This is a genomic window from Lentilactobacillus kisonensis DSM 19906 = JCM 15041 (assembly GCF_001434135.1).
GTDB lineage: Bacteria > Bacillota > Bacilli > Lactobacillales > Lactobacillaceae > Lentilactobacillus > Lentilactobacillus kisonensis.
Window position 1 is genome coordinate 1 of the sequence record NZ_AZEB01000018.1, and the last position, 57,671, is coordinate 57,671.

A 57,671-nucleotide genomic window follows, 5' to 3' on the forward strand; every position below is an offset into this window, starting at 1 on the left:
TTAACTAGGACTTTTGTCCCAGCCTCATTTTAAACGTTGAATAAATGCTGTTAATTGTTAATCATTTTCCCTCAGCCACCGATCCAACACGCTAATAAATTCATCATGCTGATCCAGCAAAGCTAAATGGCGGCTGTTTGCAAATAAATGCCATTTAGCACCTGGAATGTGGTCGTAAACTGATTTGGCAATCAATGGTGTGCATAAATCATCGGTCCCATTGGTAACGAGAACGGGGACGTGAATATTCTTGAGGTCATCAGTGACATCAAAATCACTAATCGTGCCGTTCTCAGTAAACTCATTGGGACCCTCGGCGATCAAGCTGGCCTTTTTACCGTTTGTTGGCCGACGCAATGGTTCTGGTGAATTTTCATCTGGATCGTCCCAGCAGTAGCGTTCCATGTAACGGTCGTTGGCTGCTAAATACTTAGGACCAGTGAAGTCGCCGGTTCGTTCAGCTTCCGCAATTGCTTCTCGGTCTTCGTAGCTTAAATATTTAATCAGTCGATGTTGCTCTTGAATCCACAATTTAATGGAAGCTGGTGAACCGTCGATCATGACGCTCTTAACACCATCCTGGCTGTAGTGGGTTAGATAGAGCATTTCTAACATGCCGCCCCAAGATTGGCCTAGCATATGGATTTGATCTAAGTGCAAGTATTTTCTGAGAGCAATTAATTCTTCCGCCCAAGTTTCTTTGACGTAGAGCGATTCGTCATCTGGAATTGATGATTTACCACAGCCAATTTGATCATACATAATCAATTGCCGACCAGTATTAGCGTAGTCGTCCAATAATTCAAAGTAGTTATGGGACGAACCTGGGCCACCATGAATTAATAAAAGCGGTGCTTTCCCCGGTGTCGGGTCACCAACAATCCGGTAATAGGTTTTATAGCCCTTGAACGGCATGTATCCTTCTGTAATTTTCATTAACTGATCAAATCCCTTCGCAATAAAATTGGTCCACTGAGACTGATTATACTACGAGTGTGAATCATAATGAGTAATAAATTAGAATTAATTTAACTTTCTAATAATTTATCTCGGAGTTGCTCAACAGAGGTGAACACGTTACCGGGATTCAGTTTTTCCATTTCGTCAGGCTTAGCATTGATTGACCAAGCAGCGGTATAGCAGGTGATCCCAGCATTCTGACAGGCTTCAATATCGGCAGTGGCGTCACCAATATAGGCCATTTGTTCCTTTGGCTGATCATACTGTTTCAGCACTTGGGCAAATTGTTGCGACTTGATGGAACCATCGGGAGAGCCAGACATGACGGGGTCAAATTGATCGTTTAAGCCTAATGCATCCAGACTGGTTTGTAAGCTCTGTTCGCCCTTACCAGTAATCATGGGCGTTATGACGTCGTGTTCGTGGAGCATATGTAAAAGGTCATTGATGCCATCAAATGGCTTTCGCAGCAACATATGAGCGCTGCGATAGTTCTTATGAAACGTTTCGAGGACCTCGTCCGAATAGTTTGGAATCAATTCTTTGAGCATCCCAATTTCATTGGCGCCAAATTGAGCAAGAATCACTTGATTACTAATCCATTTGTCAGTGTAATCGTGAACCGTTTTCCTAAATGAGTCAAAAATAACCGGGAAAGTTTCGGCCGTTGTGCCATCCATATCAAACGCAATAATTTTTTTCATTATTTATCTACGACTCCCTTTTTATAAGGACATGAAAATAGTAACTACTAAACACCTTAACTACTATTATCAGCCACCAACGCCGAATATTCAAATCCGATAGCAAAACAATCTAATGATGACGACTTAATTGACCCAACAATTAGCAAACTGACACAAAGTGATACACTAAATAAAGTAGGATGATCATTTTTTCAATATTGGAACTCGGGGGTAAATGATGTTAAACAAGCTTGGCAAACCAAGAAAGATTACGCAGATTATTCATAATCGTAAAATTAGTTGGCTGGAATTATTCTACGATTTAACCTTTACAATTATTATTGGCCGGCTAACTGAGGGGTTGGTTGAAGACTTTTCCAAAATGACGATTATTAATTCAATTGTTATCTTTGGCTGGTTCTTTTGGAGTTGGCACGAAACTTCTGGTTACTTTGATAATCATGGGAATGATTCAGCTCTCAATATTGGCATTATTAATGTTCAAATAATCTTCACCGCGGTGGCCGCTCTGTTTATTCCTGAGGGACTGGCTGGCCATTACCATAATCTGATTTGGGCCATGCTACCAATTGAGATGATGTTAATCTTCGTGTGGTACACTATCAGTCATTTTGATACCGCACATGGTCCAGCCTCCAAAATTTGGGCAAGTGTTTATGGGGTTGCCCTACTCATTCTGGTAATTGGGACGTTGATCCCTAGTCGTTTTCAGTTTTGGGTGATGCTCGGTGTTTTAGTAATGAACTTTGGGGTTGTCTTTGTTGCCCAGAATGCGTTGAAGCGCGAATATCGGCGAACAGGGCTTCCTTATGTTGTTAAAGATTCCTTGATTGAACGATACGGATTGATGACGATGATTGCCTTAGGTGAAATTATTGCCAGCTTGTACGCCGTGACCAACCATGCTAGATTAGGTGAATTAGTAAAATTCATCTTGGGGATCATCTTAACTGCCTTAATTGCCGCCGTTTATTATCAGGTAATTGGTGAATTACACATTAAATTACGTTCGCCGGTTCAAACGATGGCGGTTCGCTGGTTATTTTTAATTGAAATTTATTTTGTGCTTTTGGATGGGGTATTATTACAGTTGGTGTTAACCAGTGAGGTCCTGTCGGTCAAGGTTACCTTTATCATGGTTCTGTTTGTTAGCTTATTATTAATGTGGGTTATTCAACAATTGACCATCGCTGAGGATAGCTTCAAATCACCTAGAGGAATTGGCTTTTTTACAATCGAACTGATTATCTTCCTGGTAACCGCACTGTTTCCAAGTATTTGGATGATGGCAGCCATTGACCTGCTCCTATTTATTGTGAATTTTCAATACCATCAACGAGTTGAGAAGGCAATTTAAACTTTGAAAAATGAATTTGGAAGTGATGGCGGCTGTTCCGCGGGCCAGTCGTTCATGATATTTGTATGATTTAATTAACTTAGAAAAAAGGGGATTAGCAACTTGATTATTATTTATTTTTCACAGAGTGGCACAACTAAAGCGGCCGCTGAGCAGTTACACTCGGTATTGAACGTGCCAATTTACCAAATAGAACCGGTGAAAGCTTATCCTGCAGACTTTTCTGAACTAGCCGAAGTGACTAAATTAGAGGTGGCAAAGCAAGTTCAGCCTGATTTAAAAAGGATGGCTATCGATCTGCCTGAGGACCATAAAATAATACTTGGATTTCCAACTTGGCGGCATCAACCACCAATGCTGATTGAGCGCTTTTTTGCCGTAAACGATTTAAAGGGCCAACAAATTTTTCCGTTTACAACCAGTTCGGATGATTTGATCGGCAAGAGTCTACCATTTCTTAACGACTGGGCGGGTCAGGCACAAGCAACCATCGGAAACGGTGGCACATTGAATTCGCAAACTGAGATTGAAAGGTTTGCTAAAGAGGTTATTTCTGTGGATCAGGATTAATATCCGTTAGGTTCCAATGATGACACAATTGATATTGGATTGGTGCTTATTCTATGGATTTAGAAATTTTAAAGGGCATAATTTTAAATAAAAAGGTGGGCGACAAATGATGGCGAATTCTAAAACCTTAATCACTTATTTTTCTCGAACGGGTAATACTAAAGTGGTTGCAGAGATGATCAATGAAAGAGTTGGTGGTGACCTAATCCCAATTCAGACGCAAGATCCTGAACCAACCGATTATAGAAAACAGGTTGATACAAATATGCAGGAGCAGCTTAATAATGTGTTACCTGAATTAAAAACGGTCATTCCTAACTTCCATGAATATGATCGGATCTTTATTGGGACACCAACTTGGAATATGTCGTTGCCCCAAGCGGTAGTTGCCTTTTTGAATCGTTATGATTTTTCTGGCAAAACCGTTATTCCGTTCAATACTCACGGTCCATATGGGGCCGGAAGCACCTTTTCTCAAATTAAGGCGGCCAGTGATGGCGCGGAGGTTCTTGAAGGGCTGGATTTAAGGGGTGGAGAAGAGAATGTTGGCATTCTATTAGCAATTAAGGGGAATAACAAGGTTCAGGCTTCTAAGCAGGTTGATGACTGGTTAAGAAAAATTGGTCAACTGCAAAAATAGCGGATCAAGATTATTACCAGTTTCATTTACAATGATAAAATTGATTTTGATTCATAAAAAGACACAACCATTACCGGCTGTGTCTTTGTTAAATTCTAAGATTAAAACGTTTAGTTGGGAGTTGATTGGTTTAAGCTCATTTTTTTCAATCCTGGTAAGGTGATCATCGTAATAAAGCTAATGATGTACAAGACTGATAGAAAAGCCATAACGATGGTTAATGAGTAATGATCCATGAGGATACCAATGACAACTGATGAGAAGCCACCAACTGCTCGGCCAATATTGACAATCACGTTGTTAGCCGTTGACCGAATTTCGGTAGGATATAAGCGACTGATCACTGCACCATAACCACCGAACATCCCGTTTGAGAAGAAACCGACGATGGCGCCGATGATTAACAGTGAGATGGTGTTGTGAGCAAGGGTAATCGTGAAGACCATAGCGGCTGAAGCAATTAGGAAAATCCCAAATGCCCGTCGGGGACCGAAGTAGTCCAAGATTGAGCCAAAGGTCATCATCCCAAGGCTCATGCCAATGATGGTGGCAATCATCCAGAGTGAGGAGCCGGAAACGTTTAGGCCAAGCTGTTTTTGGACAATGATTGGTAACCAATTCATAAGGCCGAAGTAACCGGCAATTTGAACGGTTGTCATGATCATTAAAGCAAAACTTTGATAGGCTAATTTGGGTGAACTAAACATGTATTTGAAAACGGCGCTAGTGGTTGATTCTTTTTCAGTCTTCTTAGCTTGGACGAATTCGGTCGTTTCCGTTAAGTGGCGACGAACAAAGTAAGTTAGCACAACTGGGACAATGCCAAGTAAGAAGAGGGCGTGCCAGCCAAGAGTTGGGATTACTAAAGCGGCTGTCACGGCGGCTAGGATTGCGCCAATCTGGCCACCAATGGCAGCAACTGACGTCATTTTACCAATTTGGTTTTTGTGGAATGATTCGGCAATTAATGAGATGCCGACACCATATTCACCGCCAGCTCCAATTCCTGCTAAGAACCGCAGAATGTAGATTAAGGTAATGTTATTAGCGAGGGCCATCATCGCAGTCGCAAACGCGAAGATGAAGATGGTGTAAGTAAAGGTCTTCACTCGGCCGAAGCGATCACCAACTAAGCCGAAGATCACACCGCCAAACAACATGCCCAAGTTAGTAATGGAACCAATCAGGCCAGCAGCGCCACCACTTAGGTGTAGCTGCCCAATCATTGAACTCATCGCAAACGATAAAAATAGCACATCCATATTTTCTAGCGCGAATCCAGAACTGGTTGAAGCAATGACCCATTTCTGATTTTTCGTAAAAGTATGGCTGTGCGTAAGTGAAGCGTTGGTATTTTCCATGTCGAATTCCTCCAAATGAATGCTCGCTGACATTCGTTATTTTTGTTGTTCACATTATTGCATGGTTATGAAGAGAATGCAAGATGATTAATTGAGAATATCGTTAATTATTGTTTTTACTTTGAGAAAGGCAGGTGTATCCAGTATTCCTATAAACTCGGCGTGCCGGCTGTGGTAGTCATAAGTGAAAAACTGGAATGGATTAATGAACCCGTTGATTTTGTCATTATTAACTTCGACTAAAAAATGATTTTCCTGCAATGTATTATGAGCTGCATGGGTAATTGGGCAAACAACCACCAAATGCGTTAACCGACTGTAACCCTGATTACTTAAAACAATTGCCGGTCGACGTTTTCGAATTTCATGTCCGACTGATGGATCAAAATCAATCAAAATAAGATCTTGTTGGTTGGGGGTGTAACTACTAGTCTTTGAGGATTTCGTTACCAATTAATTTTCCCCCAAATTCTTCTGATTGTGTAAAGTCGTGTGATTGAATGAACGATTCATCGTGAAATGGGTTTTTGTGTTTTGGAACGAAAACAATCATGCCGTCTCGACCTTGAAAAACATCAAATTCATGAGCGATTGGCTTGATATTGTTTGGAACTGTCAAGGTGTTGGAATTACCAACTTTGCGAAGCTTAACTGACATCTCAATCACTTCCCTCTATTTTGTATACATAGAGTATATACGAATAATTTAATTATTTCAATTAAGAACCCTTTAATACTTTCTTGAACAAATTATGCTAACGTGATAAAGTATTAAACAAATAAAAGAGCTTTAATTTGGTTCAGAGAGGCCAAAAGCGGACGATAATTTAATCGAAGAGTCCGTGATTTTGTGGGGATTTGTACAGAAATGTGCGCAATCCTGCAGTCTCGGGCTCTTTTTCTGCAATCAACCAGGAGGGTAATTATGCGAGGACCGTTAATTGTATCATTGGATATTGCCAATAAAGAAGGCTTATTCAAAATCGTTGATCAGTTTCCAAGCGATGAAGGGATGACCGTCAAAATCGGGATGGAACTCTTTTATGGAGAGGGTCCGGACGTTGTGCGACAATTGTTGGCAAGGGGATTCAAAGTGTTCTTGGATCTCAAGCTTCAAGATATTCCCAACACCGTTAAGATGGGAATGATGCAGATTGGCCGGCTTGGCGTAACCTACACGACGGTCCACGCGTTGGGCGGGTCAGAAATGATTGCGGCTGCCAAAGAAGGCCTGGAACTTGGGAGTGAGGAGGCTGGCGTTCCCAGTCCCAAACTCCTAGCGGTGACTGAGTTAACCTCAATTACGGATGATGCCTTAAAAACTGAACAAAACTGTCGGTTAGATATGGTTGATCAGGTTGTTTCACTTGCCAAGCTCGCCAAAAAAGCTGGGGCGGATGGCGTTATCACGTCGCCACTTGAAGTTAGTTCATTGAAGCAGCAGGTTGGTGATGATTTCCTGTATGTCACACCGGGAATTCGTCCCGCTAATTTCCCGAAGGATGATCAATCCAGAACCGCAACGCCAAAACAAGCCGCGGAGTATGGAAGTTCTGCGCTGGTCGTTGGCCGGCCAATCATTCGGTCAAACGATCCGGTTGCTGCCTATCACAAATTATTGAAGGAGTGGAACGATGCAAACTAATCAAATTATTCAGTCATTAATTGACAATCAAATTGTGAGTATCAACCTTGAAAAGCCATTCAGATATGCCAGTGGCATTCTATCCCCCATTTATACTGATTTTCGCTTGACCATTTCAATTCCTGAATTACGGGATATGATTGCTGATGGACTAGCCGAAAATATTAAGCAAAACTATCCTGACGCAACCGTCATTGGCGGGGTCGCCACGGCTGGGATTCCCCATGCTGCGTGGGTTGCTGAACGCTTGAATTTACCATTGATCTATGTCCGGGCGAAGCCTAAGGATCATGGTGCTGGTAAGCAAATTGAGGGCCGTATTACCAAGGATGATAAGGTCGTCTTGATTGATGATTTGATTTCGACTGGCGGCAGTGTCTTGGGTGCCGTTAAGGCTGTTCGTAATGAAGGCGTTAATGTGATTGGGGTTGCGTCAGTGTTCACTTATGGGCTACCAGATGCTGACAAGAATTTTGCAGCAGCACAGACAAAATTAGTGCCATTACTCAGTTACGCGGACTTAATCAAACAAGGTCACAAGGAAAATAAGTTCTCAGACGAGCAGTATTCACGGTTGTCGACTTGGCACAAAGCCCCTTGGGACTGGACCAAACGGGAGGAAGCAAATGCAAACTAATATTTCGCTGGCATCACAGATTGGTGACTACCAATTTGATAATTTATTGCTAAACGCTGCGGGGGTTCGGTGTGCGTCAACGGATGAATTGGACAAGATTTTGGATTCAGATGCTGGTGGCTGTGTCACCAAGAGTGCGACGCCAGAGCCACGCAAGGGTAACGAAAGTCCCCGCATGAAAGCAACGTCCATGGGCTGCATTAACTCCATGGGATTACCAAATCATGGCTTGGATTATTATCTAAAGTTTGCGGAAACAAACCAGGGGAAAAGTGGCAAGCAGGTCGTTCTCTCAGTTGCTGGCTTATCAATCAAGCAAAATATTGAAATGCTAAAAAAGATTCAGGAAAGCTCATTTGCTGGCTTGACGGAGCTTAATCTTTCCTGCCCTAATATTGCTGGTAAGTCCCAAGTTGGCTATGATTTTGAGGCTGTTCGGGATGTGTTAACATCAGCCTTCAGTTTCTTTAAGAAGCCATTAGGATTAAAGCTGCCACCATATTTTGATTTTAATCAATTTGATGGCATCGCTGAAGTGCTGAATGACTTTCCGGTGACTTATATTAATTCGATCAATTCGATTGGTAATGGCTTAGTGGTTGATCCAGACACCGAGTCAGTTGTCATCAAGCCAAAGGGGGGCTTTGGCGGCTTGGGTGGTGACTACGTGAAACCAACTGCCTTGGCGAACGTACGAGCACTCCGATTGCGATTGAAACCTGAGATTTCAATTATTGGTACGGGTGGTATTAAATCTGGCAAGGATGTTTTTGAACACGTGCTTTGTGGTGCTAGCCTCGTTCAAATTGGGACGGCTTTTGGATTCGATGGGACGCCGATTTTTGAACGGATTTCTAAAGAATTAAAGGAAATTATGGCTGAAAAGGGTTATCACACGCTGGCTGACTTTAGAGGCAAACTTAAAACAATTGATTAAAAACGATAAATAAGGCGTTACGGACAAAACGTTCATGGGTTTTGTTCGTAACGCCTTATTTTTTATTTGTAACCAAAAAGGCTGAGTGATTCCGAATTTGTGTCCTAGTCAGCTTCAGATACCTCTACTAGATTGTAGAAGGGGTTACCGCCAACCGTGTAATTCGTCCAAATACCTAATCGGGTATCCTCATCCCCATAGTGCCAAATTTTGTTTTGTGTCTGACCCTTTTTAATCGTTAAGCGATAATACTTTGCCGAAACTTTCTTGGCAGCAAGCCCCTTGATTGGTTTCTGATAATAAACATAGGAAGTGTTGCCCTTTGATTTAAATGTGCCAATCTTCTCAGAGACACTTGGTTTGATTGTCCAAATCGGGTTATCAACTGCCGGCACGCCTTTGGTTGACTGCCAGCTGTTTTGAGCACCGTAATGTTTTAGCCGCGGGGTGGTGTAATACTGCAAATACCCATCGAGGGTAATGTAGAAAATCGGCTTGTAATAACCAGCTTTATTGTTGGTGAAGCCCTTACCAGCTTGCAGAGCCAATGTTCTCACCGGTAAACGCAACTTGTAAGGTGAAAAGTATTTTGTATTGTAGTGTTTAATGTAAGAATTATCTGGTTGATAAATCCGTTGTTGCTTTTGGTAGCTAATTACACCACGACTCAGTAAGGCATGAGAGGGCCCCTTTCCTGAGTAGGTTGTTGATTCAACTTGAAGAATGGTTCCCTTAGGCGTGATAATCGGTTGGCCTTTCTTACCATGGATTTTGGTGTATTGGCCTGTGAACAGTGGCCGCTTGACCTTGACGTATTGGATGTGGCTATTGCTTCCTAAGTCGGTGTAAGCATGGGCCGAAACGGTGGCAGAAAGTAATAAGGCTGCTCCGACACCGATAATTGTGGTAAGTTGTTTGACTAAATGAGCGTTTTTGAATTGCATTTAAATATCTCCTATTAGTAAGTGAGCGGAGTCAGGCGGTTAGAAACCGGAGTGTAAGTCTCCTCCGAGGGAAATTCCTGGTTTTGGAATTTTTTTCGGAGGTGCTTACACGCAGGTTTCTGCCTGACGCAGCTGTCCTAAGTAAAGTGAGCGGAACAAAGCGGTTAGAAAGCGGAGCCTAAGTTACTCCGTTCAGAAATCCTGGGTTTGGATTTTTGAACGGAGTGGCTTAGGTGCAAGCTTCTGCTTTGTGCAGCTGTCCTAGTAAAGCAGTTAGAAACGGTAATATAAGTTCTTGACCAAAAATTATTTCATCGTATACCCACCATCAGCTGTAAACTCCTGACCGGTAACGTAACTGGCTTCATCTGATGCCAGATAATTAACCAGCGTTGCCAATTCTTCGGGTTTTCCAAACCGATGCATGGGGATCTCCTTTAAACTAGCTTCGTTTTGGTCATCTGGAATATCTTTGAGAATGGGCGTTTCAATAACCCCAGGATGGACCGAATTAACGCGGATGTGATCGTTAACTAAGTCGATAGCGGCATCTTTGGTCATCCCGCGAACGGCAAATTTACTAGCACCGTAAGCAATTGAAATAGGCATGGCAACTAAGCCACCGATTGAGGAAATGTTGACAATTGAACCAGTACCTGCTTTTTTCATGGATGGCAGGACATACTTCATTCCGTAAAAGACGGAATATTGATTGATATGAATCACCTTGTCATATTCCTCAGGGGTAATATCTTCAATTGATTTCATGATCCCAATGCCAGCGTTGTTAACGAGGACATTAATTGGGCCAAACGCTGCTTCGCCGTCCTTAATGACTCGCTTCCAGTCATCTATGGAAGAAACGTCATGCTTGAAGAAAATGGTGTGGTCACCAAGTTCTTTTTGGACCTGCTGGCCGTTTTCCTCATTAACGTCAGTCAAAATAACCTTAGCCCCGTGTTCAACAAAGTTTTTAGCAAATGCTTTGCCCATGCCACTGGCGGCCCCGGTGATTAAAGCAACCTTGTTTGATAGATCAGCCATGTTAAAACCTCCCGTATTTGTCATTATACTCACTTAAACAGTAACATGATGGTAGTTATGAAGATAATAATTTGACCGGTCATGATGTGGTAAGTGTGACGCTGCATTTTAAATTAAAGGGGTGTCGTCTCTTTAGTGAATTTATTCCAAAAAACGCCTAGCTGCATGCAGTCAGGCGTTTTTAAATGGTTATGGGGCTTATTTCAAGTACGATAATGGTTTCTGTACTTCTACCTTAGTCCCAGCATATTGATCCTTAATATACTTTTGGATAGCTGGTTCGTGGTAAAGCTTAACCAGTTTTTTGTAATCCTGGTTATCCTTGTTCTTCTTAGCGGTTGCAAGGACATTGATGTTACTTCTAGTGTCCGTGTCAATTTTTTCGTGGAAGATCGAGTCCTTCAAGACGTTTAAGTGGCCTTCCAGCGCAACGGTATTGGAAATTAATACGGCATCAACGTTGTGTAGAACCCGGGGACCAGTGGTGTCATCAATTTCCTTGAATTTGAGGTGTTTTGGATTGGCTGTAATGTCATTGGTGTTACCCAGCGTTCCAAAGTTCTTTTTTAGTTTGATGAGGCCAGCGCTTTGAAGTAGTAAAAGGCCACGAGCCGTGTTAGCGGGGTTATTGGCAATCGCCACGGTGGCACCGTTAGGAATCTGGCTGACTTTCTTGTATTTGTCCGAGTAAATGCCAAGCGGTTCTAAGTAGGTGGTGCCTAATGCTGCTAGCTGGGCGTTTTGATGCTCTTGATTGTAAGCTTCTAGGTATGAGTATGATTGGAATGCATTGACGTCAACGCTTCCTTGTGCGGTTGCATTATTGAGCTGCACACCATCGGTAATTTGTTTGACCTGAATTTTTAAATCGAGCTTTTTAGCTTGTGGACTCTTAGCAATGTGGTTCCAGATGTCGTAATCAGACCCTTGAGAGCCAACGGTGATTGTTGCACTCTTTGAATTAGCTGAGCTACCAGTAAGGGTGTGAAGACCAAATACAATTCCAATAAGAACAATGATCCCTACGAGGGTATAAATTAATCCTTGATGTTTTTTCATGGTTATTCTCCTTTGTATGATGATTCCTATTTTTAAAATGGCTTCAATATAGTGGATGTTTGGTTATTGGGATTTAAGGCTTTTGGTGTCATAACGGTAGGACAGCTCCGTCAGGCAGAAACTTCCACATAAGCACCTTGGTCAAAAATTCCAAAACCGGGAATTCCTGACCAAGGAGACTTATATTCCGACGGCCGTGAAACGCCTAGCCTACTCGGCAGTTTCTAACCGCCTGACTCCGCTCACTTTCATAAGTGAACTGTTTTTCTAGCCAGCCAATCGCCAACAATTTGGACAAGAAATACCATGATGAGGATGACCAACATGGCAGCAATCGTCACGTCATTTTCGAATCGTGCGTAGCCAATACTGATTGCGATATCACCAAGGCCGCCAGAACCAATTGCCCCAGCCATTGTTGTTAAGCCAATTAAGCTAATAACGGTGACGATGGATGCCCGGATGAGATCTGGCAGGCCTTCCCGAAGATAAATTCTAAAAATAATTTCTGGAATACTAGAGCCCATTGAACGGGCTGCTTCAATGACCTGGGGATCAATTTCAAGCAGGGCGTTTTGAACTTGTCTTGCATAAAATGGAAAGATGCCAACAACTAAGGGGACAAGTGCGGCGGTCGTGCCAACGGTTGTATGAACGATAAAGTTTGTGATTGGAAACATCACCGCTAATAAAATAATGAATGGAATTGATCGGAGAAGATTGACGATCTTATCCGTTAAACTATATACATATTGATCCTCAGCAATCCCGCCGCTTTGGGTAATGACTAAAATAATCCCAACCGCTAATCCAAGGATGCCGGCAACGATTGAAGACCAAAAAGTCATGTACAGGGTTTCCCAGATTGATTGGATAAACTGTGGCCAGATGTGGACGACATTAGGAAACAGTTGCTTCAACATTTTTATCCGCTCCTTTCTTGCCAGTGGGGATCAATTGGACTTGGACGCCGTTTCGATTCAAAAAGGTGATCCCGTCCGCTAATCGTTTTGACTCACCAGACAAAATGATGATGAGATAGCCAATCGAGGTTGACCCGATTCGCTCGATGTTACCAAATAAAATGTTGGCTTTTAATTTGTATGAGGCGGTTAAATCAGAAATTAGTGATTGTCGGGTTGCCCCACCCCTGAACTTCAAGAAGAGCAGCCGTTCATTGGCCGCCAGGTTTTGTAAACTCTCGTCCGCTTTGATCTGGGCGAGGGCTTCCGGGACATTGGCTGATGAGTCAACGAAGTTTTGGGTTAATGGTTGCCTTGGATTTGAAAAAACGTCGGCGACCGAACCACGTTCAATGATTTTGCCTTGATCCATCACAGCGACATGTTGACAGACTGACTTGATGACTTGCATTTCGTGGGTAATCAAAACAATGGTTAGACCAAGGTTGTCGTTTAGATGCTTCAGTAATTTCAAAATGTCATTCGTCGTCTTAGGATCGAGGGCACTGGTTGCTTCGTCGCTGACCAGAATGTCAGGGTCATTGGCGAGTGAGCGGGCGATAGCGACCCGTTGCTTTTGGCCGCCGGATAACTGTTCTGGATATGACTTTTCAAACTCACTTAGGCCGACAAGGTTGAGAAGGCGTTTGGCTTTTTTCTGGCGGGCGGGTTTACTGATCGATTGGCTTAAGAGCGGATACTCAACGTTATTTAAGACGGTTCTGGAGTTAAGTAAGTTAAAGTGCTGGAAAATCATGCCAATTTTCTTGCGAGCAGTCCTTAATTCAGCATTAGTAAGCTGTTGAAGCTGGCGGTCACTGACCGTAACGGTGCCTGAGGTTGGCTTTTGAAGGAGGTTGATTGTGCGAACCAAAGTGCTTTTGCCGGCCCCTGAGTAACCAATGATGCCATAGATGTCGCCCTTATTGATTTGTAAGTTAACTTTGTCGACGGCGGTCAGCGGGTGATCGTTTGACTGGAAAGTAACGCTGACGTTTTGAAGATTGATGATGGGATTGGTTGGTTTGGGCATTTGAATCACTTCCTTAGTTAGGATTTGTAAAGCATGGAGTTGTGTGTCAGCATTTTCTGGAAAAGTCTCAAAAGTTACTTAATGGTTGTTCTCTGTTTTATGGAATAGGATCGCTACGCAAAGCAGAAACTTCCACATAAGCACCTCTAACAAAAATCCCAAAACCAGGATTTTTGTTAGAGGAGACTTATGTTCCAGTTTCTAACCGCTTTGCTCCGCTCACTGATATCTCATCCCACCATCCACCAACAATGATTGGCCGGTGATGTAGCCTGCATGCTTGGACACGAACCAGGAAACGACTTCTGCTACGTCTGCCGGGGTGGCTTCTCTTCCCAGGGAAATTTCTGAGAGGGAGTTGGCTCGTTGTTCTTCGACGCTGACACCATTAATTTCGGCGCTTCGTTTGTCGATGCCGTCTCGCAAGGGGGTTCTAACGATTCCAGGGTCGTAGGCGTTTACCGTAATTTGGTATTTGGCTAGTTCTTTAGACGCCGATTGGGTGATGCCCCGAATGCCAAATTTAGATGCAGAATAGGCACTTTGAAGTGCTGAAGCCTCAACGCCGGCAAGGGAGGCGGCATTTACGATTCGGCCGCCATTTTCCTGCTTGATAAACTGTTCAGCAGCGGCTTGGACGCCCCAATAAGTTCCCTTTAGGTTAACGTCCAGCAAACGTTCAACGTCATTTGGGTGGGAGTCGACGAATGAATCAATAAAAGCAACCCCGGCATTATTGATAAAGGCAGCTAGATAGCCAAAGTCTTTGACAGCTGTTTTGACAAGGTCAAAAACTTCATCTCGGTGGGCAACATCAACGTAGTATGCTTTGGCTTGGTAGCCAGCATCTTTCAAATCCTTAGCAACTTTTTTAGCAGTTCGTTGGTTAATGTCTGCGACGGCGATTGCGTAACCATCTTTTGCTAGTCGATGGGCAATTCCTTCTCCAATTCCCTGACCTGCACCCGTTACAATTGCTAACTTTGTCATGATAAACACTCCTTTAAATTAATTTTTGATACAAAAATAGCGCTCCCGTATATAAATATACAGAAGCGCTTAATCGCGATGCCATTCTGAGTTCACTCAATTAGTTACCTAAAAAGTCTCGTCAACCATCTCTCGTAAGAAATGGTGTGTCTAATAACGAAGACCACTCCGTCTGTCATTTTCGATTGCTCGATCGTGCCAGCCAATCATCGGCCATTTTCATCCCCGCACAAAGATCGGCTTTCATCAGATACCGACTCTCTGAACAATGTTTAGGAACTACTTTCCGAATCAACTTGTTTAGATAACATTATTAAAATTATATGAGATAACAGTGATAAAGGTACCAGCTACTCTGAGATTTGTCAATAGAATATTTGAAAAAGTGAGCGGATCCAGGCGGTTAGAAACCGGAATATAAGTCTCCTTGGGCAGAAATTCCCGGTTCTGGAATTTTTGACCGAGGTGCTTATAATGGAAGTTTCTTCCTGGAGGAGCTGTCCTAAAAAAGTGAGCGGAGCAAAGCGGTTAGAAACTGGAACATAAGTCTCCTCTGACAGAAATTCCTGGTTTTGGAAGATTTTTGTCAGAGGTGCTTATGTGGAAGTTTCTGCTTTGTGCAGCTGTCCTAAATTATCAGGATTGTTTCGAGGTAATTTTCAGCAAATAGTCACGTCCAGTGATAACCTAGAACGTAAAGACTTTAATCATTGAAGGGAGTCCAATATGTCATACAGTTCTCAACCAACTCAAATTGAAGTAATCGGCGGTAACGTCAATAATCTTAAAAATATCTCAGTTAATATTCCACTACATAAGTTCGTCGCAATTTCAGGATTATCCGGTTCAGGAAAGTCCTCACTTGCAATGGGGATTCTTTATTCTGAAGGGGCTAGACGTTATTTGGATTCTTTGGCAACCTACACCCGCCGGCGGATCAGCCAAGTTGGCCGAGCAAACGTGAAGGAAGTACGCCATATTCCATCCGCGTTGGCCCTTCGACAACGGCCAACCGTCCCTGGGGCTCGGTCGACGGTTGGAACGATGACCGAAATCTTTAACGTTTTGCGATTGATTTATTCGCGGCTGGGATCGCCAAAATGTCCAAATGGGCACCAGGTTCCACCAACGATTAAGATTGCTGAAGCGATGGACAAAATGGATGAGACCATGGGCGTCATTACTTGTCCAACCTGTGGCGTTAAGTTCCATGCGTTTGGGGCAGAAGACTTTGCGTTTAATTCAGATGGCGCCTGCAAAAATTGCCAGGGGCTGGGGATCACTAAGCAAATTGATCCTGATACCTTAATTGGTGATGAAACTAAATCAATTCGAGATGGCGCGGTGGCTGCATGGCGGACACCGGGAAGAAACTTCATGCCAATCGTTGCCCAAGCAGCAGGGGTCAGAATCGACGTTCCCTATAATCAACTCACTGATAAAGAACGTGAAATGGTATTGCACGGTCAGCAGAAGCATTACGCGATTGACATTCCTAGTAAAAATGGCCGCGTATTTCATATGGACAATGCGCTTTACGAAAATGCCTATAACGCGATCGAAGATAGTATGCGGACCACAAAAAGTGACGTGGCTTTGAAACGTCTTAACCGCTTCTATCGTTTCTTCACCTGTCCAGTTTGTCATGGCACGCGGATGAATCCGGATCGGTTGAATCAGCTGGTAGTTGGTAAAAACATTGCTGAAGCCAGTCAGATGCCACTGAGCGAGTTGCCAGAGTTTGTTGATCAAATTAAGGGATGGTTGCCGGCTGATATGCAGGCGCTCGCTCAGAATTTGACGACGGAACTGCTTAACCAAGTCCAACCATTGTTAGACCTCGGCCTTGATTATCTAACGATGGATCGGGCAGGGGCCAGCCTATCAACGGGGGAACTGCAGCGAATTCAGCTGGGGCGAACGCTGCGGACTCAGACCACTGGTGTCCTATACGTATTGGATGAGCCATCGGTTGGTCTACATCCTGATAACGTTACCGGCTTAATCAAAATTTTTCATCAGTTAATCGATCAAGGTAATTCGTTGGTGGTGGTTGATCATGAGACAGCAATTATTGATGCCGCTGATTGGATCGTTGAAATTGGCCCGGGTTCTGGTGCCAATGGCGGAACCGTGATTGATCAGGGAACCCCCGCCCAAATTCACCGGAGTAAAAAGTCACTCATCAGACCATTTTTAACTGGTGAGGGGAAATTGGTTACCAGGAAAGTTATTACAGATGATGTATTTGCTAAAGGGCAAATCAAGCTGGCAATTGATCATAAATTTAATCTGAATCACGTATCCACGGAATTTCCCGTGAACCGGTTGATTGCCATTACCGGCTTTTCTGGCGCAGGAAAGACAACCCTAGTCTTGGATGGACTACTGGATGCGTTTAGGTCTAAACTCCACCGACGTTCATTGCCAAGTTATATCACTAAATTTGATCCGGCTCAATTAAAGCATGTCATCAGTGTCGATGCGACACCGGTTGGAAAGAACGCCCGCTCAACGGTTGCCACCTATACGAATATCATGGATAACTTGCGAAAACTATACGCAGTCTTACCTGAAGCTAAAAAGGCCGGCTATACGGCCAGTCATTTCTCATATAACAATAAACAGGGCGCTTGCCCAACTTGTGGCGGGACTGGTGAAATTTCCCTTGATATTCAGTATCTGCCCGACATGGTTGAAGTTTGCCCAACCTGTCATGGTAAACGGTTTAATAGCCAAGTGCTGGCCGTGAAGTGGCAGGGACTGTCGATCGCAGACGTTTTGGATTACGATGTGGATCAGGCAATTGATTTGTTTAAGTCGAACAGTGCTATCGGTGAAACACTAAATGTCTTGCAGCAGATGGGCCTTGGCTATCTTCATCTTGGTGAAGCAACGCCAACTTTGTCTGGTGGGGAAGCCCAGCGACTCAAGCTAACTTCGCACATGAAACGCAGTCAAAATGACACGTTGTTTATTTTCGATGAGCCAACGGTTGGGTTGCATCCCCTAGACGTTCGGGTATTACTCAAAGTGTTCTCCCAGTTGATCGATCAGGGAGCTACTGTGTTGATGATTACCCATGACCTGGATTTGATGGCCAACGCTGACTATATGATTGATATGGGACCTCGTGGTGGGGACCAAGGGGGCAAGATTGTTGCCAAGGGAAGACCAACAGATCTAATTGAGGATCCTTCAAGCTTGACGATTAGGTATTTGAGAGCGCATTTTGATAAATATCAAAAGTAAATTATGAGAGTCAAAAACGATTTGTTTACGGAAATTCCGTAAGCAAATCGTTTTTAGTTGGTAATTAACTATTCGCGTGAGCAGCATCCTTAGCATCCGCTGCAGCTTTTCGAGTTCGCAATGTTTCCTCAATATCTTCAAGGGAACGGTTTCTAGTTTCGAAGACTTTCTTTTGAACGAACCAGATGGAAGCGAAGCAGAGAACCGCATAGCCGATGAATAAGCTACCAGTACCAAAGAAATCAAGCAATGGTGGGAATGTTAGTGAAACGATCATGTTGGCACTCCAGTTGATCACGCTTGCGAAGGAGTTACCTAACCCACGAATATTTAGTGGGAAGACTTCACCAATCATGACCCACATTACAGGACCCCAAGTTGCGGAGAAGAAGGCGATATAGATGGTCAACGCAATGACACAGATGACGCCGGCAGTTAAACTGTGACCTGAGAATTTCATCGCAAAACTCATAACTAGTAGTGAAACTCCCATGCCAAGAGCGCCAATATTTAGCATCTTGCGGCGATCAATCTTATCCATGATAGCAACAGCAATTGTGGTTACGATCACGTTGAAAATTCCAATCCCAATGTGGGCGATCAAAGCGGCTGATACGCCAAAGCCAACGTCAGTATTTTTTTATTGACAATATAAACCAAAACAGTGTAAGTTGGTTGAGGTGGTTGGTTTGTTGAATGAACTTTCCGGAAAATCATACTTTGTTTTTTGGAGGGCAACCGCTTACACTTTGGGCTGATTTTCAGCTTCATAGGTTACTTATACTTTTGATAATGCCTATTGCTAAATTTGGTATACTAGTTGTAAAGTGTACAGTTAGTTAATGAATCATGTTTAGTTAAAGATAAGTGGAAGGAATGAATTTAATGGCAAACGCTACGGGGAGGGAACTGTTTCATAAGCAAAACTTGGATCTAGTTCTCCAACAAATTTTTAATAATAAAATTATTTCGCGAATTGATATTTCGCGGACACTAAATTTGAATAAATCAACGGTTTCGGCGTTGTACAACGAGCTAGACGAGAAGGGGATTTTAAAAGAGGTTGGCTCTGGAGAATCAACCAGTGCTGGGGGCCGCAAGCCCGTTCTAGTTAAAATTAACGAACGGTATGGCTATACGATGAACTTTGACCTGGGTTATCGTCACCTTCACGTAATGGGGAACTATATCAACGGCGAAGTCTTTTATTATCAACGAATTGAACTTGGCAGTCGGGACATTCATAAGATTCTTGAAATGATTGATAATCAAATCAAACTTGCTAGTCAAAGTAACCAAACCAAACACGGGTTGCTGGGAATTGGTTTTTCAATTCATGGGATTGTGCAGGATAATCAAGTGATCAATTCCCCTTTCATTGATATGGATGGTGTCGATTTGGCCGATCACTACTCAAATGAGTATCATGTACCAGTCATTCTTGAAAATGAGGCCAATCTCTCTGGTATTTACGAACGGGATTTTAATGATGGCAAGGATAAGGACAACATTGTTGCGATTAGCATCCATAAAGGTATCGGGGCTGGGATCATTCTTAATAAACAGCTATATCGGGGCTTCAATGGTGAAGCGGGTGAAATTGGTCGCTCCTTAATGTTTACTGAGAACTTTACGGATAACAAGAACGACAAAGTGGAAGATTTCTGTTCTGAAGATGCAATTATCGACCAGGTGGAGGCTCAGACCAAACAGGAACACTTAACCCGTGAAGATTTAGTTCAAATGAATCGGGATGGGGACAGGGTCGTTCAAAGGGAACTTGCTCATTTCACATATGCTATTTCGCGGGTGATTTATAATGTTGCCATTAGCTTTGCCCCTGAAGAACTTTACTTGAACTCGCCACTCATCGAAGCGATTCCGGCGTTATTTGATGATATTGTTGCCAACACTGGTAAATTAGGGATGAAGATCCCAATTCGTTTGATTGTCCACTCAGGGTATGCGACACTGTTGGGATGCTGTTCGGTAGTGACCCACCGAGCTTTAAATATGGACGATTATAATTTGGAATTTGCGATTCAGGAATAGGTGGCTGCAGATGACGGCGATAACAGTTACTGCTTAATCACAAGTTGAAAATATAATTGAGTGAATAATAAAGAGGACGGCCTTTACTGGAATTGATTTTCCAGTAAAGGCCGTCCCCTTTATTTACCCTGAGATATAATTCTCCTGAATGGCTTTATCATACTTCGTAATTTTAGAAGATTTACGATACTGTGCTGGGCTATTACCATTTAATTCTTTGAAGTTACGATTGAAGGTTCTTAGGTTAGTGTATCCAACGTTAAATGCAATATCAGTCACTGGCATGGCCGTGTTCTTTAAGAGTTGCCGTGCCTTGGAGATCCGAAAGCTGTTGAGGTATTTTGTGTAGGAGATATTCAACGTTTTTTGAAAAAGCTTTGATAAATAAACGTAATCATAGCCGATCGAATTGGAAATTTGTTTTAATGTGCAAGCTTCTGTGTAATGATCATTAATGTAATCAATAATGAGATGGATGGTTGTTAATTGGGATGAAGCTTTTCGTGGTGCTAGGCGGGTTTGCTCGACAACCTTATTACAAAGGCCATAAAGAAAGCTTTTGATGCCAAAAATATTATTCAGATGGTCGAATTCGGGTGGGACGCTGTCAAAGATAACTGGGTTATCAGCGACTTGATCTTGATATTGTTCATTAAAGGCACTGATGATTTCGGGTGAAAATAAAATAATCGTGGCCACCGTGTTGGGTGACATATCAAAGCCGTGAAGCTGGTTGGGAAAGACAATGATAAACTGACGGGGATTGATATGATAAACATTGTCGTCAACTTGCTCTTGAACTTGTCCCCGGCGAACGTACAAGATTTCAAACGCCCGGTGAAGATGGATAGGGTAATTTAAGTCACTGACGTCAAAATGTTTAAAAATTGGTTTGGACTCTAGCCCAAAGTGTTGAAATAAGACCATTAGAATGGCTCCCTTTATTATGACAATTATTGTCTTACTTATAACAAATAATCAGCTATTTTACAACCTGTAAGCGCTGTAAAGTGGATCTATAAAGAAATAATGTCCCAAAAATTGGATTATTGAAAGGAGAGGTCCGCGTTGACGATCTTTCATGTTGCTAAAAATGGTGCCGATCAAAATAATGGTCAAGAACAGTCGCCATTATTAACGATTAACCGGGCGGTTCAGTTAGCAACACCAGGTGACTCGGTGATCGTCCACGAAGGCACCTATCGTGAATGGGTAAATCCATTGCGAGGGGGTGAACCCGGCAAGATGATTACTTATCAATCAGCCAAAGACGCTCATGTGATCATCAAGGGGTCTGAAGTAGTTGACCAGATTGAGGAATTGGGTCATGGAATTTGGAAAATGATGATTGATAATCAACAATTTGGTCATTTTAACCCATTTGCCTTTCCTTTAAGTGGCGACTGGTTGGAACAGCCTAATGGGCGTCATGCCGGTACGGTTTACATAAATGGTCAGGCATTATTTGAAGCAGCTGATTATAATGAACTGGCCACAGGCATTCCGACTACTAAAGTACGGGAATATATTACCCAAAAAGTTGTGGAGCGGCCTAACGCCCAGTGGAACAAGTATAAGTGGTATGCGGAAGTTAATGATCATCAAACCGTCATTTATCTCAATTGTCATGAGCTCAATGTTAATAAGCAGATGGTTGAAATTAGCGTTCGAAAATTTTGCTTTTACCCGAAGAAGCCGGGGCTAAATTATATTAAGATTGCCGGTTTTGAGATGGCTCAAGCAGCTACTAACTGGGCGCCACCAACCGCTGAGCAAGAAGGCTTAATCGGGGTGAATTGGTCCAAGGGCTGGGTTATTGAAAATAATGATATTCATGACGCCAAATGTTGTGGAATTAGCTTGGGATCGGTTCCATTAGCCAAAGCCAAACAAAATCGGTTTGCGAGCCGCCACGACCGGCCAGGATATCAGTATCAAATTGAAACGATGTTTGAAGCTTACAACAAACATTGGGATAAAACTCACATTGGATCTCATATTATTAGAAATAATCGAATCCATGACTGCGGCCAAGCCGGAATTATTGGCTTCCTCGGCGGTATTTTTTCGACAATTTCAGATAACCATCTTTATAATATTGGGACTCGGTATGAATTTGGCGGTTGGGAAATTGCAGCCCTTAAATTGCATGCGCCAATTGATGTTAAGATCGAACACAACTTAATTGATCATTGTACGTTGGGAACTTGGCTAGACTGGCAGGCCCAGGGAACGCGATTGTGCCGGAATACCTACGTGGACAATTTGCGGGATCTTCTTTTAGAAGTTAATCACGGGCCGTTCTTAGTGGATGATAATGTGCTGCTCTCCGAAGAAGCCATTAACGAATTTTCTCAGGGTGGCGCCTATGTTAATAATTTGATTGGCGGCAAGGTCGTGATTCAGTCAGTCTTGAACCGCACCACGCCTTATCACCAACCTCATTCGACAAAACTAAAAGGATATGCTTGTATTTATGGTGGTGACGATCGGTATTTCAATAATTTGTTTGTTGGCCAAGTAGGAATGGCAAATGTTAATCAACAAATTGGCACCAGTATTTACGATGGTAGCCCGACATCAATGAAATCCTTCATTGCTGCTATTGAACAGCGATTGCCCGGGGATATCGAGTTATTTGAAACGATTCGCCAACCGGCCTATATTAACCATAATTGTTATCTCGGTGGTGCCCAGGCGTTTTCCGAAGAAGCTGAGAATATTCAGTTGGAAAAGTGGGATGCTCAGGTAAAGGTGACGGTTGATCAGTCAAAAGCGGTACTACAAATTAACATTCCCAAAGACGTCATCAATTTTTCTGTTCCAGTTCAAAATACCAAATCTTTGGGAAGAGTAAGACTTGCTGATGCAATTTTTGATGACCGGGATGGAACGGAATTATGCATGACTGAAGGCATAGATGAAGATGTTCATTCGGCTAAAAGAGTTGTGGGACCGTTTGCTCAGTTAAAGCAAGGAATTAACCGGATTGTTCTATTTTAAATTTTAATATAAAGTGTTTTTTAGAAAATTGACACAATCTTTCAAAAAGTCGGTAAGAATCAAATTCATTCATTTGATTCCTGCCGACTTTTTGAAATTTAAAGCGATCATATTTTATTCAAGGTCTAATTAGTTCTGAAGGACCATAAAAGATTCTTTTAAGTTAGTGTACTGATCGGCCCGGACAAATACTGGTATTTGTGCGATGGGTGTTTTAACGGTGATAGTGGTTCCACCAACTGAAGCTGTACCGTTGAAAACGTCAACCCAATCAATTCCTTTGGGAAGATAAACTTGTCGAGAAGATTCGCTTGCATGTAGCACTGGTGCTACCAAGATACTATCACCAAACATATATTCGTTTTCAATTGACCAAGCGTTACCGTCGCTTGAAAAATCGTAAAATAATGGTCTTATAACTGGTGTCCCTTTTTCGTGGGCAGCAAGCATTTGCTTTTTAATATATGGTTTGAGGGCAACTCTTAGGTTTAGGTAGTGGCGCATGATTTGATAGGCGCTTTCACCATAGGCCCACGGCTCGGTTGGACCGCCAGAAGGCATTTTGCCACCGCCATCTTGGCTTAATGGTTCAGTATGGGGTTCACGGTCACCATGCATCCGCATCACTGGGCAGAAAGTTGCGAATTCAAACCAGCGGGTTACTAACTCTCTAAACTGAGGATCATTGTCAACGCCACCGTGGAAGCCTCCGATATCAGTTGTCCACCAGGGAATACCAGCAATTGCCATATTGAGGCCGATTGCTAACTGATTTCGAAGTGATTGGAAACTTGAATCAATATCGCCGGACCAAACGAGGGCACCGTACTTTTGGCTGCCTGCCCAAGCACTTCTAACCAGATTGATCACTTGATTATCGCCGCTGTCCTTCATGCCGTCGTAAATGGCTTTTGAATAAGTGACGGGGTAGAGATTGCCGACTTGTAAATTACTGCCATTGTAATAACGATAATTGTCAAAATCGTAAACGGTGTATTCTGGCTCAGCTTCGTCAAGCCAAAATAAATCAACCCCTTTATCAAAGTAATTGTTCTTCAACAACTGCCATAGGTACTTTTGGGCGTTGGGGTTCGTAAAATCAACAAAGCCATTATTCCCCAAGAAATTCATCGTGATTGGGACTCCCCGTTCTGTTTGAATAAGGTAGCCTTTTTCCTTCATATCGCTATAATGTGAGCTGGTCTCATCAACAGTTGGCCATACTGATACCATCAGTTTGATGCCCATCTGGTGTAGCTCAGTGATCATTTCTTTGGGGTTCGGCCAATAAGTTGGGTCGAACGTGTATTCGCCGGACTTTGGCCAATGGAAGTAATCGATCACAATGACGCTAATTGGCAAGTGGCGTCGCTTGAATTCACGAGCGGCTTCCAATAGCTCATCTTGGGTTCGATAGCGTAACTTACATTGCCAATAGCCCATCGCATAATCTGGCATCATTGGCACGGTACCGGTAACGGCGGCATACTGTTCCTCAATTTGACTGGGTGTATCCCCACCCGTTATCCAGAAGTCCAGTTCCTTTGTCGAAAGGGCGTGCCATTCAGTCATGTTTTTAGCAAAACTCACGTCACCGATAGCTGGATTGTTCCAAAGCATCCCATATCCTTGATTAGAAAGGACAAAGGGAACGCTTGCCTGAGAATTTCGGTGAGCTAACTCTAATTTTGTATTTTTTAAATCAAGAAAGTCTTGTTGATATTGGCCCATGCCAAAGAGTTTTTCGTCTTGATTAGCTTCAAAACGGACCTTTAATTCAAAATCCCCACCAACCAATGGTTTAAACTCCCTAGAATCAATGTTTAAGGCACTGTTGAAATGGCTGACTTTAGTTGTATCAACGCTACTAGTCATGTCATCGATTCGGTTACGTTGATACCCCTTTAATAACAACTTATTGTCTTGATTATAGAAACTGAGATTTTTAAACGGATCAATTTTAGCCGTCAAATTGCCATTGGTAATTGAACCAGTATTTTGGTCCTTATTGATCGTAATAACGGGTTCGGCAGTTGGTACTTTCATGGTGAGGGCGTTGGCATGGCCTGTATAAGCGGGGTACCTTGTACTACGAATACGGAAACTGTTCCTCCCCCATGGACGGATTTCAAGTAATTCATTACCATTTCTTAGATATAGGCAATCATCTTTTTCGTAGATCATATGAACGCTCCTTTAAATTATTTTAGATATTAGAATTTGTCGTTTTACGTCAATCACTCACTAATCGGTATGTTAGAAACGACGCCGGTCGGTGAGTGATTAAGAAACTGATTTTAGTTAGAAACGGTTAAGTCTTTAAAGGCATCTTTTAGTTGTGGATAATCGGCCGCTTTAACAAAGATCGGAATATTGTTGATATCAACTTGATAATCCAGTGTTTGACCGCCATCAAGGGCTTTACCAGTAATCGCATCCACCCAGTCTTGGTTTGCAGGTAAATAGACTTGGCGAGAAGTTGAATCAGTTTTGGCGTATAGGACAGGGGCAACGAGAATGCTGTCACCAAACATGAATTCATCTTCAATCTTCCAGGCACGTGGATCCTCAGGGAAGTTATAAAATAGGGTTCTCATGACTGGGTCGCCATTTTCGTGAGCCTGCTTCATAGTTTGCCTGGTATAATCGCGTAATTGTTCTCGCAAATTCATATAACGGACCATGATTTGGTAAGCGTCTTCGCCATAATTCCATGGCTCAGTTCCAGCACCAGCAGGCATTTTGCCGCCACCTTCATTACTCAATGGCAAAGTATGGGGTTCACGGTCGCCATGCATTCTCATGACGGGACAGAACGTAGCGAATTGAAGCCAGCGGGTAACAAGTTCACGGAAATCAGGGCTGGTATCAACGCCACCATGAAAGCCACCAATATCGGTTGTCCACCAAGGAATTCCGGCCATTCCCATGTTGAGGCCAATCGCCAACTGATCACGCATGGATCTAAACGATGAATCAATATCGCCGGACCATACTAAGGCACCATAACGTTGGCTGCCTGCCCAAGCGGATCTGACTAAGTTGACAATTTCGGTTTTGCCTTCGGACTTCAAGCCATCGTAAAATGTTTTTGAATAGTCTAAGGGGTACCGGTTTCCAACTTGAAGGACGCTTCCTTTTTCGTAACGATAATTATCAAAGTCATAAACTGTGAATTCAGGCTCGGCTTCATCTAGCCAGAAGAAATCAACACCGTTATCGTAGTAGTTCTTTTTAATTAAATGCCATACGTACTTTTGAGCATCAGGATTGGTAAAGTCAACAAAACCGTTGTTGCCTTGGAATGTCATTGTGATCGGGACTCCGCGATCAGTTCCTACCAAGTAGCCCTTCTCATTCATTTCTTCAAAGTTATCTCCAGTTTGATCGACCGTTGGCCAAACTGAAACCATTAGTTTAATTCCCATTTTGTGTAATTCTGTGGTCATGGCCTTTGGATCTGGCCAGTATTTTTTGTCGAAACTGAAGTCTCCGGATTTTGCCCAGTGGAAGAAGTCAATAACGATCACGTTGATTGGCAAACCGCGCTTTTTAAATTCGTGGGCAGCTTCAAGTAATTCTGTTTGGGTTCGATAGCGTAATTTGCACTGCCAATAGCCTAATCCGTATTCGGGCATCATTGGTACCTTCCCGGTAACGTTAGCGTATTGATGTTCAATTTCTCTTGGCGTTTTGCCAGCCGTGACCCAATAATCAAGTTCTTTAGTCGAACGGGCATGCCATTCGGTGATGTTTTTAGAAAATTTGACATCACCAATAGCCGGATTGTTCCAGAGAAAGCCATAACCCAGGCTCGAAACGTAGAAAGGAACGGTTGCTTGAGAATTTCTGTCAGCAAGTTCTAAGCTAGCATCTTTTAAGTTAACGAAGTTTTGCTGATATTGACCCATTCCGTAAATTCTTTCATCAGAATTTGCTTCGAAACGAGCCCGTAATTCAAAATCACCACCGGGGATGGCTTTGAATTCACGTGGATCAAGGTTTAAAGCGCTGTTAAAATGTTCTACTAAGGATGTATCAACTTCTTCTCCCGTTTGACCAACGTCTGAACCACCGGCTAAACTTCGCTGGTATTCGTCTAGCAGGAGCTTACCAGTTTCGTTATAGTAAGAAATCTTATGCCAACGGTCGATTTTTGCGGTAATATTGCCATTGGTAATGCTGGCAACTTCACCAGCATCGTCAATTTTAATTTGAGCGGATTCTTTTTCATTTGACAATGGTAACAAAGCGTTAAGGCCATTCTTAAAATGATCATAGTGGGTTGAACGGACTCGGAAGCTATTGGTGCCCCAAGGTTGAATCTTAACTAACTCACGGCCATTTCTTAAGAACAAACTGTTGTTTTCTTTGTAAATCATGGTTAACCTCCATTTTTTAAACTAGGATATCAAGGTATCATCACTAGCGCGCCGATCGAATCGTCTATTTCCGAGTCTTCGATAAATCACTTGTAATCTTTGGCTCCATCTTTTCATATTTTTGATACATTAACAGTGGTATGATAGCGATTCCGTAGCCAATGATTGTGATCCAGTGGAATGAAATTTTAATTCCAGAGAGGGCTTGGGCCGTTTGAGCATGGTTAGCAACGTAACCGAAAAAGGACATCACTTTTCCGTTTAACACGCCCGCTAAGCCTTGCCCCATTGAAATGCAGAATGAGGAACCAATTGTTGTTAAGATTCCAGCAGCGTTAACGCCGTTTTTCCACTCACCATAATCAACAGCGGAGCCAAGCATTGCGAATGGCATTGAGACCGCAATTCCAGAACCAACGTTGGCAATTAACCAGCCGATAATTGTTCCTGTAAGGTTTAATCCAGAAAGCATGATAATAAATTGACCAAGAACGGCTCCAACTAACCCCATAATCCAAATTCGGTTTTTAGACATGAACCTATTAAAGAATGGGATGGCGATAACACCGACAACCTGAATAATTGAAATCGAGTTAAAGAGAGTAACTAAACTCTTATTATTAAAGTAGTAAGTAAAGTAGTACACCATTGATTGCTGGCGGCCTTGTTGGGCGATCCAGAAAAGAAAGTTTGCCAAGACAATAATGAACCATGGCCAATTGTTCTTCATTGCGTGGATACTACGGCCTAGTGTTACTCTTTCACTGTTTGGAACAATTACTCGTTCTCTAACATGGAAGAATGAAAACAGTTGACCAGCTAAACACAGTATCGCGAAGATAATGACGAAAATTCTAAACCCTTTAATATCATTGCCCTTACCAAAGAAGGCAACGAGTGGCAATGTCAATGAATTAACAACAAACACTCCAAGATTGGAACCAACCAACCGCCAAGAATTCAAAACGACCCGTTGATCAGGATTTGATGTTAGTAATGGTAAAATTGTTGTAATTGGTGCGTTAATTCCAAGGAAGAAGGCACCATAGATTAAGTAAACGATCGTGCAGTAAAGGATTTTTCCATGGGTGTCAAGCCCAGGCGTCCAGAATAGGAGAATAGCGGCAGCAATATAGGGAATCGAAAGCCAGAGAAAATACGGTCGTGCTTTTCCATACTTTGAATGAGTCAAGTCGATGGCCATTCCCCAAAACGGTGTCATAACTGCATCCCCCACTCGGGCAATTAGTAAAATCGTTCCAGCAGCCGCAATAGGAATCAAGGCGACATCCGTAAAGTAATACATTAAGTAACTTCCAACAATCGTGCTAATTAATTGCCCAGAAAAATCAAAATTAGCATAACTAAGCCGCTCCAGAAAGCCGACTTTTTTACTAGTCGACCCAGCTGGATAGCTTATAGTGGTATTTTTAGTTTTCACAAGAATTCAACCCTTTTCAAATTTTGATGGTAGAACCGACAAAGAAAGTTAAAATCAAACTATGTTCAAATTTTGTTTTGTAACCGATTACAAAACCAATTATATTAATTTACTTGTAGACCTAAAACTACTAAAATTATGAAGAAAGTGCACAAATCAAAACGGGAGGTGGACATTATCGGTAAAAAAGTATACAAATTTTGGATGAACGTGCCGTTTACCTTTTTTAAAGCTGGTCAATATTCTGCCAATGCCGGCTGGAAACATAAAGATATTATTAACGATGGTGATTATGAATTATTCATTGTGTTGACAGGAGTTGCTTATATCCAAATTGGCTCTGAGCGATTTCAACTTAAAAAGCATGATTGTCTCCTAATTCCACCGCATGTCCGTCACGTTGGGTATCAAGAATCGCCAGACAATACAAACTATTATTGGCTGCACTTTTACTCTAGCGGGCCAGTCCAATCAAGTTATGACTCGCACATTGATAAGCAAAAGGTTGAGGTGATTGTGCCACAGATTTTTAATATTCTGAATTTTGATCGGGTGACAATTCTAATTCGCCAATTGTTGGATGCGGCGAATGAACGGTTAGTTGTCAGTTTTACGACCAATTATTTTGTTTCAAGTATTGTCATTGAATTATGCAATCAATATTTATCACAAATAAAGGGAAATGAGTCCGAACTTCACTCTACGCGATTTGAATTAATCAAAAATTGGATTCGAATTCATAGTCATGACGACTTAACGGTCTATTTGGTTGCGGAACACTTTGATATCACACCAGCCTATTTGACAAGACTATTTAAAAAGTACGAGGGGATAACGACCGTTCAGTTTATCAATCGTGCTAAGATCCAACAAGCTAAGGAGTTACTTTTAACAACAGAAATGTCCATTAAGCAAATTGCCTTAGAACTTGGCTTTCAAAGTGAAAAATACTTTTTTAGATTATTTAAGCATGAAACCCAAGTAACTCCGACACAGTTTAGAAATTCATTTGACAAAACGTATCTTAATAATTTGGCGGTTGATCCACCGATTGCGAAGCCTAATCAAATTTGGAAGAATAAAGATTAAGCATTGTCTCTGGCCACGATGACTATCATTGATCATCGTGGCTTTCTTTTGCCTTTTTGAGTAAGTGAGCAAAAACACGTGACTAAAGGCATTTGATCAATTTGGAGGGGTAACTTGTAAACACGAAAGACAAATAATGTCCAATAATAACCAAATATAAGCATATCGGTAAGTTCGTTTTAAAGATAAACTAACGGTGTACTTAATTAAGTCACAGTTTTTGGAAAGCGCTTTTAAAAGCTGACCTCGAATGAGGGTATTTTTTTGCAAGTGAATGAAAGCGGTTGCGAGTCGAACGGTGATAAATGTCTGTAACGGCAATTAAATGGCAGTGACGACTGTCAGAGATTTTTGCAATTTTGATAGAATTAACCGCGCTGGATTGCTCGCAACTGATCTCATGCACTTGTAGTTAAGAATTTGAGTTAAGTTATTGTCCAAATTGTAAGCGAATCCAAAAGTAGTTTTGGAAACGTTGAACATGGAATTACTATTATGAATAGAAAAGGTGAATATAATGGCACAAAATCAAAATGTTCCAGAATGGCATGGAACTGTTCTAGACAGTGAGCAACCAAAGAAACCAATCAAAATTGGGATTGCCACTGGGATTGGGGCACTTCTCTGGTTGGGACCTTACTTAGGTGTCAACGGGGTTTTACTTCCCGCTAAGGTTCAACAAATTATTCCGTCTGACAAGGCCCAAGTTGTTGCTTTACTTGCTTCAGCCGCAATGATTGCCGCAACATTGGCAAATATCATTATCGGTGGTTTCTCAGATATTACTCGGTCACGATTTGGCCGGCGGACGCCATGGATTATCGCGGGCTCAATTGGTAGTTTACTAACGCTTCTTTGGTTCAATATGTCTGGCACCGTGGCGATGATGGTGGTTGCCTGGTGTTCGTATCAAATATGTTTGAACGCCATTGTTGCCCCATTACTGGCATTCTTACAAGACCAAGTTGCCCCTAAGAACCGAGGAACGATTTCTTCAATTTACGCCTTCGGTTACGTTATTGGTCAGTATGGTGGTCAAGTTGTCGGGGCGCAATTCTTGAGTCACGTCAGCACCGGTATCATTGTCATGGCCTTCTTAACATTACTCTCTGGCCCAATTGCTGCAGCTATTGTTCGCGAACCATCAAGCTTAGGAATGCCTAAAAAGCACTTCACTGCTGGCATGGTTGTCCAAAACTTTATCTTCCCATTGCACCACGCAAAAGACTTCTACCTGGCACTATTTGGTAAGTTATTAATCAACACCGCTACGACTGCAATCATGGGTTATCAATTGTACATCTTGAGTGACTACATTCAGTTGAATACTGGTGGTCAACAGAAGTACATCTCAATCATTAACATGATGCTGATGGTTACTGCGATTATCATGTCAATTTCTGCTGGTCCTGTTTCTGACTGGATGAAGAGTCGTAAAATCCCAGTATTTATTGCCGCATTGCTAGTTGCTGTTGGTGTTGCCTTCCCAATGTTAAGCAACAATCCATGGACCATGTTAGTTTATGGGTTACTTGCTGGTCTTGGAATGGGAATCTTCTTCGCTGTTGACCAAGCTCTTAACTTGGAAGTTCTACCAAATCCACAGACTGCTGCCAAAGATTTGGGTATTTTGAACTTAGCTAACACTGGTTCACAAATTATTGGACCTATCGTTGCTGCAACAATTGTTACGATGTCACACGGTAGTTACTTCGGAATCTTCCCAGTTTGTGCCGGGTTAGCACTTGTCGGTGGGATTATGATCCTCTTTGTCAACGAACACCGAGACGTTAAGGTTCAAGAATCAAACGCTAAGTAATTAATCGGTATCAAGCGGTTTTAAGATGTTCTGTCTTTACCATCTTGGAGCTGTCATAAACAAAGTAAGGACAAATACAAGATAGAGGTGAAATTATTTATGAGTGCAACACAAATCGAAAGTACTCAAGACTCAAAGCTCGTAAAGAGTGAGTTAAGTACCACGACTGAAAAACTTCATAATAATCTCGTGGTCGGCACCGAGAAGCGTCAAGAAATTTGGGGCTTTGGTCAGACTTTTAACGAATTAGGCTGGCAAGCATTACAAAGCCTATCAGAAGAAAAACGTAACCAAATTTTAGACGATTTATTTAAGCCTGGAGATGGTGAAAATTACCGAATCTGCCGGATTCCAGTTGGTGCCAGTGATTACGCAATTAACTGGTACAGCTGTGACGAGACCCCTGACGATTATGATCTGAAGGATTTCTCAATTGAACGTGATAAAAAATATCTAATTCCATATATTAAAGCGGCTATGAAACGCAATCCTGATATTGTTTTCTCTGCATCACCATGGAGTCCGCCAACCTGGATGAAGACAAAGGCCGTTTATAATTACGGAATTGTTAAACACGATCCAAAGGTCCAACAGGCTTATGCTAATTACTTCGTTAAGTTTATTAAGGCTTACGAAGCAGAAGGCATTCACATCAGCCAGTTGTTCCCCCAAAACGAGCCACAGCGTGATCAACCATTCCCATCATGTTACTGGACGGGTGAAGAATTGCGTGACTTCATCAAGAACTACCTTGGCCCAACTTTCGAAAAAGAAGGTTTGACTACTGATATCTGGTTAGGAACTATTAACTCACCACTTGAAGATACTGAGATGACTAAGGATGAAACCACTGATTATCCAGTTATTACGGAAACTGTCTTGTCCGATCCTGACGCTTACAAGTACGTTAAGGGAGTTACTTACCAATGGGCTGGTAAATCAGTTCTCCAACGAACTGTTCAAGCCTTCCCAGAATTGAACTATTTCCAGTCAGAATCTGAGTGTGGGAACGGTAAGAATACGTGGACTTACGGGGAATACGTCTTCAACTTGTTCCGTCACTACATCAGCAATGGTGTTAATGGTTATATGTACTGGAACTCTGTTTTACAAGATGGGGAAAGTACCTGGGGCTGGTTACAAAATAGTATGATCTCAGTTGACTCAAAGACTGGTGAATCAACTTATAACCCTGAATATTACGTTATGAGACACTATGCGCATTATGTTCAACCAGGTGCTCACCTGCTTTCATATGGTGGTCACGCTTCTGGTGAAGCAACCGCATATGAGAACCCAGACGGCAGTATTGTTGTGGTTATGTCAAACAGCATGAACCATGACCGCGATATTACCATTGATGTTAAAGGTGAAACGTACAAGGCTCACCTGAAGGAACACTCATTTGAGACGTTCATCTTCGAATAAGCTATAACAAGAGTAACAACCAACTTACACTTAAAAAGGGGACGGGGGATATAAAATGCTTCGTCTTCTCTTTTTTACAAAAATGACTTATCTTTTATAAGCAAAAATCACCACTGTTAGTGCTCTGCTTGTAGGATAATCATAAATGGATTAGAAAAATAGTGAGAACTGAAAGGACTACAACATGCAAAATAGTGTACGAAACTTCACAAAGTGGCGTGGAATTGCCAAGCTTATTGGAATGGTAGCAATACTAATCAGTTTCGGAATTGTTTCTGCAAAAAGCGTAAAAGCCGATATCAATACGCAAGCAACACCGATGACCGCGCTCGTCTATGATTCAGCAACTAAAAAAGCTTCTCAAAATGGTGGATTCTTGAATAATAAGAATTATGGTGCTCTATCTCCTCGGGTTATTGAATTGAAGCATCAAGCAAATGCCAAAGATAATGGTAGATTACTATTAACTTTCGAGCAGGTAATTACTAATAACGAATCAAAATCTGGGAAACATCCTGTTTTTCCAATTTATGAGAGTGATGATAATGGACAAACATGGAATCATGTGACCGATGTTTCGGAGCCACAAAATGTTCATAAAGACTGGGGGATGATGAATTGCCCACAGCTCTACGAATTGCCTCAGAAGATTGGTGACATGGACGCCGGAACGATTGTTCTAGCTGGAGATGCAACCCCTAATGACTTGAGTAATACTGATTTACAATTTTTCTCAAGCAAAGACCTTGGCCGTGGTTGGAACTATATGAGTAGCATTGCCAAAGGTGGTCAGAACCCAACAAATAAGATGGGTGACGACCCGGTTTGGGAACCGTATTTGATGGTTTACAATAACAAGTTGATTTGTTACTACTCCGATGAGACTGACAATTCCGTTAAAGCTGGGAACCAAAAGATCGTTCACAAAACAACCAATGATGGCATGAATTGGAGTAATGCTGTTGATGATGTTAATTATGACAAGCTTGCATCAGGCCAGAGTGAACGTCCGGGCATGCCAACGATTGCTCAATTTCAAGATGGCCAGTTTGCAATGACATTTGAACATCAAGGATATGCCCCAAAGGGAATTTCATCTGTGAAGTTTACCAAGGATCCAGAAAATTGGAATGCTACTACCGAAGGATATGTTGTTGAGCCTAAGGAAGGGGCACCATACATTACAACGTTGAATAATGGAAAAGTGGTTTTCAATGATACCGCATATGACCGCATTTTCGTGTTCAATAGTGCGGACGATATGAAACAAGGAATTGCTCATGCAACCCCATACGATACACAGCTCGGGCATTCATATAATCGTCAGACACTTGCATTAGCTAACGGACAATTAATGATTGCTAACGGTGGTAACTGGGACGGCAATAATAAGATTCGTGTTGAAACATTAAATGTCGGTGATACTGCCCAGCAAGGCAAAGTTATTATTCACTACGTTGATCAAGATGGTAAATCAATTGCTCCAGATGATTCATCAGCTACCGGTATCGTTGGTACTGGATATGATGTCACAAAATTAACTCAAAAATCAGTTAGTGGTTATCAGTTGAAAGCTGTTACTAATGGTCAGCAGAATTTAACTGGGAACTTCGGTGCTGATCCAATCAACATTACAGTTAGTTACCAAGCTAAGCAGCCAGTACCTGCCCCGGATAATAATGGTGGCAACAATTCAACGACCACTCCAACGGTAACAACCCCTTCAACCTCAAGCACTTCGACCAGCTCGACTAACAGTTCTTCAAATAGTCAGCCAGCCAAACCGACCAGCGAGGTAACCAAGGTTAAACCGTTTATGGCTTATGCCAAACGAGCCGTTTACAAGTATGATCAAGTCACGTTTACCCGTTCAGCTCGTGAAAGCAAAGTTGCCAAGGGAACCGCGATGAAAGTGGTTGCGATTGCTAAGTCAGCGAATGGGGTTAAGCGTTACAAGTTGAGCGATGGTACGTATGTAACTGCTAAGGCTTCGTTTGTAGCACCACTGTATTTGACAAAGAACGTTAAGAAGCTGCAGGTGATCAACAAGCACGGTGTATACGAATACAAGGGTCAAACCTTTGCGAAGAAGAATCGGGCCAAGCACATCAAGCGCGGAACGACTTTGAAAGTGAAGAAAGTTGTTACCCATCACTTAACGACGCGTTATCAATTAACGAATGGTAATTACGTAACAGGAAATGCGAAGTTTGTCAGATAATTTTGCGAATCGCCAATTTAATTTTGGTAATACTTTACATTCCACATAACCCCATTTGTGGATCGACAAAGGATTAAAATAAGATGCCGTCGAAAATTCTGACTTTTTGGTGGAGATGAAATGGCTACAAAAAATGTCCACAATCTTTTTGAATAATGACTAGAAGTTTATCAACCCAGTGACTATGCTCTAGGCGAACGGTTAGAAGAACTCTTCTCTGTTCAAGAGAGATCAATGAATAGGGATTGTCCTCATCGTTGTTTTGAGTGTTTTTCGTTTTGTTTTTGTTCTAATTGGAAGAGAGGAAGAGAATTATGACAAATACAACGAATTGGCAAGTAGCTTTGAAGTCTCAAATTGATTTTAGAAACTTTATTGAAGATTATTTCCAGGGACACGATGAATTAACTGGCAGGTATAGCAATACAGCTTATTATGAATACTACACAGTTCGCCTTGGAAGCTCGGACAATTTGCAGATCACGATGCAAACTGGCGTTACTGCACCCGCCAATTTTGGCTTGAATCAAGTGCCTTATAAGGATGTCGAGACAATTTCGATTGAACAATTTAGGCAGTTGATTTTGAATAAGAAGTTTGCCGAGAAGGGGGTCTCGCTCGCTGATGCATTTAAAGCGGTTGCGGGCGTTCCTGGTGCTTAGATTTAAGATTGTTTGCAAGGTGTTGCTTTGCAATGTAATTGTACAATTTTCGGGGTTCAAATATATTAGGATAGGATATCTGGATTTCTGAGTTAATCCAAGTATTAAAGGTAAACCGGGCAGTCTTGGCTATCTACTAACGCCTGTTCGGACATTTTGTAATGTCGACTAAAATGAAGTATTGTTATCAATTGATACTTTACCAAGCGGGAGAGGTCAGTTAACTTCATTGTTGACAAACATTTTTTCCACGATTAGAATTACAGTCATAAAATTAAGTATGCTTGTTGGTAGCTAAGCAGTTTCAGACGCTAACCTAGGAAATTATTCCCAGGCTGCGTCTTTTTATTTTCTGGAGGATGTGGTTTTGAAATCATTTGATGGGTTCGATGACGACAGTTATGTAGTTGCTTGGGAGACCTTGTGGTAGTTTACTTAAACTTTGTTGATAAGTTGATATTGAGTTCGATCAATTAAGGAGGTTAATGATGGGATACTTGTTTTTAACTTTGGCAATCTTAGGCGAACTGGTTGGGACTAATTTATTAAAAGCTTCAGTTGGCTTTACGGTTCTTTGGCCTACAATTGGGGCACTTGGTGCTTACGGGGCATGCTTTTATTTTCTTGCTATTGCAATGAAAAGTGTTAATTTAAACGTTGCGTATGCGCTATGGGCAGGCTTGGGGATTGTGTTAACGACGGTTATTGCCGTTATTGTATGGAAAGAGCCGATTAACTTTGCTAGCCTTTTGGGAATTGGTTTAATTGTTTTAGGTGTTGTTGTGTTAAATCTATACGGTGCAAGTCATTAAGGCTCATTATTTCGGTTGTAATGGTAACTTTAATTACCACTTTTATCCTGTAGAAAGCTGTGCCAGACTGCAGATCCCAGAATTTAACTAAAAATACCATCATTCCCAGTTTGGGGTGATGGTATTTTTGGCTAAATTTTGAGATCTAAAATGCTATTTTAGTCTCTAATACAAATAAAACCAGCAGCCCAATGCTAGAAATAGCGTTTGGCTGCTGCTCTTATTTTATATATTGGAGGTCTATTTAAAACTACTGTTCCGCATCTGCTGCAACCAAACTGCGTTGGTGCAAGTAAGTAACACCACCAAACACAACGGTCCAGATAATAGCACCAACTGCGCCGATAATGTCTTCAGGTATGAAGAACAGGGTGATGAAGATAATGGCAAAAAATGCAATGGTGAGTGGGCTCGTAACCGAGTACCACGGCATTTTAAAGCCATCAGGCAAGAAATCAGATGATTCCCGGTACTTTCTGTGGGCAATCATTGCCAACGCGTAAACGATGATATACATATCATTAGACGAACCAGCCACAATTGTGAAGACTGATGCGGTTGCGCTGGTTAAGCTCATGATTGGTGTGATCAGAAGGAACAACGCTGAAACGATGATTGCTGCAGCTGGGACGCCGTTCTTAGAAATCTTAGCAATGTGTTTGTGCATCCAACTGTCTTCGGGATTTTCCTCAGCAATTTGATACATATGGCGGCCGGCGGAGAAGATGAAGCTATTCAGCGATGAAGAAGCGGACGTCAAGACAACAAAGTTAATGACGGCAGCGGCAGCGGGGAACCCAGCGAGCTTAAATACCTGAACAAATGGGCTGCTGGCGGCATTGAGGTGGGTCCAAGGAATAATCCCCATAATTACAATGAGGGCGCCAAAGTAGAAAATTAGGATTTTCAATAAAGTTTCGTTAACAGCTTTTTTGATAATTCGATGTGGCGTTTCAGCTTCACCAATGGTAATGCTGACAAATTCAATTCCTTGAAAGGCAAAAAAGACCATTGGAAAGGCTGAGATAAAGCCTAACCCGCCATGGGGAAACATGGTGAAGTTGTGAAAGATATTTTGGATGGAGGCGTGTCCCAGCGGGGTAACAGAGTGGCTGAACATCATGAAGACACCAGTAGCGATTAAGGCCAAAATGGCGATAATCTTAATCAAAGCGAACCAAAATTCAGCCTCCCCAAACACCTTAGCAGCAATTAGGTTAACTGAGGCTAACGTTCCTAAGAAGACCAACTGAATAATCCAAGAAGGAATGGTTGGGAACCAGAACTGGATATATGTAGAGATGGCAGTGATTTCGGCCATGGCACAAAAGGAAAGTCCTAACCAGTAGGTCCACCCAGTGAAATGACCGACTGTGGGGCCTAAGTAACGGGTAATAAAGGCAACAAAGGTATGTTGCGATGGATCAGAATAAAGCATTTCACCAATGGCCCGCATCATTAAGAAGAAAAAGATACCTAAAACTAAATAAACTAATAATATTGATGGGCCAGTCTTGCTAATGGTAGTTCCAGAACCGAGAAATAACCCAGTACCGATTGTGCCGCCAATCGCAATCATTTGAACATTTCGATTGCTGAGGGAACGCATTGTGCCATCGGCGTTTTCAGTAATATGAGATTTTTCCATAAACTAACTTCCTCCCTGTTGATAATAGATAATAAATTAAATTAGAAGTTCTCTAATCAAACTGAAATTATCCTACCACAAGAGGAGCTAATACCGTGATATTCAACAGAAAGTTTTAACATCATTTTGTAATTTGGAAATATTTTTTATGAAAAAAAGGTAAAAGATAGTTCCAGCCTATGAAAATAAAGAATTTGTTTTCATCTCGTTGTCAGAAATAAAAGTTACTCCTCCCCCGGTAACTTCAACGGCCGTGGACCAATATTGGTAGTAAAGGCAACGTTGGTATGCGTGTTACCAAATTCTTTGAGGGAAGCGTTAAATTCATTAAGTTCGGTCATATTTTTATAGAAGACTTTAAGTTGAACAGCAGCGTCTCCAGTGATGTAGTTGCACTCCACAACGTTAGGAACCTTTGAGACAAAATCGACAAATTTTGGCAATTCCTTGTAACTAACATCAATTCTGACGAATGCTTTAATGAGGTAACCTAACTTTTCATAATTGACATTGGCAGTATAACCATTGATAAAGCCGTGGTTCTCGAGATTTTGCAATCTAACGGAGGCTGACGGGGCAGAAATAAAACAACGCTCAGCGATACTTTTAACTGATGCGCGGCCATCCTCTTGAATAATATTTAGAATTTTGCGGTCTAATTTATCCATCTGGTCCGTTCCTCTTCTCTTAATTAAATTAACCAACATTATATCATTTCAAGGATTTGAGTGGTGACTTTGGATTGATCACAAGGTAAAAATAAAAAAGTTGGTGAAAGGGCTTGCAAAATTATTCTGATGATGTATAGTATATTTTGTAAGTTGGTTGTGCAAACAAACTAATTAAAAATTGGAGGACTTCTAAATGAGTTATTGGAATGTCGATAAAATTAAGTACGTTGGTACCGGAGATAAAAAGTCAGGATTAGGGTTCCAGTATTACAATCCAGATGAAGTTGTTGGTGGCAAGAAGATGCGTGACTGGTTACGCTTTGCCGTTGCCTACTGGCATACATTTGACCAACGACTGGTAGATCCATTTGGTGATGGTACCGCTCTTCGTCCTTACGACAAGTACACTGACCCAATGGACCAAGCATTGGCTAAGGTTGACGCTGCTTTTGAATTTTATGACAAATTAGGCGTTGATTTCCTCTGCTTCCATGATCGTGACTTGGCTCCTGAAGGTGACACGCTTCGTGAAACTAACAAGAACTTGGACAAAGTGGTTGACAAGATTGTTGAGAACCAAAAGACTTCCGGAATGAAAGTTCTTTGGAACACTTCGAACTTGTTCACGAACCCTCGTTTCGTTGAAGGTGCCGGTACTTCTCCATACGCTGACATTTATGCATACTCAGCTGCTCAATTAAAGCACAGTCTTGAAATTGGTAAGCGGGTTGGATCTGAAAACTATGTATTCTGGGGCGGCCGTGAAGGTTACGAATCACTCTGGAACACTGACATGAAGCGTGAACAAGAGCATGCTGCTAAGTTATTCCATATGGCTAAGGATTACGCTAACGAAATTGGCTTCGATGCTCAAATGTTACTCGAACCAAAGCCAAAGGAACCAACCACTCATCAATACGACTTCGATGCTGCAACCACCATTGCCTTCATGAAGGAATACGGCTTGGACAAAGACTTCAAGTTGAACTTGGAAGGTAACCATGCAAACTTGGCTGGTCACACTTACCAACACGAAATCCGCGTTGCTAGAGAAGCTGGCTTGCTTGGCTCTCTTGATGCTAACCAGGGTGACAAGTTGATCGGCTGGGATATTGATGAATACCCATCAAACCTTTACGAAACAACTGCTGCAATGACTGAAGTTGTTGAAAATGGTAGCATTGGCCCTCGTGGTGGCTTGAACTTTGATGCCAAGCCACGTCGTTCATCATTTGAACCCGAAGACCTCTTCTATGGTCATATTGTTGGAATGGATAGCTTCGCTGCTGGGTTACGAGTAGCTGTTGCCATGAAGAGTGATGGTGTTCTTGATAACATCGTTAAGAACCGTTACAGCTCATTTGATTCAGGAATTGGTGCAGATATCGAAAGTGGCAAGGCAAGCATGGCTGACCTTGAAAACTACTCATTAGACAAGACCCAAAAGGAATTGCGTGATGCAACCCATTCTGATCATTTGGAAGAAATCAAGGATACGATTAATCATTACATTATTCAAACGTTGAAATAAAGTGAGCGGAGCAAAGCGGTTAGAAACTGGAAGATAAGTCTCCTTGGACAGAAATTCCCGGTTCTGGAATTTTTGTCCAAGGTGCTTATCTGGAAGTTTCTGCTTTGCGGAGCGGTCCTAATCTATATGACATAGGCTAACCGCTAAACAACTAGAATTTCTACGTTTAAGTAAAATAACCAATAAAACCACGTATAATGGGAATGGAATTAATTTTCCATTCTCATTTTTTGATAGAGGAGGAACACACATGACCGACTGCGTATTAGGAGTGGATCTTGGGACCAGTGCCGTGAAAGTTTCGGCTGTCACCCAAACTGGTGAAATTATTGCCCAAGAAGGCATGGATTTTCCGTTGAACCAACCCAAACCAGGCTATGCTGAGCAAAATCCCAATGATTGGGTCAACGCGACAACTGTGGCCATTGTTAAATTAATTTTGAATGATTCAGTCAAGCCAGAACAAATCAAAGGCATTAGCTATTCAGGCCAAATGCACGGGCTGGTTCTATTGGATGAAAACAATCAGGTATTACGGCCAGCAATGCTTTGGAACGATACCCGTTCTACCAAGCAGCGCGAAGAAATCATGGCTAAGATGGGTGATCGTTTCGTTGAAATCACTCATAACCAGCCATTGGAAGGCTTCACGCTCCCCAAATTACTTTGGGTTAAGGAAAATCAACCAGAAATCTTTGCCAAGGCGAAAACGATGCTTTTGCCAAAGGATTATCTGAGATTTCGAATGACCGGCAAGCTTGCCATCGACTATTCGGATGCGACCGGGACGGTGATGTTAGACGTTGATAAACAGGAATGGAGTCAAGAAATCCTTGACACGTTTGGGATTCCAGCTAGTTTGTGTCCACCGCTGGTTCGCTCAATCGATCATACTGGCAATATTGACGCCTGGTATTCGATGTACTCTGGCTTGTCAACCGACACCCTAACCTTTGGTGGCGGTGCCGATAATGCGTGTGGCGCTGTTGGTGCGGGGATTGATAGCCCATCCAAAGTGCTTTCTAGCATTGGGACTTCTGGGGTGATTTTGAAATACGAACCCCAAAAGGAAACTAACTATCACGGCGTTTTACAGTATGAAGATCACGCAATCCCAGATGCCTATTATTCAATGGGCGTTACTTTGGCGGCTGGTTTTTCACTTAGTTGGTTTAAGAAGACCTTTGCCGAAAAAGAAGACTTTACCGACGTGGTAGAAAGTGCAGCTCAATCAACGGTTGGGGCTAATGGCCTGCTGTTTGCACCGTACATTGTCGGTGAGCGGGCACCGCACGCTGATGCGGATATCCGGGGTAGTTTTATCGGTGTTGACGGGATCCACCAACGTCACGACTTTGTCCGGGCGGTTCTTGAAGGGATCATCTTCTCGTTCAGAGATCTTTTGGATATTTACGAAAAAGAAGGGGCTAAATTTGATACCGTGGTTTCAATCGGCGGTGGTGCTAAGAGCCCCCTTTGGCAGCAAATTCAAGCCAACATCTTTAATACCCGGGTCGTTTCTCTACAAAACGAACAGGGGCCAGGACTTGGTGCGGCAATGCTAGCGGCTGTTGGTCTGGGGTGGTTCAAAACGATGCAAGATTGCACCAAAGTCTTTGTGAAGTTCAAGGATGTCTTTTTGCCTGAAGAAGAGAACGTTGCTAAGTATCAAAAACTCCATGAAATTTATAAACAAATTTATCCAAGTACCAAGAAAATTTCTCATGAACTGGTGGCTTATCGCCGGGAAAATGAAGAGAAGTGACAAAAAGGACCGTCCCCATTTTGCGGGTACGGTTCTTTTTTGATTGGCTCAACTTATCTGTAAACCATCCCACCGTCAACCAAAATCGTTTGACCAGTAATGTAGTCGGAATCCGGAGATGCTAAGAATGAAACTAAATTGGCAACGTCTGTTGGGACTTCATAACGGCCTAATGAAATTTCTGCCGTGTATTTAGCAAAGGCATCGCCTGGTTTTAGTGATGGATCTTGTTTAACCATTTCGGCATCGATTCGGTCCCACATCTTGGTTTTGGCAACGCCTGGGGCATATGCGTTGACGTTAATTTTGTACTTTGCTAATTCCTTAGATGCCGTTTGGGTGAATGAACGAACGACATGTTTGGTAGCGGAATAGGTACCAAGCATTTCGTATGATTCATGACCAGCAATACTCGAAGCACTGATGATTTTACCACCGCCACCTTGTTTGATGAATTGAGCGGCTGCTGCTTGGGTGCCAAAGAGCATTCCAAAGGCATTAATTGAAAAGAGCTTTGAAAGTTCCTTTTGGTCAATATCCATCAATGGGGTGACGGCTTCAACCCCAGCATTGTTAACAAAGACATCAAGGCGACCAAAGGTATCTACAGCGTGTTTAACTAATGCAAATTGGTCTTCACGTTTGGAAACGTCGCCAACAAAGCTGGTGACCTTAAATCCCTTATCCTTAAATTCGGCTTCAGTTTCATTTAACAGGTCCTGATTGATGTCGTGTAGGACGATATCAAATCCGTCGTTAGTAAGTCGTTCAGCAATGCCTTTCCCCAAGCCACCGGCTGAACCAGTAATAATCGCAACTTTTTCTGTCATAATTGTACCTCCCCTAAAACAGTGAGCGGAGCAAAGCGGTTAGGAATCGGAGTGTAAGTCTTCTTCGAGAGAAATTCCCGGTTTTGGAATTTTTCTCGAAGGTGCTTACGCGCAGATTCCTGCTTTACGCAGCTGTCCTAAAACCAACTAATCAACTCCTTGAAGACGCTTACATAATATAATATGGGGTGTTAGATTGCACACAATTTGACTGTAAAATGATTCATTTGTTGGAGAATAGGAGACTTAAGAACATTGGTTACTAGATGACGGGCGTAAACGATTGTGGCCTATTGAAATCATTTGAAAAGGTTTGGGTAATAATTAAAAGTGAAGCAGTTGGAAGAAAGAAGAGCTGAGACAAACGAGGCTTCTTTCATAAAGAGCTATTGGCTCATTTAAATACCGTCAATAACTTTTTTGAGCTGACACCAATGACCTAAAGTAAAACCTTGTAAAGGATTACAGACAGTTGTTCGATTTCAAACCAACTTGCCACATACAACAACCATCGCTATAATGAATCTCATATGTAAAAATTCGATTTTAGTAAGGATCCTGAAATAATGACAAAAACAAAACGGCCACAATGGCAAAAGAACGTATGGGCATTGTGGTTTGGTAACTTTGCAACCGGTGCAGGCGCTAGTATGTCGATGCCATTTCTACCATTATTTATAAATGAAATGGGAAATTTTCCAAAGTGGCAGTTAACGCTGTATGCTGGACTTGCGTTCTCAAGTGTTTTTCTTAGTCAGGCGATTGTGTCGCCATTATGGGGAAGTTTAGCCGATCGGACTGGTCGAAAACCAATGCTGTTGCGGGCATCAATTGGGATGACCATTAGTGCCACGTTGACTGGACTGTCGACTAACGTGTGGATGCTGATTGCGATTCGATTAATTCAAGGTACTTTTTCTGGCTATATTAACAATGCTTACGCGTTAGTTGCCAGCGAGGTGCCACGTGATCAAAGTGGGCGGACAATGGGTGCGTTAACCACTGGAAACGTGGGTGGCCAATTGATCGGCCCGATTATTGGTGGCTACCTTTCCGGCGTGTTTGGTTACCGATTGCCATTTTATATGTTTGGGTTCATGATGCTGTTAGCATCGCTGTCGACTTGGATATTCGTGAAGGAAGATTTCAAACCCATTAAGAAGGCGGCTAAAACTGGCATCAAGGACGCGTTTGTTGGCATTAAGCATAAACGAGTAGTTGTAGCGATGATTGTGTCGTCGATGTTGATCATGGCCGCAACGACTTCGATTAATCCAATCATCAGTTTATTTGTTAAAGAATTGATGCATAATCATGGGAATATCGCGTTTACAAGTGGGATTATCGCGGCGCTTCCCGGAATTGCAACCCTATTTTCTGCGCCGTACCTAGGCCGTTTGGGTGATCACGTGGGTCCGGAGAAAATCTTATTAGCTGGCCTCATCTTTTCTGCAGTTGTCTTTTTCCCAATGTTCTTTGTGACCACCGTCTTGATGTTGGGGATTTTACGATTCTTAATTGGCATTGCAAACGCGGCGTTACTTCCAATTACGCAAACGGTGATGACGTTAGAAGCGCCTGCCCGTTCTGTGAGTCGAATTTTTAGTTATAATCAATCATTTCAAGCAATCGGAGCGGTTGTCGGGCCAATGTTGGCCTCAGGAGTCGCCGGGGTGTTGGATTACCGCTACGTCTTTTTAATGACAACGATATTAGTCGTTATCAATTTGCTGGTCGTGGTGATTGCGTATAAGAAAGACAAAGTTAAGATTACGTCAACTTCAGCATAATGAGTGACGCATCAATCTGAATAAAATACGTAAAGGTTAGAGATTTTCTCTAGCTTTTTTGTTTCTAACTCATTACAGCTATAAAACGTTACCATTAATTTCAAGCGTTTATTTTCCATGGTCTTCAAGATGGTGTTAACATTTAAATAACGTCAATATTTCTGGACGTGAAATTATGTGGGGAGTTGGACTTATGAATTCTAGATTAAAAAAATCACTATATTTGGGATTAGCAGCAGTTTCAGTATTAGCTGCATCAAGTTTTACAACAACAAACGCCAGTGCGAAAAGTTACGCTAAGGCGACTTCTAATCAAACATTATCGGGTGCACCAGAGACCCGTAACGTTACGACTAACGGATCTAATGCGCTATATACCAAAGCAGGTACTTTACGCGGAGCAAGGTTAGTTGCTTCTAAGTACACGCTACAAAGTTATGGTAACGCCAAGAGTTCAACAAAGTACTTTAGGGCTTACCGAGTTGCAACTACTAATAAGGGATCCGTTTACTACAAAGTGGTTTCTTTCAATGGTAATTATCGTGGTTGGATCTATGGTGGTAAGTCGACAAATTCGTTTGCTGGCGGGGTTACAGCTGCTAACACAATGGCTAATGCGAATATGCCAACCGTTACGACCGGTTATACATTGAAGGATCCTAGTAAGAATACGCTTTGGGTAAATCCAAAGTGGTCACAGTATAAAGCAAAGCAAACTGATATGAGCGGCTACAAGGCTGGTGACACGTTCACAGTTAGCGCAGCGGCAACTAAGACCCGTGAAGGTTATTTATATTATCAAGTAACTGATGATAATAATTCAGCGATTACCGGTTGGGTATATGCTGCTGGACTAAATGCCCCAACTAATAATACGGTTGCCACTTCTAATAACAGCTTAAAGATTAATTATGTCAATGCTTCTGGTCAATCAGTTGGTAGTTACCAATGGATTATTCAACCAACTGATTTGAAGACTGGCGCTAAGCTCACCTATGGTGCTAAGTTAGGCGATATTTTGAATACAACTGATTCATTGACTTCAGTTGTATCGAAAAATGTGCCTGCTGGCTACACGGTAAGCAAGACCCAACCAAATACCACGATAGGTAACTTGACGGTTGGAAGTAACAATTACGCGGTTTATGTTGATGCTGCGAGTGCTCAGTACACATCGCAATTAGCATTCTACACAACTAATGTGAACGGCGCGACAATCAATGCCGGTCAACTGGTTGGCAATACCTACCCAACGTTGTCAGATTCAGAAAAAGCGCTGTTTAGTAGCAACAGTCAGGGCTTTATTCCAGCTGGAACGTTTGATAATGCCTTGTTTACAACTGGTAAGTTAGCTTCATTGACACCGGTTAATGGTGGTGCAAAGTATGCGTTTAATCGGGACGCTACCGTTCAGGCAAATGCGCAAGCGAAATATGGCGACACAATTAAATTGATGTATACTCAAGCTCATTAGTTAGTATGAGCTTTATGATTGAGAGCGGGACAACGGAATTAATTGTCTCACTCTTTTTTTGTTCCGCGTAGGACATTGTGAAAATGTAGGCTAAAAAACTGACAAGTTGATTACGCACATGATAATATGAGTATAGGAACAATTACTGTTTGCAAATAGTTAATTTTCCTAATGGTTGTTTATCATGGCAGCGGATTAAACGGGGGACGCCTATTAGACGTGGCTGAATGATTGAGAAACGTTTCTGACAAACGAGAATTATTAATAACTTCAGCTAAGATAAAACGCTTTGACCCATGTTAACTATTTTCCGAGATAGGCCCTGAAATGACGATTTCTGGGCCTTTTTTGGTTGATAAGTAAAATAGCTGACACGTGTGTCAAACGGGGCGTTTCACACGCTGATTCGATGGGATCACCCATATCTTGATGCCATATCCTCGCCTTTTATCCAGAAAAGCGCCATAATAAATGTATTAACTATAATTAAATTGAAAAGGGGAGACAACCATGTCGATCTTAACTGATACCTATGAGCTTAATAATGGCGTCTTAATTCCCAAAGTTGGGTTTGGAACTTGGCAGATACCCGGCGGCCAGCAAACCTATGACGCTGTTAGTATGGCATTAAAAGCTGGTTATCGGCACATTGATACTGCCAAAGTTTACCGGAACGAAAAAAGTGTTGGCGAAGCGATTCTTGACTCAGATGTTGACCGAGAGAACGTCTTCGTGACGTCAAAATTACCAGCAGCGACCAAAACCTATGATGGCGTCATCGCAGACTTTCAATCAACGATGAAGGCATTGAACCTATCATACCTTGACTTGTACCTCATTCACGCACCATGGCCATGGAATGAGCGAGGTGCCAACTACGATGAGGGCAACATCGAGGTCTGGAAGGCAATGCAAGATATTTATGCCAGCGGTGATGTGAAAGCAATTGGGGTTTCTAATTTTAATGGTCACGATTTGCAGAACATTTTACAAATGGCTGACGTTAAGCCAATGGTTGACCAGATCCGATACTTTGTTGGTTATACAGAACCGCAAATCACTCAGTTTGCTCAGGAAAATGGGATGCTAGTTGAAGCCTATTCGCCGCTTGCAACCGGGGGTATTTTAGAAAATGCGGATATTAAACGGATTGCTAAGAAGTACGACGTCAGTGTTGCCCAGTTAGCAATTAAATTTGTCCTTCAAAATGGTGTGTTGCCGCTGCCAAAGGCTACCCATCAAGATCATATTGAAGCCAACACCGAGTTGGACTTTGAAATTAGTTCAGACGATATGAAATCGTTGAACGCACTATCCGGAACGGATATGGCATAAGAATTTACAATAATAATTTAAGGGAGATTTATTTAAGATATGAGTAATGTGTTGATTTTAGGTGCTAATGGTAATATTGCTAAGTTAGTTGAAAAGCAGATTTTGACTGAAACTGATCATCATTTGACGTTGTTTTTGCGTAATGCTAAGCGACTCTCAATAAGTGATCCTAGTCGGGAAACGGTGATTGAAGGAGACGCGACTGATGTTCGCTCAATCGTTGCCGCCCTTGATGGGATTGATATTGTGTATGCTAATTTGGCCGGTAAAAACATTGAAGATGAAGCCAAAGCTACTTTGGCTGCTATGGATCAGGTTGGAATCGATCGCCTCATTTGGATCTCGACGCTGGGGATTTACGATGAAGTGCCAGGCAATTTCGGTAAGTGGAATCATCAACAGTTAGACGGTGGGTATTTGGAAACGTACGCCGCTGCTGCTAAGGTGATTGAAAATTCTGGTCTGAAGTATACGATTATTCGCCCCGCCTGGTTATCGAATGATGATATTGTAAGTTATGAAACGACACAAAGGGATGATCCTTTTAAGGGGACTAAAGTTTCTCGGAAGAGCATCGCGGACTTTGTGGTTCGTTTGATTAATGATCCAAGTGCGCAGGTTCGTCATTCCGTTGGTGTGAACCAGCCAAATACTGATGGTGATAAGCCGTCGTTTATGTAGAATACTTTAATGGTGCTTCTTGGTAGCTAACTTTTAGCTGCTGGGAGGCTCTTTTTTTATGGCTTGATTTCGCCCCGTAAATTTGGGTTTCCATTAAGAAGGTTGCGGTTTTCTTAAGCTGAACACTTTTTTAGTAGCAAGTTTGCGAATTTAAGCTTCGATTAAGCTCATCCAATTAATCTAGGGACAATCAAATATGAAAGAAGGGATGACCACAGGATACCTAAATTAAGATTAAAGGGGAGAGACAGATACGGGAAGACTAAGAAAAATACTATACGCAGTTAGCGTAGGTGCAGTGATGATTGGCACAATCTCTGGTTCTGTTATTTCAGCCAACGCAGCGGTCACGTCAACGCAACCTCAACAACTCAAACAACCTAAACCAGATATCGAAACGGAAACCCGCGAACTTGATAACGCAGCGAGTCCCAAAAATAATTTTCATAATGATCAAAACGATTCATTGACGACCATCAATAAGCCGCCCGCTCTGACGGCGCCATCGGAAACTTCAGCAGAAACCTTAACCAATAACAGCGGTTTTGAGCATCGACCAGAAAGGGTGACAAATTCAACTCATAAGACGACTGACTCAGGATTGACGGACAGTGTGATTGTTAATAGTCACTATACGGGAATAAGTTACACCCAATCAGAATAAAAAGGGGATGATAACAAAATAACTGATTCTTTTTACAGATTTAAGCTTCAGTTAAGTTCAGTAGGATATTCTATAGACAATCAAATATGAAAGGAGGTGATAACAAAGCACAACCCCAACATGAATTTACCTTAGCTTCTCCAATCATAACAAAATGCGAAAGGAAGGATGCACACGGTGCCTATGAAAATAAACCAAGAATTACAGTTTCGACGTAATCGACGAATGACTTCCAATCAGAGGATTGTTGGTTGGAGATGCTTTTAAAACTAAGAACTGAGTTAATCCAGCCGGAGAACTGAAACTCATCAATCTAAATTTGAAAGAAGGGATGCCAGTGAATCAATAAGCCGATGTGCAAACGATAAAACAATTCACCCCTCAAATAATTAATAGTAACCCTCTTGAGAAACCCCAACGATTTCTTAACTTCATGAATTACCCCTCAATATGAAAAATTCCTCAAAGCCTCTGCGTGTTAGCGGGGGCTTTTTTGTGGGGATCGAAGGGTATGCAAAATATTGTAATACTTGTTTGATGTTTGTTTTAATAGCACCGTCAAGTTTGAACTGTTTTATTTGGGAAAGTCTGGTATCCTTAAACTAGTTGTTGGAATGATACATATTTTAGCTCGTCTTTATTTGTATGTATTTTTGAAGTTAATGAAAAACAGTTGTTTTGAAATTTCGGAATGTTGGTTTGGCGGGATTTGTTTGGTGTGTTCCCCATGCGTATGGGGGTGATCCTGGGACAGAGGGATCAGGGTACGCAGTGGAAATGTGTTCCCCATGCGTATGGGGGTGATCCTTTACTCATCCAGTCTCATGGGGAAGTGCAAGAGTGTTCCCCATGCGTATGGGGGTGATCCTGCTCCCACCCAATACTCGATGGAGCTAGGCATGTGTTCCCCATGCGTATGGGGGTGATCCCTCCGACCAGCAATATCGGTGGCGGTTCCGATGGTGTTCCCCATGCGTATGGGGGTGATCCTCGCTACGGCTTTAGATATTGATATCAAGAGTTGTGTTCCCCATGCGTATGGGGGGGTGATCCTTTGCGTTTCAATCTACTGCTTCATATCGTCGAGTGTTGCCCATACTTATGGAGGTGATCCCGTAAAATGATCTTGATGATTAGCGAACGCTCTTTTTAACAAAATATCAAAATATCAAAATATTTAAAGTCAGCGTCCCTTAGAAGATCCTCAACTCTTTCTTTAATTATTCATGCAAATCATTCGCTTAAAGCCAACGAGGCTTTTTATTTTGTATTACTTGAACTTACTTTTAATTTGTTGCCAACAAGTTGGGTAGTAAAACATTGCCGGTATTTGGTTAATTATTGCTAATATCGCTAAAAAAACAAGTCCCAGCATGATAATCATGTTACCTAATATCATGTCAATAAAATTATGGAAAGCAAACATAAGCAGTAATAGGGCAATATATATCCACCAACTGGTAAAAAATTTGTAGCTTATGCCAATGACAAAAATTGCAATTACTAACAATGCCATGAAATCAGCTTCCCCATAGTCAAGTTATAATCTTAACTTGATTATAGTATAAATTCGGAAGTGTGACGCTTTAATTGTAGCTAATTGTTCTTCATTAATTTAAGCGTTGATATTCCCAGGCCTTATTTTTTAACGAGTACGTATAGTCAGTTTCTTTATCTGTATTTAGATCTGTGTAGTATGTCCAAAGCTCCTTAGTATTAATGGTTTGTCTACTTTTTAACAGGATATTTGTTGTGCCATCTGGTTTACAGAAAAATGATACAACGCCAAGGCTAGAAGTGTTGTATGAGTCAAAATCAGAAGGGTCTGCGTAATAAGTATGACCAATTGTATTGACAATTAGAGGACTAAATCCCAAAAGCTCGCTTATTTTGTTATCTGTATCAACCCTGGTTAATATTAACGGAATTCCTGAATTTGTAATTTGAACTGAACGAACCGCAAGACCATACTGAAAATCCAGCGTATCAGACTTTAAAGCAGCGGGATTAGATTCGTCTATCGCGTCGTCTGTAAATATAGTAGATTCTACACAATCCTTTAGTGAACTTGAGGCAATATTGTAAGTAAGCTTAGTGTTTTCCATATGTATGTGGGTGATTCTTTGACTAGTGCTTTGAAATCCCTCATCGTCAGGTTATTCCCATGTATATGGGGATAACCCTCTAGGATATTATCCAACTCAAAGAAGGCAGATTGTCGTTCTCAGTGCGCACGGACTGAGAACGATTTTAAAGAGGCTCGACATTAAACTCCTATGTTAGAAGTTTGATATCGGACCTCTTTTGCTAATTTTAGAAAGTTGCATATAATATTACAAAATGTACCAGTATCTCGATAAGAAGTGTGGTCGGAAATCAATACGATCCCGACCCAGTTGCGCCCTTTAATTCAAACAACTGTGCCATCATCCCCGAACCATCTGCGTGAAAGCTAAACGCTGGTTCACTGTAAGTGGCCCAGTTATTCAACTCTGTATCTCGGTGTTCTTGATCACACGTTAACAACTCATGACTAGCGGTTTGAGCCGTTTTTTTGTAGGAAACTAAGCCGTTACTATTGTACGTTAACATCGCACCTAATCCAGTATTGACTGTTGCAATTCCCGTTGGCAGGAAGTATGCAGGCAAAACTGCCATTACTTCAGCGTAGCCACTTAGGTTAGCGTTGTAAGATTGGCCGTTTGGACGGACATGGCTGGTTTGCTGCCATAGTTCTTTTGATCGTACGATGGCTTTTGATTTGAGGGACTTGTTATGCTTAAACGGTTTTAGCCCTTTGGTAGCTCGATAGGCGTTAATCTGTTTTAGATATTGAGTTTCTACCTTGCGGGCCAGGGTTGACTCCTTTATGTACTTTACGGTAAGCGTGTCCGGCAGCTGATCGTAAGTGTAATCTTGCTGCAGCTTGTATGGCACGTATCCCTTAACTTTTTTAACATACCCTTTAGAAGATGCATAGCCGGTTGCTGAATAGGCGAGCCCTGAACCAAATGCGGAAACACCGTTTGCTGAACGATGATAGGTCAAGGGTGCTCGTACCTGTTGACCAGTCGTTGAAACATAGTTAACCTGCATCGTCTTAACCGTTTGTGCTTTCGCAGTCGAAATAGAAATTCCTAGAATCCCAAGCACAACGCTGAGCAGGGTCAGCACTTTATAGATTGATTTCACATTAATTCCCCCTTAAAAATAAGTGAGCGGATCCAAGGTGCTTACACTCCGATTGTTGCTTGGAGGCGCTATTCGAAAAACATCACAAATTACTAGATGCTTTTATTGTAACAAATTCACCAGTCGTTGTTGTGAAAATTCAGTGATAAGATTAAGAAATTATTTGATGATTATTATTTAAGATTAGCAAGTAATCCACCACAGCCTTTCTACAATTCCTTTAATAATGGGCAATGCGGAATGTAAAATAAATTATGACTAACGGTTGACAGATGCTCAAAAATGAATTATGGTATTTACATTAAATGTTGATGAGAGAACATAAAAGCATTGAGAAAGAAAGTAGCGCATAAAATTGTTGGGTAGCGAACCTGGATGAGTGAAAGCAGGGACAACGGTTTGTGAGTGAAAATCACTTTTGAGCTATGGGCTGAACAAAGTAAGCAACCATCGGTACGCAACCGTTATAGATGCGGCAAATCGTAATCCTTAAACATTGAGGGTTGCCGTTTGTGTGAGGCTTTTTTAGCAAACAAAGGTGGTACCGTGCGTGAGCGCCCTTTCAGAGAGTAAATTCTCTGGAAGGGCGCTTTTTTCTCGTCAACATTAATAATAGGACAGCTGCGCAAAGCAGGGATCTGCGCGTAAGCACCTCTACCAAAAATCCCAGAACCGGGATTCCCGGTAGAGGAGACTTACACTCCGATCCCTAACCGCTTTGCTCCGCTCACTTTATTTTTAGGACAGCTGCGCAAAGCAGAAACTTCCATATAAGCACCTTGTTCAAAAATTCCAAGCCCAGGAATTCTTGACCAAGGAGACTTATATTCCAGTTTCAAAGCGCTTTGCTCCGCTCACTTATACGAGGAGGTAGTTAGATGCAAGCAGGTAGTCGAATTGTAACGTTAGCAAATGGGTTCCATTTATTTACCAGAACAGTTGGTCAAGGTGATGTGAAGTTACTTTGCGTTCATGGTGGACCGGGTAGTAATCACGAAGAGTTTGAAAACTTTGGTGATCGGCTGGCAAAATACGGTGTTCAGGTATCAATGTATGATCAATTAGGATCGTTTTACTCTGACCAACCGGATTTTACGCAAAAAGATAATCAAAAGTACTTAACACTTGATTACTATTTATCGGAGCTAGAAGAGGTTAGGCAAAAGCTGGGCTTAGATCACTTTTATCTGTTAGGGCATTCTTGGGGCGGGCTATTAGCTCAAGAGTACGCGTTGAAATATGGCGATCATCTCAAAGGTGTGGTGGTCATGAGCATGATTGACAACATTGCGGAATATACCGTCCATATTAATCAGCTGCGGGAAAAGACGTTTTCGAAGTTTGACGTCAATTATATGAAGGACGTTGAAGCTCATGAACGCTTTGATGACCCTAAATACAAAGAGCTGGTGGCAGAACTTTATAAGATTTACGTCAATCGTCATCCGGAAAAAGCGCCACATCATCTGGTCGAAACCATGGCGACCCCGGTTTATAACCATTTTCAGGGTAACAACGAATTTGTCATGGTAGGAACTTTAAATGGCTGGGATCGCCGAGCCGATATTCACAACATCACGGTCCCAACCTTGTTGACATTTGGCGATCATGACACGATGCCGTTGGCAACCGCTCAAAGAATGCATGAGCAAATTCCTCATTCACGGTTGGTACTAACTCCGGATGGTGGTCACTGTCATAGCGTCGACAATCCGGACGCATTCTTTAGCACGTTGGGTGAGTTTTTAATGGATGTTGAAGATGGTGAGTTTAGAGATTAAAGGTTCAAAAATATTGTAGGACAGCTGCGCAAAGCAGGGATCTGCGCGTAAGCACCTTCGAGAAAAATTCCAGAACCGGGAATTTCCCTCGAAGGAGACTTACACTCCGATTCCTAAGCGCTTTGCTCCGCTCACTTACTTTTGGAGGGATTTACATGAAAAAATTATTATTAAGTTTAATGGTTGGGGCTTCAACCGTTTTATTAGCAGCTTGTGGGACTAAGACTTCTAGTTCCAAACGTAATTCAGTCTCATTGATGCAGACATCTGAACTATTATCACTAGATACGTCCGAGCACGCCGACTTTACGACTTGGAACACCTTGGAAAACAGTATGGAAGGCCTATACCGGGCAAATAAAGCAAATGAACCAGCCCCAGCTTCAGCGACATCCGTTGTCAAACCAACTGATCATGGGTTAACCTACACGTTTCACTTACGCAAAAATGCTAAATGGAGTAATGGTGACCCACTAACAGCTCAGGATTTTGTAACTGCATGGCGGCGTTCAGTGTCACCAACGACTAAATCAGGTTACAACTACATATTCTCAGGTATCAAGAATGCTGATGCGATTACAGCAAGCAAGAAATCACCCAAAACGCTTGGTGCATATGCCTTAAACAAACATACATTGCAAGTTAAGTTGGAACATCCAATGCCGTATTTTGATAAGATGATGGTTCTGCCAGCATTCTTCCCAGAAAATCCAACTGCCCTTAAAAAGTTTGGGTCAAAATATGGTACGCAATCAAAATATCTGTATTACAATGGTCCGTTTAAGGTAACAGGTTGGAACGGTACTAACGATAGCTGGACGTTGAAGCGGAACAACCACTACTATGATCAAAAAGCCATTCATTTGGATGAGCTTAAGTATAGTGTCGTGAAGGATGCCAATACGGCTCATGAATTATTTGACCAGAAGAAGTTGGATGATGCCACCATTACTGGAGTGACAGCCAAAGGTCTGCAGCAGAATAAAGATTTGATCCATGAACGCAAGGCCGGAACCTACTATCTGCGGTTGAATGTAAGAAATGGCAAACCACTGGCAACTCAGAAGATGCGCCAGGCCATCAGCTTAGTACTTAATCGAAAGCAACTAACTAAGGATGTTTTGGCAGATGGGTCGCAGCCAGCTTATACGTACACAGCGCCTGATCTAGCCAAAGATCCAACAACTGGCAAAGACTTTGCGACAGAAACTAAACCTAGTGACACTTATAATGTTGCTAAAGCCAAGCAACTGTGGACTGAGGGAGTTAAAGAGTCGGGTCAAAAAGGGACCGTTAAGATGGCTATTGTGGGTGATGACCAAACAATCACGAAGAACGTGGCCCAATTTGTTCAAGCCTCAGTTAAAAAATCATTGCCAGGCGCTGACCTCACCGTACGGAGCTTACCAGCCAAGGGACAACAATCTGCCGAACTCAATGGTGACTTCGATATGGAACAAATTTTCTGGCTTGCGGATTTTGCTGACCCAATCAGTTTTATGGGAATTCTTCAAAGCAGTAATCCCCAAGATTATGGGAAGTATAAGGATGCTTACTTTGATAAGCAGTACCAAGAAGCAGAAAGTTCCCACGCTGCTGATGTAAAGCAATACTGGCAGAACATGCGTAACCTGCAGGAAAGACTGAATACGACAATGCCAGTGGTGCCACTGTATCAAATGGTGGAAAGTCACTTGGTTAACCCGCGCTTAAAGGGTGTCCTGCGTCATCCAGTTGGTGAGGACGATTATACCCGAGCTTACTTGAATGAATGATGTTAAGCAGAAATGGATATGAAGTTAGCCAGTGGTGGTTGTTAATTCCATTGACAGAATCACTTTGTCATAGCCAATAATGCTGAGCACAAGCAGCCATATCCCTGCCACACCGTCGCTGATATTGACCAGATATAAATGCTTGACCATTTTACTTGATCGCATTATTCTCTAATCAAAGTTGATGGTAAGCACGGTATCAGGAGGTAAGGTATGGCAAATTCCACAGAGCGCCATCAAAACGGTCAAGAAACTGATTATGCTTCAAAAGACTACTTTGATTTGATGGTTAAGTATTGGCGAGCAGCGAACTACATTTCGGTTGGTCAGTTGTATTTACAGGACAATCCATTGTTGAAACGGCCATTGACTAAAGCGGACGTCAAGTTTCACCCGATCGGTCACTGGGGTACGATTGCCGGTCAGAATTTTATTTATACGCATTTGAATCGAATTATTAAGAAATATCATCTAAATATGTTCTATGTCGAAGGGTCCGGTCATGGCGGTCAGGTGATGGTATCTAATTCATACCTTGATGGCAGCTACACGACTATTTATCCAAATATCACCCAGGATGAAGCCGGCTTGCAGCGGCTGTTCAAGCGTTTCTCGTATCCAGGTGGTGTGGCTTCTCATGCCGATGCCAAGACGCCTGGCTCCATTCATGAAGGTGGCGAGTTGGGGTACTCGTTGTCGCATGGTGTTGGGGCGATTTTTGATAACCCTGACGTTATCGCTGCCGTTGAAATTGGTGATGGTGAGGCGGAGACTGGGCCACTAGCAGCTTCGTGGTTTTCGAACGTCTTCATTAACCCGGTTAAGGATGGGGCGGTATTGCCAATTCTGAACCTTAATGGTTTTAAAATCGCTAATCCAACCATTTTGTCACGTAAGTCAGATGAAGAATTAACAAAGTACTTCGAGGGGATGGGCTGGGAGCCGGCCTTTGTTGAGGGCGATGATGCTGAAAAACTGACGCCAGTCATGGCTAAAGCAATGGATTCAGCTGTTGAAAAGATTCATATGATCCAAAAGAATGCTCGTGAAGGATCCGCGGACGATGCCAAACGGCCAGTGTGGCCAATTATTATCTTTCGGGCGCCCAAAGGTTGGACTGGTCCAAAGGAATGGGATGGCAAGCCGATCGAAGGATCATTTAGAGCCCACCAAATCCCAATTCCCGTTGATTCAGAGCACATGACACATGCTGATGCGTTGGTTAGTTGGCTTAAGTCATATAAAGCTGAAGAATTATTTGATGAAAATGGGACGCTGAAGCCGGAAATTCGAGCAACCACGCCGACCGGGAATGCGAGAATGGCCGCCAATCCAATTACCAACGGTGGCTAGGAGCAGAAGCAGTTGGATTTGCCGGACTGGCGCGATTATGCTTTGGATAATTCAAAACGCGGTACTGGTGAAGGTGGCCAGGATATGCTGGAACTAGGAAAATTCTTGCGGGATGTGATTCAACGTAATCCAGATAACTTCCGCTTATTTGGGCCGGACGAGACGGCGTCTAAT

45 protein-coding genes and 2 pseudogenes (1 of these 47 running past the window's edge) are annotated in these 57,671 nt (G+C 42.2%); 25 read left to right on the forward strand and 22 right to left on the reverse strand.

From position 1 onward, the window contains the following. Window positions 1-57: 57 nt before the first annotated feature. Together pepI and FC98_RS09340 are read right to left on the reverse strand one after the other, a co-directional pair. Complete coding sequence (gene pepI / locus FC98_RS09335) at window positions 58-936, reverse strand: proline iminopeptidase (protein ID WP_008855910.1); 879 nt, start codon at window positions 934-936, stop codon at window positions 58-60. Between the two features lie 92 nt (window positions 937-1,028). Further along, window positions 1,029-1,664, reverse strand: a complete 636-nt coding sequence (locus FC98_RS09340) for an HAD family hydrolase (RefSeq protein ID WP_056949484.1) — start codon at window positions 1,662-1,664, stop codon at window positions 1,029-1,031. A gap of 217 nt (window positions 1,665-1,881) precedes the next feature. On the opposite strand from FC98_RS09340, the gene FC98_RS09345 reads away from it, so the two are divergent. The 3 genes from FC98_RS09345 (at window position 1,882) to FC98_RS09355 (ending at window position 4,234) form a co-directional block, all read left to right on the forward strand. Continuing rightward, the gene (locus tag FC98_RS09345; RefSeq protein WP_056949485.1) at window positions 1,882-3,024 is read left to right on the forward strand and encodes a low temperature requirement protein A; all 1,143 of its coding nucleotides are present in this window, start codon (window positions 1,882-1,884) and stop codon (window positions 3,022-3,024) included. Window positions 3,025-3,126: 102 nt separating this feature from the next. Then, entirely contained in the window at window positions 3,127-3,594 is a 468-nt protein-coding gene (locus FC98_RS09350; RefSeq protein WP_008855906.1) for a flavodoxin, read from the forward strand. A 106-nt stretch (window positions 3,595-3,700) separates the two neighbouring features. Continuing rightward, complete coding sequence (locus tag FC98_RS09355) at window positions 3,701-4,234, forward strand: flavodoxin (RefSeq protein ID WP_008855905.1); 534 nt, start codon at window positions 3,701-3,703, stop codon at window positions 4,232-4,234. A gap of 110 nt (window positions 4,235-4,344) precedes the next feature. On the opposite strand, the gene FC98_RS09360 is transcribed toward FC98_RS09355, so the two are convergent. The 3 genes from FC98_RS09360 to FC98_RS09370 all read right to left on the reverse strand — a co-directional run bounded on the left by FC98_RS09360 (window position 4,345) and on the right by FC98_RS09370 (window position 6,253). Then, window positions 4,345-5,595, reverse strand: coding sequence for an MFS transporter (locus FC98_RS09360; RefSeq protein ID WP_056949486.1), 1,251 nt, complete (start codon window positions 5,593-5,595; stop codon window positions 4,345-4,347). A gap of 87 nt (window positions 5,596-5,682) precedes the next feature. After that, on the reverse strand, window positions 5,683-6,048 hold the full coding sequence (locus FC98_RS09365; RefSeq protein ID WP_040470978.1) for a type II toxin-antitoxin system PemK/MazF family toxin: 366 nt from the start codon (window positions 6,046-6,048) through the stop codon (window positions 5,683-5,685). After that, window positions 6,023-6,253 carry a hypothetical protein gene (locus FC98_RS09370; RefSeq protein ID WP_008855902.1) on the reverse strand — a complete coding sequence of 77 codons (231 nt, stop codon included), beginning with the start codon at window positions 6,251-6,253 and terminating at the stop codon, window positions 6,023-6,025. The genes FC98_RS09365 and FC98_RS09370 overlap by 26 nt, the downstream gene beginning before the upstream one ends. A 267-nt stretch (window positions 6,254-6,520) precedes the next feature. Here FC98_RS09370 and pyrF point away from each other — a divergent pair, with 267 nt between their 5' ends. Genes pyrF through FC98_RS09385 form a run of 3 tightly spaced genes read left to right on the forward strand, consistent with a single transcriptional unit; the run spans window position 6,521 to window position 8,814 of the window. Beyond that, a complete protein-coding gene (pyrF, locus tag FC98_RS09375; RefSeq protein WP_040470973.1) occupies window positions 6,521-7,240 on the forward strand; it encodes an orotidine-5'-phosphate decarboxylase in 720 nt (239 codons plus the stop codon). After that, window positions 7,230-7,877 (forward strand): orotate phosphoribosyltransferase, encoded by a 648-nt coding sequence (gene pyrE / locus FC98_RS09380; protein ID WP_056949487.1) that lies wholly within the window; start codon window positions 7,230-7,232, stop codon window positions 7,875-7,877. The genes pyrF and pyrE overlap by 11 nt, the downstream gene beginning before the upstream one ends. Further along, the gene (locus FC98_RS09385) at window positions 7,867-8,814 is read left to right on the forward strand and encodes a dihydroorotate oxidase (RefSeq protein WP_008855899.1); all 948 of its coding nucleotides are present in this window, start codon (window positions 7,867-7,869) and stop codon (window positions 8,812-8,814) included. The genes pyrE and FC98_RS09385 overlap by 11 nt, the downstream gene beginning before the upstream one ends. Before the next feature lie 104 nt (window positions 8,815-8,918). On the opposite strand, the gene FC98_RS09390 is transcribed toward FC98_RS09385, so the two are convergent. The 6 genes from FC98_RS09390 to FC98_RS09415 all read right to left on the reverse strand — a co-directional run bounded on the left by FC98_RS09390 (window position 8,919) and on the right by FC98_RS09415 (window position 14,846). Further along, window positions 8,919-9,758: a hypothetical protein gene (locus FC98_RS09390; protein ID WP_008855898.1), complete on the reverse strand. Its 840-nt coding sequence runs from the start codon at window positions 9,756-9,758 to the stop codon at window positions 8,919-8,921. A gap of 306 nt (window positions 9,759-10,064) precedes the next feature. Continuing rightward, window positions 10,065-10,802, reverse strand: coding sequence for an SDR family NAD(P)-dependent oxidoreductase (locus tag FC98_RS09395; RefSeq protein WP_008855897.1), 738 nt, complete (start codon window positions 10,800-10,802; stop codon window positions 10,065-10,067). Between the two features lie 198 nt (window positions 10,803-11,000). After that, window positions 11,001-11,861 (reverse strand): MetQ/NlpA family ABC transporter substrate-binding protein, encoded by an 861-nt coding sequence (locus FC98_RS09400; protein WP_008855896.1) that lies wholly within the window; start codon window positions 11,859-11,861, stop codon window positions 11,001-11,003. Window positions 11,862-12,109: 248 nt separating this feature from the next. After that, window positions 12,110-12,784 carry a methionine ABC transporter permease gene (locus tag FC98_RS09405; protein ID WP_054656014.1) on the reverse strand — a complete coding sequence of 225 codons (675 nt, stop codon included), beginning with the start codon at window positions 12,782-12,784 and terminating at the stop codon, window positions 12,110-12,112. Further along, complete coding sequence (locus tag FC98_RS09410; RefSeq protein WP_056949488.1) at window positions 12,762-13,856, reverse strand: methionine ABC transporter ATP-binding protein; 1,095 nt, start codon at window positions 13,854-13,856, stop codon at window positions 12,762-12,764. Before FC98_RS09410 ends, FC98_RS09405 begins: the two co-directional genes overlap by 23 nt. A gap of 219 nt (window positions 13,857-14,075) precedes the next feature. After that, complete coding sequence (locus tag FC98_RS09415) at window positions 14,076-14,846, reverse strand: acetoin reductase (protein ID WP_056949489.1); 771 nt, start codon at window positions 14,844-14,846, stop codon at window positions 14,076-14,078. A 726-nt stretch (window positions 14,847-15,572) separates the two neighbouring features. Between FC98_RS09415 and FC98_RS09420 the strand changes: the two genes are divergently transcribed. Continuing rightward, window positions 15,573-18,098, forward strand: coding sequence for an excinuclease ABC subunit UvrA (locus FC98_RS09420; protein WP_054655583.1), 2,526 nt, complete (start codon window positions 15,573-15,575; stop codon window positions 18,096-18,098). A 64-nt stretch (window positions 18,099-18,162) separates the two neighbouring features. On the opposite strand, the pseudogene FC98_RS09425 reads toward FC98_RS09420, so the two are convergent. Further along, window positions 18,163-18,732, reverse strand: a pseudogene (locus FC98_RS09425) (MFS transporter); the annotation flags it as partial. A 251-nt stretch (window positions 18,733-18,983) separates the two neighbouring features. Between FC98_RS09425 and FC98_RS09430 the strand changes: the two are divergent. Then, window positions 18,984-20,150 carry an ROK family protein gene (locus FC98_RS09430; RefSeq protein WP_040470970.1) on the forward strand — a complete coding sequence of 389 codons (1,167 nt, stop codon included), beginning with the start codon at window positions 18,984-18,986 and terminating at the stop codon, window positions 20,148-20,150. Between the two features lie 123 nt (window positions 20,151-20,273). On the opposite strand, the gene FC98_RS09435 is transcribed toward FC98_RS09430, so the two are convergent. Next, the gene (locus tag FC98_RS09435; RefSeq protein WP_008855886.1) at window positions 20,274-21,077 is read right to left on the reverse strand and encodes a helix-turn-helix transcriptional regulator; all 804 of its coding nucleotides are present in this window, start codon (window positions 21,075-21,077) and stop codon (window positions 20,274-20,276) included. A gap of 141 nt (window positions 21,078-21,218) precedes the next feature. Here FC98_RS09435 and FC98_RS09440 point away from each other — a divergent pair, with 141 nt between their 5' ends. Continuing rightward, a complete protein-coding gene (locus FC98_RS09440; protein ID WP_056949490.1) occupies window positions 21,219-23,153 on the forward strand; it encodes a right-handed parallel beta-helix repeat-containing protein in 1,935 nt (644 codons plus the stop codon). Window positions 23,154-23,282: 129 nt separating this feature from the next. Here the strand turns inward: FC98_RS09440 and FC98_RS09445 are convergent, their stop codons facing one another. From FC98_RS09445 to FC98_RS09455, 3 genes are all read right to left on the reverse strand, one after another. Continuing rightward, complete coding sequence (locus FC98_RS09445; protein WP_008855884.1) at window positions 23,283-25,337, reverse strand: glycoside hydrolase family 31 protein; 2,055 nt, start codon at window positions 25,335-25,337, stop codon at window positions 23,283-23,285. Window positions 25,338-25,450: 113 nt separating this feature from the next. After that, window positions 25,451-27,535 carry a glycoside hydrolase family 31 protein gene (locus FC98_RS09450; RefSeq protein WP_056949491.1) on the reverse strand — a complete coding sequence of 695 codons (2,085 nt, stop codon included), beginning with the start codon at window positions 27,533-27,535 and terminating at the stop codon, window positions 25,451-25,453. A gap of 64 nt (window positions 27,536-27,599) precedes the next feature. Then, entirely contained in the window at window positions 27,600-28,976 is a 1,377-nt protein-coding gene (locus FC98_RS09455; protein WP_008855881.1) for an MFS transporter, read from the reverse strand. Window positions 28,977-29,114: 138 nt separating this feature from the next. Between FC98_RS09455 and FC98_RS09460 the strand changes: the two genes are divergently transcribed. From FC98_RS09460 to FC98_RS09485, 6 genes are all read left to right on the forward strand, one after another. Next, on the forward strand, window positions 29,115-30,065 hold the full coding sequence (locus FC98_RS09460; RefSeq protein ID WP_008855880.1) for an AraC family transcriptional regulator: 951 nt from the start codon (window positions 29,115-29,117) through the stop codon (window positions 30,063-30,065). A gap of 517 nt (window positions 30,066-30,582) precedes the next feature. Continuing rightward, window positions 30,583-31,884 carry an MFS transporter gene (locus tag FC98_RS09465; RefSeq protein WP_054655594.1) on the forward strand — a complete coding sequence of 434 codons (1,302 nt, stop codon included), beginning with the start codon at window positions 30,583-30,585 and terminating at the stop codon, window positions 31,882-31,884. 99 nt (window positions 31,885-31,983) lie between these two features. Beyond that, window positions 31,984-33,312: a glycoside hydrolase family 30 protein gene (locus FC98_RS09470; protein WP_056949492.1), complete on the forward strand. Its 1,329-nt coding sequence runs from the start codon at window positions 31,984-31,986 to the stop codon at window positions 33,310-33,312. 184 nt (window positions 33,313-33,496) lie between these two features. Continuing rightward, window positions 33,497-35,533, forward strand: coding sequence for a DUF5776 domain-containing protein (locus FC98_RS09475; RefSeq protein WP_054655596.1), 2,037 nt, complete (start codon window positions 33,497-33,499; stop codon window positions 35,531-35,533). Window positions 35,534-35,847: 314 nt separating this feature from the next. Next, a complete protein-coding gene (locus FC98_RS09480) occupies window positions 35,848-36,195 on the forward strand; it encodes a hypothetical protein (protein WP_008855875.1) in 348 nt (115 codons plus the stop codon). A 485-nt stretch (window positions 36,196-36,680) separates the two neighbouring features. Further along, window positions 36,681-37,007, forward strand: a complete 327-nt coding sequence (locus FC98_RS09485) for a DMT family transporter (protein WP_008855874.1) — start codon at window positions 36,681-36,683, stop codon at window positions 37,005-37,007. A 250-nt stretch (window positions 37,008-37,257) separates the two neighbouring features. Here FC98_RS09485 and FC98_RS09490 read toward each other — a convergent pair whose 3' ends face one another. Both FC98_RS09490 and FC98_RS09495 read right to left on the reverse strand, forming a co-directional pair. Further along, on the reverse strand, window positions 37,258-38,655 hold the full coding sequence (locus FC98_RS09490; RefSeq protein WP_008855873.1) for an amino acid permease: 1,398 nt from the start codon (window positions 38,653-38,655) through the stop codon (window positions 37,258-37,260). A 224-nt stretch (window positions 38,656-38,879) separates the two neighbouring features. Next, window positions 38,880-39,323 (reverse strand): Lrp/AsnC family transcriptional regulator, encoded by a 444-nt coding sequence (locus FC98_RS09495; RefSeq protein WP_040470962.1) that lies wholly within the window; start codon window positions 39,321-39,323, stop codon window positions 38,880-38,882. Between the two features lie 196 nt (window positions 39,324-39,519). Here FC98_RS09495 and xylA point away from each other — a divergent pair, with 196 nt between their 5' ends. Together xylA and xylB are read left to right on the forward strand one after the other, a co-directional pair. Continuing rightward, complete coding sequence (gene xylA / locus FC98_RS09500) at window positions 39,520-40,857, forward strand: xylose isomerase (protein ID WP_056949493.1); 1,338 nt, start codon at window positions 39,520-39,522, stop codon at window positions 40,855-40,857. 250 nt (window positions 40,858-41,107) lie between these two features. Continuing rightward, the gene (xylB, locus tag FC98_RS09505; protein WP_008855869.1) at window positions 41,108-42,622 is read left to right on the forward strand and encodes a xylulokinase; all 1,515 of its coding nucleotides are present in this window, start codon (window positions 41,108-41,110) and stop codon (window positions 42,620-42,622) included. Between the two features lie 53 nt (window positions 42,623-42,675). Here the strand turns inward: xylB and FC98_RS09510 are convergent, their stop codons facing one another. Continuing rightward, the gene (locus FC98_RS09510) at window positions 42,676-43,452 is read right to left on the reverse strand and encodes an acetoin reductase (RefSeq protein ID WP_008855868.1); all 777 of its coding nucleotides are present in this window, start codon (window positions 43,450-43,452) and stop codon (window positions 42,676-42,678) included. 566 nt (window positions 43,453-44,018) lie between these two features. Here FC98_RS09510 and FC98_RS09515 point away from each other — a divergent pair. From FC98_RS09515 to FC98_RS09535, 5 genes are all read left to right on the forward strand, one after another. Further along, window positions 44,019-45,242, forward strand: a complete 1,224-nt coding sequence (locus tag FC98_RS09515) for an MFS transporter (RefSeq protein WP_056949494.1) — start codon at window positions 44,019-44,021, stop codon at window positions 45,240-45,242. A 193-nt stretch (window positions 45,243-45,435) separates the two neighbouring features. Further along, on the forward strand, window positions 45,436-46,716 hold the full coding sequence (locus FC98_RS09520; RefSeq protein ID WP_040470960.1) for a hypothetical protein: 1,281 nt from the start codon (window positions 45,436-45,438) through the stop codon (window positions 46,714-46,716). A 510-nt stretch (window positions 46,717-47,226) separates the two neighbouring features. Continuing rightward, complete coding sequence (locus FC98_RS09525) at window positions 47,227-48,051, forward strand: aldo/keto reductase (protein WP_008855864.1); 825 nt, start codon at window positions 47,227-47,229, stop codon at window positions 48,049-48,051. Window positions 48,052-48,090: 39 nt separating this feature from the next. Further along, complete coding sequence (locus FC98_RS09530; protein WP_008855863.1) at window positions 48,091-48,732, forward strand: SDR family oxidoreductase; 642 nt, start codon at window positions 48,091-48,093, stop codon at window positions 48,730-48,732. 301 nt (window positions 48,733-49,033) lie between these two features. Then, window positions 49,034-49,396 carry a hypothetical protein gene (locus tag FC98_RS09535; protein WP_008855862.1) on the forward strand — a complete coding sequence of 121 codons (363 nt, stop codon included), beginning with the start codon at window positions 49,034-49,036 and terminating at the stop codon, window positions 49,394-49,396. A 1,270-nt stretch (window positions 49,397-50,666) separates the two neighbouring features. Here the strand turns inward: FC98_RS09535 and FC98_RS09540 are convergent. The 3 genes from FC98_RS09540 to FC98_RS09550 all read right to left on the reverse strand — a co-directional run bounded on the left by FC98_RS09540 (window position 50,667) and on the right by FC98_RS09550 (window position 52,588). Further along, a complete protein-coding gene (locus FC98_RS09540) occupies window positions 50,667-50,912 on the reverse strand; it encodes a hypothetical protein (protein ID WP_008855860.1) in 246 nt (81 codons plus the stop codon). 94 nt (window positions 50,913-51,006) lie between these two features. Beyond that, window positions 51,007-51,501: a hypothetical protein gene (locus FC98_RS09545; protein WP_054655598.1), complete on the reverse strand. Its 495-nt coding sequence runs from the start codon at window positions 51,499-51,501 to the stop codon at window positions 51,007-51,009. A gap of 271 nt (window positions 51,502-51,772) precedes the next feature. Beyond that, the gene (locus FC98_RS09550) at window positions 51,773-52,588 is read right to left on the reverse strand and encodes a CAP domain-containing protein (RefSeq protein WP_008855858.1); all 816 of its coding nucleotides are present in this window, start codon (window positions 52,586-52,588) and stop codon (window positions 51,773-51,775) included. A gap of 878 nt (window positions 52,589-53,466) precedes the next feature. On the opposite strand from FC98_RS09550, the gene FC98_RS09555 reads away from it, so the two are divergent. The 3 genes and pseudogenes from FC98_RS09555 to FC98_RS09565 form a co-directional block, all read left to right on the forward strand. Beyond that, the gene (locus tag FC98_RS09555; protein ID WP_008855857.1) at window positions 53,467-54,369 is read left to right on the forward strand and encodes a proline iminopeptidase-family hydrolase; all 903 of its coding nucleotides are present in this window, start codon (window positions 53,467-53,469) and stop codon (window positions 54,367-54,369) included. Between the two features lie 155 nt (window positions 54,370-54,524). Then, window positions 54,525-56,144 (forward strand): peptide ABC transporter substrate-binding protein, encoded by a 1,620-nt coding sequence (locus tag FC98_RS09560; protein ID WP_056949495.1) that lies wholly within the window; start codon window positions 54,525-54,527, stop codon window positions 56,142-56,144. Window positions 56,145-56,357: 213 nt separating this feature from the next. Continuing rightward, window positions 56,358-57,671, forward strand: a pseudogene (locus FC98_RS09565) (phosphoketolase family protein); it runs 1,092 nt beyond the window's last position.

Bases quoted from the DNA above. Each gene is read 5' to 3' on its own strand.
- FC98_RS09485 (WP_008855874.1), top strand. From the start codon at position 36,681: ATGATGGGATACTTGTTTTTAACTTTGGCAATCTTAGGCGAACTGGTT.
- FC98_RS09510 (WP_008855868.1), bottom strand. From the start codon at position 43,452: ATGACAGAAAAAGTTGCGATTATTACTGGTTCAGCCGGTGGCTTGGGG.
- FC98_RS09470 (WP_056949492.1), top strand. From the start codon at position 31,984: ATGAGTGCAACACAAATCGAAAGTACTCAAGACTCAAAGCTCGTAAAG.
- FC98_RS09545 (WP_054655598.1), bottom strand. From the start codon at position 51,501: ATGGAAAACACTAAGCTTACTTACAATATTGCCTCAAGTTCACTAAAG.
- FC98_RS09445 (WP_008855884.1), bottom strand. From the start codon at position 25,337: ATGATCTACGAAAAAGATGATTGCCTATATCTAAGAAATGGTAATGAA.
- FC98_RS09480 (WP_008855875.1), top strand. From the start codon at position 35,848: ATGACAAATACAACGAATTGGCAAGTAGCTTTGAAGTCTCAAATTGAT.
- xylB (WP_008855869.1), top strand. From the start codon at position 41,108: ATGACCGACTGCGTATTAGGAGTGGATCTTGGGACCAGTGCCGTGAAA.
- FC98_RS09515 (WP_056949494.1), top strand. From the start codon at position 44,019: ATGACAAAAACAAAACGGCCACAATGGCAAAAGAACGTATGGGCATTG.
- FC98_RS09420 (WP_054655583.1), top strand. From the start codon at position 15,573: ATGTCATACAGTTCTCAACCAACTCAAATTGAAGTAATCGGCGGTAAC.
- FC98_RS09400 (WP_008855896.1), bottom strand. From the start codon at position 11,861: ATGAAAAAACATCAAGGATTAATTTATACCCTCGTAGGGATCATTGTT.
- pyrE (WP_056949487.1), top strand. From the start codon at position 7,230: ATGCAAACTAATCAAATTATTCAGTCATTAATTGACAATCAAATTGTG.
- xylA (WP_056949493.1), top strand. From the start codon at position 39,520: ATGAGTTATTGGAATGTCGATAAAATTAAGTACGTTGGTACCGGAGAT.
- FC98_RS09520 (WP_040470960.1), top strand. From the start codon at position 45,436: ATGAATTCTAGATTAAAAAAATCACTATATTTGGGATTAGCAGCAGTT.
- FC98_RS09340 (WP_056949484.1), bottom strand. From the start codon at position 1,664: ATGAAAAAAATTATTGCGTTTGATATGGATGGCACAACGGCCGAAACT.
- FC98_RS09385 (WP_008855899.1), top strand. From the start codon at position 7,867: ATGCAAACTAATATTTCGCTGGCATCACAGATTGGTGACTACCAATTT.
- FC98_RS09475 (WP_054655596.1), top strand. From the start codon at position 33,497: ATGCAAAATAGTGTACGAAACTTCACAAAGTGGCGTGGAATTGCCAAG.
- FC98_RS09540 (WP_008855860.1), bottom strand. From the start codon at position 50,912: ATGGCATTGTTAGTAATTGCAATTTTTGTCATTGGCATAAGCTACAAA.
- FC98_RS09495 (WP_040470962.1), bottom strand. From the start codon at position 39,323: ATGGATAAATTAGACCGCAAAATTCTAAATATTATTCAAGAGGATGGC.
- FC98_RS09450 (WP_056949491.1), bottom strand. From the start codon at position 27,535: ATGATTTACAAAGAAAACAACAGTTTGTTCTTAAGAAATGGCCGTGAG.
- FC98_RS09535 (WP_008855862.1), top strand. From the start codon at position 49,034: ATGATTGGCACAATCTCTGGTTCTGTTATTTCAGCCAACGCAGCGGTC.
- FC98_RS09360 (WP_056949486.1), bottom strand. From the start codon at position 5,595: ATGGAAAATACCAACGCTTCACTTACGCACAGCCATACTTTTACGAAA.
- FC98_RS09430 (WP_040470970.1), top strand. From the start codon at position 18,984: ATGGCAAACGCTACGGGGAGGGAACTGTTTCATAAGCAAAACTTGGAT.
- FC98_RS09410 (WP_056949488.1), bottom strand. From the start codon at position 13,856: ATGCCCAAACCAACCAATCCCATCATCAATCTTCAAAACGTCAGCGTT.
- FC98_RS09465 (WP_054655594.1), top strand. From the start codon at position 30,583: ATGGCACAAAATCAAAATGTTCCAGAATGGCATGGAACTGTTCTAGAC.
- FC98_RS09525 (WP_008855864.1), top strand. From the start codon at position 47,227: ATGTCGATCTTAACTGATACCTATGAGCTTAATAATGGCGTCTTAATT.
- FC98_RS09490 (WP_008855873.1), bottom strand. From the start codon at position 38,655: ATGGAAAAATCTCATATTACTGAAAACGCCGATGGCACAATGCGTTCC.
- FC98_RS09415 (WP_056949489.1), bottom strand. From the start codon at position 14,846: ATGACAAAGTTAGCAATTGTAACGGGTGCAGGTCAGGGAATTGGAGAA.
- FC98_RS09405 (WP_054656014.1), bottom strand. From the start codon at position 12,784: ATGTTGAAGCAACTGTTTCCTAATGTCGTCCACATCTGGCCACAGTTT.
- pyrF (WP_040470973.1), top strand. From the start codon at position 6,521: ATGCGAGGACCGTTAATTGTATCATTGGATATTGCCAATAAAGAAGGC.
- FC98_RS09345 (WP_056949485.1), top strand. From the start codon at position 1,882: ATGATGTTAAACAAGCTTGGCAAACCAAGAAAGATTACGCAGATTATT.
- FC98_RS09530 (WP_008855863.1), top strand. From the start codon at position 48,091: ATGAGTAATGTGTTGATTTTAGGTGCTAATGGTAATATTGCTAAGTTA.
- FC98_RS09560 (WP_056949495.1), top strand. From the start codon at position 54,525: ATGAAAAAATTATTATTAAGTTTAATGGTTGGGGCTTCAACCGTTTTA.
- FC98_RS09395 (WP_008855897.1), bottom strand. From the start codon at position 10,802: ATGGCTGATCTATCAAACAAGGTTGCTTTAATCACCGGGGCCGCCAGT.
- pepI (WP_008855910.1), bottom strand. From the start codon at position 936: ATGAAAATTACAGAAGGATACATGCCGTTCAAGGGCTATAAAACCTAT.
- FC98_RS09460 (WP_008855880.1), top strand. From the start codon at position 29,115: ATGAAGAAAGTGCACAAATCAAAACGGGAGGTGGACATTATCGGTAAA.
- FC98_RS09555 (WP_008855857.1), top strand. From the start codon at position 53,467: ATGCAAGCAGGTAGTCGAATTGTAACGTTAGCAAATGGGTTCCATTTA.
- FC98_RS09355 (WP_008855905.1), top strand. From the start codon at position 3,701: ATGATGGCGAATTCTAAAACCTTAATCACTTATTTTTCTCGAACGGGT.
- FC98_RS09435 (WP_008855886.1), bottom strand. From the start codon at position 21,077: ATGGTCTTATTTCAACACTTTGGGCTAGAGTCCAAACCAATTTTTAAA.
- FC98_RS09370 (WP_008855902.1), bottom strand. From the start codon at position 6,253: ATGTCAGTTAAGCTTCGCAAAGTTGGTAATTCCAACACCTTGACAGTT.
- FC98_RS09390 (WP_008855898.1), bottom strand. From the start codon at position 9,758: ATGCAATTCAAAAACGCTCATTTAGTCAAACAACTTACCACAATTATC.